We start from the raw sequence: 55,631 nt of genomic DNA on the forward strand, positions 1-55,631 counted from the left end.
AAGGCCGGGGGCGAGCAGGGGCCCAGCACCGCGGCTGCGATCCTGATCGTCAAGGCGCTCGTCAACGATCAGATGCGCGCCGAGCGACCGAATGCGAAGTTCGCGGGCTTCACGGACGTCACGGAGCTGGCCGAGGCCATCGCCGGGGTCTGGAGCCGGCCCGCCCAGGAAGTGAATGGACAGCGTCTGTGGCTGACCCCCGAGCCGTAACCGGAGCGAAGACCGACGCCCGGCAGCACCACGATCCCCAGATACGTGGCTTCGCCAGCGACAACTACGCGGGCGCCCACCCGGAGGTGCTGGCGGCGATCGCCCTGGCCAACGGCGGACACCAGATCGCCTACGGCGAGGACGACTACACCGACCACCTCCAGCGGGTCTTCCGCAGCCACTTCGGACAGCGCGCCCAGGCGTTCCCGGTGTTCAACGGCACCGGCGCCAACGTCGTCGCCCTCCAGGCCGTGACCGACCGCTGGGGCGCGGTGATAGCCGCCGAGACCGCGCACATCAACGTCGACGAGTGCGGCGCGCCGGAGCGGGTCGGCGGGCTCAAACTGCTGACCGTACCCACCGAGGACGGCAAGCTCACCCCCGAGCTGATCGACCGCCAGGCGTGGGGCTGGGACGACGAACACCGCGCCATGCCGCAGGTCGTCTCGATCGCCCAGAGCACGGAGCTGGGCACGGTCTACACGCCCGACGAGGTCCGGGCGATCTGTGAACACGCCCATGAGCGCGGCATGGTGGTGCATCTGGACGGCTCGCGGATAGCCAACGCCGCGGCGACGCTGGACGTCCCGATGCGGGCCTTCACCAACGCCGTGGGCGTCGACATCCTCTCCTACGGCGGCACGAAGAACGGTGCGGTCTTCGGCGAGGCGGTGGTCGTACTCAACCCCGACCGGGTGCGCGCGATGAAGCATCTGCGCAAGCTGTCCATGCAGCTGGCCTCCAAGATGCGCTTCGTCTCCGTCCAGTTGGAGGCGCTGCTCGCCAAGGACCTGTGGCTGCGCAACGCCCGGCACGCCAACACCATGGCGCAGCGTCTTGCGGCCGGTGTGCGGGAGATCGACGGGGTGCAGATCCTCTACCCCGTGCAGTCCAACGCGGTCTTCGCACGGCTGCCGCACGATGTCAGCGAACGCCTCCAGAAGCGCTTCCGCTTCTACTTCTGGGACGAGCAGGCCGGCGACGTCCGCTGGATGTGCGCGTTCGACACCACCGAGGAGGACGTGGACGGCTTCCTTGCCGCGCTTCGGGAGGAGCTTGGGCGGTGAGGTGACGCCTGTGGCGGCCCTTCCCACGTTTTTGGCTTTCCCGCCGTGCCTCGTCTCGCCGTTGCGCCTGCGGCGGGCGGGTGGTTGTCGGGTGCGGTGACGGTCCTCCGCGGGTGGGTGTCCGGACTGCTTCGCTTTACGTCCGGACACCCACCCGCTCCGGCCCGTCCCCTCCCGTTGGGGGGATGACGGAAGGCCGGTGGGGGTGCACGTAAGTGATCACGTGCACCCCCACCGGCCTTTCCTTTTCCCCCAACGGGAGGGGACGGGCCGGAGGGGTCTTGTTGGTGGACGTAAAGCGAAGCAGTCCACCAACAAGGCCCCGGAGTCCGTCACCGCACCCGACAACCACCTGGCCCGCCGCAGGCGCAACGGCGACAAGCCACCACGGCGGGAAAGCCGACAACGTGGGAAGCAGCCCAAGCGCAGCGGAAGGGTTCAGTGTAGTGGACCGCGCAGTGCTATTTGCTGAACCGCACCCCGCCATGCTCCAATGCCTCCAGCAGGCCGTCGACCGGCCTCACCTCCGGCAGCTTCTCCCCACCGATCTCTGAGGAACGGCCCGATGCCCTGTCCCCTGAACGTCTCTGGCACGGCCTGCGCCCTGCATGTCTCCGACGAGGTGAGCGCCCTGGCGCCCGGCTTCGGATACCTCGCGGTCGAGGCGCATGGCCTCACCAACGGGCCGAGCGACGAGACCAGCTCCGCGCTTCTGGACGAGGCCACCCGCCGGCTGACCGAGCGGCTGGACGGGCGCGCCCCGCAGGACGACCCGCACATCGCCGCCTGGCGCGCCGCCTACACCGCCTTCGGCAGCAAGCCCTCGCGTACCCGTAACTCCGCCGAGGCACTGGCCAAGCGGGCCCTCGCGGACGGCGGGCTGCCGCGGATCAACCGGCTCGTCGACGTCTACAACGCCGTCAGCGTCGCCCATCTCATCCCGGTCGGAGGCGAGGACCTGGACCGTATCCAGGGCGGGATGCGGCTCGTACGAGCCACCGGCGGCGAGCCGTTCGTCACCGCGGCGGGCGGCGCCGAGGCCATCGAGCACCCCGACGCGGGCGAGGTGGTCTGGTGCGACGACGCGGGCGTCACCTGCCGCCGCTGGAACTGGCGCCAGGGCACCCGCACCCGCCTGACCGAGGACTCCGTCAGCGCCCTCTTCCTGCTGGAGCGGATGGCCCCGATGACGCTCGACGAGCTGACGGCGGCGGGCACCGAGCTGGCCGGGGCGCTGGGGAAGGTCTGCCCGGACGCCCGGATCGAGATCGGGGACGTCTGGATCCCGTGACCCGGTGAGCTGGGTTCTGGGAGCCGGGGGTTCCGGGGTCCGCTACGCGGTGGTCCCCGGGGCCGCCGGTGCCGTGCCGCCCAGGTGGGCCGGGATCCACCAGGTGTCGTCGGTGCCGCGGGAGCGTACGGGGTAGGCGCGCTGTGCCGCCTCCAGGAGATCCTGGACGCGGGACCGCAGCCGGTCGGTGATCTTCTCGGCCTGCTCGGCCGGATCGGCCTCCATCGGCTCGCCGATCCGGATCGTTATCGGGAAGTGGTTCCGGCCCAGGTCGCGCTTGTGGCCCTTGGTCCACAGCCGCTGGGTGCCCCACAGCGCCACCGGCAGCAGCGGTACGCCGGCCTCCTGGGCCAGCCGTGCCGCACCCGACTTGAAGTTCTTCAGGGTGAAGGATTCGGAGATCGTCGCCTCCGGGAAGACACCGATGATCTCCCCCGAACGCAGCGCCGACAGCGCGTGCTTGTAGGCGTGCATCCCCTGCGCACGGTCCACCGGAATGTGCTTCATCGCGCGCATCAGCGGCCCCGACACCTTGTGCCGGAACACCGACTCCTTGGCCATGAAGCGCACCAGGCGCTTGGCCGGCCGCGCCGCCAGGCCCGCGAAGACGAAGTCCAGATAGCCGATGTGATTGCTCACCAGCACCGCCCCGCCGCGGCGCGGAACGTTGTCCGCCCCTGCAATGTCGAGCTTGAGATCGAGCGCCTTGAACAGCGTGTGCGCGGCACCGATCACCGGCGGGTAGACGAGCTCTGGCATTGTCCGGAGGACCCCTTTTCCGTGCCTGGGGAGGGTTCTCCCGGCGGAAACCTACGCAGTCGTAACTGCGGCTTTCGGGAGATCGTGCCCGATCCTGGCCGTGGCGGCCAGCGCGTCGACGCCCGCGGACGGGAGATTCTCGTCACGTGGGGACCGGCTCAGCCCGTCGCCCGGCGCAGCAGAAGGTACATCTCGCACCCCAGGCAGTACCCGAAAACGGCATTGAGGAAGGCCGCCGCGAGCGCGCATCCGGTGGCCGCGAGCCCCAGCCACTCGGGGCCGGCGAAGTAGCCCACCAGCCCCACCACGGCGAAGAACAGCCCGACACCCTGGGCGAAGCGCGGCGGTGCGGGGCTCTCGAACTCGGCCGGTGCGGACAGCCGCGGCCGCACCACCACCCTGAACAGCCAGGCGTAGGGCGAGCGCTGGACACCCGCCGCCGCACCCACGGCGAACACCAGCGCCTGGAGGGCCAGCAGCCCGCCGCTCCCGCTGATCAGGACGGCCGCCAGCACCACGGTCGTCAGCGCCGCCGCGAACCTCGGACCCCGTACGTCGATCTCCTCAGCAGTCATGCCCCTCACCCTCTCGCAGACCCGGTCGTCGTGGAGCCCGGGAATCTTTGCGGTCCCGTGAACGCTGCACCCGGAGATGACTGGACTCATGGTGTGCATCGCGGTGCTCGCGGCGGCGAGCGCCTTCGGCGTATGGCACCGACGCCGCAATGGGAGGCTGACGGTGCGGGAGCGGGACGAGCGGGGCGGGGCGGTGCGGCTGGGCCCGGCCGAGATCGGCACGGAGCTGGGGGAGCGGGCCACCCTCATCCAGTTCTCCAGCGCCTTCTGTCAGCCCTGCCGCGCCACCCGGCGCACCCTCGCCGAGGTCGCCGGCATCGTCGAGGGGGTGAAGCATGTGGAGATCGACGCGGAGGCCCACCTCGCTCTCGTACGGCAGCTGAATGTGCTGCGTACCCCGACCGTTCTCGTGCTCGACGCCGAGGGCCGGATCGTGCGCCGTGCCGCGGGCCAGCCGCGCAAGGCCGATGTCATAGCGGCGCTGGGCGAGGCGGTCCGTGATTGATCTCCCAGATGGCGGGCGCCCCTTGACGCTGTGGGTCACGCATCGTCACTCTGACGTGATGCGGCCAGGACCCCTTCTCTACGGACGCGCCCATGTCGACCTTCTGCGGACCGCCGGCGGGCGCTGTCCGGGCATGTGAGCAGCGACGACCCCACTGCTGCCGGCAGCCTCCCGGCCGCCCGCGGCTCCGCCCCGGCCCGTACACCACAGGAGAAGGACAACTCCATGACGGCCTCGCCCGGCCTCGGCACGCCGCACACCGCCTCCCCTGAACTCCTGCGCTCCGTCTTCCGGCAGCACGCCGCCGGCGTTGCGGTGATCACCGCGTACGGCGCGGGCCCCGTCGGTTTCACCGCCACCTCCCTCACCTCGGTCGCCGCCGATCCGCCGCTGCTCTCCTTCGGTATCGGCATCAGCGGTTCCAGCTGGCCGGCCGTCTCCGAGGCCGAGTACATCGGCGTCCACATACTCGGCGAGCACCAGCAGGAGCTGGCCGCCACTTTCGCGCGCAGCGGCGCCGACCGTTTCGGTCCCGGCACTTCATGGCGTACCGGCCCCGAGGGCGTGCCCCTCCTGGACGGTGTACTGGCCTGGCTGGTGTGCAGGGTCGTGGCGCGGGTGCCGGCCGCCGATCACCGGATCGTGCTCGCCCAGCCGGTCGTCGGCGACCCCGCGGGCCCCGGCCGCCCCCTCCTCTATCACCAGGGCCGCTTCAACGCGCTGCGGGACTGACAGGTTCCGCTGCGCCGCTCTCTTCCCTCGTTCGGAGCCGTTGGCAAGGTCACATTTCGGTGGCCTTGATTCGGGGCACGAGACTGGATGTACTGGCGAGTAATATGGCGGTCGGCGTGGGCGATCCGCAACCGACCGGGAGCCGCCCCAACAGGCGCCTATGCTGCCAGCACAAGGCAGTTCTGAAGAGACGAGCAGGTAGGAGAGCCGGCGTGAGCTTGAGGATCGTTGTCTGTGTTAAGTACGTGCCCGACGCCACCGGCGACCGGCACTTCGCCGAGGACCTGACCGTCGACCGCGAGGACGTGGACGGTCTGCTCTCGGAGCTCGACGAGTACGCCGTCGAGCAGGCCCTCCAGATCAAGGAAGCCACCGACGACGCGGAGATCACCGTCCTGACCGTCGGCCCCGAGGACGCCAACGACGCGCTGCGCAAGGCCCTGTCCATGGGCGCCGACAAGGCCGTCCACGTCGAGGACGACGACCTGCACGGCACCGACGCGCTCGGCACCTCGCTCGTACTCGCCAAGGCCATCGAGAAGACCGGCTACGACCTGGTCGTCTGCGGTATGGCCTCCACCGACGGCACGATGGGCGTGCTGCCCGCGCTGCTCGCCGAGCGGCTGAACGTCCCTCAGGTCACCCAGCTCTCCGAGGTATCCGTCGCCGACGGCAAGGTCACCGGACGCCGGGACGGCGACACCGCCAGCGAGCAGCTGGAGGCCGCGCTGCCGGCCGTCGTGTCCGTCACCGACCAGTCGGGTGAGGCGCGCTACCCCTCCTTCAAGGGCATCATGGCCGCCAAGAAGAAGCCGGTGGAGTCGCTGGACCTGGAGGACCTGGAGATCGAGGCGGACGAGGTCGGCCTCGAGGGCGCCTGGACCAAGGTCGAGGACGCGGCCGAGCGTCCGGCCCGTACGGCGGGCACGATCGTCAAGGACGAGGGCGAGGGCGGCAAGCAGCTCGCCGAGTTCCTCGCGGGCCAGAAGTTCATCTGACGGCCGGCGGTCCGGGGCCGGCCCCGGACATCGCAGCCTCGAAGGCCCGTCCCCTCTCAACCGCCCTCATTCTTCCCGCAGGAGAGCAATCCCATGGCTGAAGTCCTTGTCTACGTCGACCACGTGGACGGCGCCGTCCGCAAGCCCACCCTCGAACTGCTCACCCTCGCCCGCCGCATCGGCGAGCCGGTGGCCGTCCACCTCGGTGCCAACGCCGAGGAGGCCGCGAAGGTCCTCGCCGAGCACGGCGCCGTGAAGGTTCTGGCCGCCGACGCCCCCGAGTTCACCGAGTACCTCGTCGCCCCCAAGGTCGACGCGCTGAAGGCCGCCTACGACGCGGTCTCCCCGGCCGCCGTGCTGCTGCCGTCCTCCGCCGAGGGCAAGGAGATCGGTGCCCGCCTCGCGGTGCGCATCGGCTCCGGCATCATCACCGACGCGGTCGACCTGGAGGCCGGCGACGAGGGCCCAGTGGCCACGCAGTCCGTCTTCGCGGCCTCGTACACCACCAAGTCCCGTGTCACCAAGGGCACCCCGGTCATCACGGTCAAGCCCAACTCCGCCGCCCCGGAGGCCGCACCGGCCGCCGGCACGGTCGAGCAGCTCGCGGTGACCATCGCCGAGACCTCCAAGGGCACCAAGATCGTCTCGCGCACCCCGCGTGAGTCGACCGGACGTCCGGAGCTGACCGAGGCCGCGATCGTGGTCTCCGGTGGCCGCGGCGTCAACGGTGCCGAGAACTTCCCCGTCATCGAGGCGCTTGCCGACTCGCTCGGCGCGGCCGTCGGCGCCTCCCGCGCCGCGGTGGACGCCGGCTGGTACCCGCACACCAACCAGGTGGGCCAGACCGGTAAGTCGGTCTCGCCGCAGCTGTACATCGCCGCGGGCATCTCCGGTGCGATCCAGCACCGCGCCGGTATGCAGACCTCGAAGACCATCGTCGCCATCAACAAGGACGCCGAGGCGCCGATCTTCGACCTGGTCGACTACGGCGTGGTCGGCGACCTCTTCGACGTCGTCCCGGCGCTCACCGACGAGGTCAAGTCCCGCAAGGGCTGAGCCCGTCCGGCCCGCCGGAGCCCTTCCGGCCCTCGCACGAGGCCCCGTACGCGCGGTGCGTACGGGGCCTCGTGCCGCTGTGGAAGGGGGCGGCGTCAGGTGTTCGGCAGCCGGTCCTTGCCCGGCTCTCCGGCCGGCACCGGTTGCAGCACGGCGACATCCACCGGCGCGGCCAGCGCCGCCGCGATCTCCGCGCCCAGCGCCTCCAGGGCCGGACCGGCAGAGTGCGCATCGAGACAGGGCTGATCGGCCCAGTTCTCGACGACGGTGACCCGGTCGTCGCCGGCATGCACCGCGTAGAGCAGACAGCCGGGCTCGGCATGCACGGCGGGCGCATGCCGGCGGAAGGCGGCGAGCACGTCCTCGCGGCGGCCGGGCTTGGTCCTGATGGTGGCGACGACTACGGGCACGGAGCCTCCTGGTTTGCGACGACGGGCGTGTCCGAGGCACCCGACGGGTGGTGATCTTGGACAGATCAGCGACCTTAGCCGCCCGTCGCCCCGTCGATCTGCTCGCGCAGCAGGTCCGCATGGCCGTTGTGGCGGGCGTACTCCTCGATCATGTGGACGTAGATCCACCGCAGGTTCAGCGTGCGCCCCCGCGGTGCCGCGAAGATCTCGTCCAGTTCGCGGTCGGCCACCGCCTTGTCGCAGGCCTCGATCTCGGCGCGGAAGGCGGCGAAGTCCCGCTCGGCGGTGGCCGGGTCGAGGTCGTCGAAGTCGCCGTCGGGGTTCTCCTCGGTGAAGTAGTGGTCGCCGATCCGCTCACCCAGGAAGCGCTTACGGAACCACGTCCGCTCGACATCGGTCAGATGGCGCACCAGACCGAGCAGGGTGAGGTTGGACGGCGGACTGCTCGCCTCGGCCAGCTGCTCGGCGGTGAGCCCGGTGCACTTGGTGAGCAGGGTGTCGCGATGGAAGTCGAGCCAGCCCTGGAGCATCTCCCGTTCACCGGCCACGGTCGGGAGGTCTCTGCGCTTGATGGGGGGTGCGGTCCATGTCATGACGGTGAGTCTGGCGGTGTCCGCCGGGGCGCGCCACGGGGTTTCCGGACCCGTGCGCCGCCGTGACCTGCGCCGCCTCGGGTGAAAGGGGTGTTGACCTCGTCAATCTCCCCAGATAACTTCGCTCTACGGATTGTTGATTCCATTACGCGGAAAACGCCCGCGCAGCGGCGTCGGGCGTAAGCACCGGGAGGGTATCGGATGGGGCAGCAGGAGACCGTGGCGACGAGCCTCGCGGACACCGTACGCGAGGGGATCGGAGCCGCCCTCGCCCAGGTGGACGCGGACCTGGCCCGGCGCTACCCCGGCGACCCCGGCACCCGCCAGCCGGTACACACGGTCTACGTCCCCGGAGACGTCTTCGCCGCCGACACCCTGCGCTCCTGGGGCGACCGGGCGCTCGCCGCCCTCGACGAGCACGCCCCCGACGCCGGCGCCCTCGCCTCCGTACTGGACCTCCCCGACACGCTCGCCGCCGACGTGTACGACCGCGTCCGCGCCAAGCTGACCCGCGAGCCCATCGAGGACCTGCGGATCGACTTCGAGGACGGCTACGGCCCGCGCCCGGACGCCGAGGAGGACGCGCACGCGGCCCGCGCCGCCGCCCTGGTCGCCGCCGCCTACGAGAACAGCACCGCCGCCCCGTACATGGGCATCCGGATGAAGTGCATGGAGGCCGCCGTCCGCGACCGCGGCATCCGCACCCTCGACATCTTCCTCACCGGCCTCATGGAGGCCGGCGGTCTGCCCGACGGCCTGGTGCTCACCCTCCCCAAGGTGACCTACGCCGAGCAGGTCACCGCCATGGTCCGGCTGCTGGAAGCCTTCGAGAAGGCGCGCGGCCTGGAGAGCGGCCGGATCGGCTTCGAGATCCAGATCGAGACCACCCAGTCGATCCTGGGGGCCGACGGCCGCGCCACCGTCGCCCGCATGATCGAGGCCGCCGAGGGCCGCGCGACCTCGCTCCACTACGGCACCTTCGACTACAGCGCCTCCTGCGGGGTCAGCGCCGCCCACCAGTCCCTCGACCACCCGGTGGCCGACCATGCCAAGGCCGTCATGCAGGTGGCCGCCGCGGGCACGGGGGTGCGGCTGTCCGACGGCTCGACGAACGTCCTGCCGGTCGGCCCCACCGCCCAGGTGCACGACGCCTGGCGGCTGCACCACGGCCTCGTCCGCCGCTCCCTGGCTCGCGCCTACTACCAGGGCTGGGACATGCACCCGGCCCATCTGCCCACCCGTTACGCGGCGGTCTACGCCTTCTACCGCGAGGGCCTGGAACAGGCCGCGGCCCGCCTCGCCGCGTACGTGGCCAAGGCCGGCGGCGCCGTCATGGACGAACCCGCCACCGCCAAGGCCCTCAGCGGCTACCTCCTGCGCGGCCTGGACTGCGGCGCCGTGGACCCGAGCGAGGTCGCACGCCTGACGGGACTGACGCGCGCGGACCTCGATGCCTTGGCGGGGCGTGGGTGAGGGTCGGCTGAGGGGTGGCTGAAGGGCGTTTGAGGACCGACTGAGCGGTGGCGGAGGGGCGTCTGAGGACCGTCTGAGGGCTGGGCTCGGCACCCCCCCACCCCCGAACCCACCCCCCGCCCCCTCCCCCGAAGGGGGAGAGGGGGAGGGGGCGGGGGAGAGCCGCGAGGCTGCGGAATGGCTTCTTCCGCCCCGGCTCGTCCCAGCCCGGGGCCACCCGCACGCCGTCCAGCCCGCACCCAGGTCGCGCTCGCCACCCAACCCTCATACGAGTCGCGCGCAACCCCGCCCCGAGCCCCGCACTCCGGCCTCACACCCCGGACCGTCCGCACCCGGACCGACCGCACCCCGGCCTCCCACCCCCGGGCGCACCCACCTCGCCGCGCCCCGGAGCCCGATGCCGTCCGTGGTGCCGCGGCGTTGTCAGTGGCTCGTGCGAGCATGGCTGTGGGTTGGTTCAGGACCACGGCGGGGGGAGCCGATGAGGTCGGGATGGGGAGCAGCAGCAGGGCAGTTGACGGTGCGTCGGTCGACTGCTCGGCCAGGTGCGCGCGGTACGGGGAGTAGGGGCGGCGGCGTCCTCCGCCGTGCGACCCGGCTGGTGGGCCGGCTGGTGGGCCGGGCCGTTCGGTCAGTCCTCGGCGGGGGGGATTTCGCCGGAGCCGCGGGGGATCAGGCGGGTGGGGATCTCCGTGCACCGCGGCGGGTCGGCGATGCCGTCGAGGCGGCGGAAGAGCAGACCGGCGGCCGTACGGCCCATATGGGCCGGGTCCTGGGCGACGACGGTGATCGCGGGCCGGATGAGATCGGCCAGTTCGAAGTCGTCGAAGCCGACGAGCGCCACCGGGCGCGGGCGTTCGCCCAGGACGCGTACGGCGGTGACGGTGACGCGGTTGTTGCCCGCGAAGAGCGCCGTGACCGGCTCCGGGGCGTCGAGCATGGCGGTGGCGGCGGAGCGTACCCGGTCGGGCGCGGTGGAGCCGAGCGACACCCAGGCGTCGTCAACGGGCAGACCGGCGGCGGCCATTGCGGTGCGATAGCCACGCAGCCGCTCCCGGGCGGTGTGGATCCGTGGTTGGTCGCCGATGAAGCCGATCCGGCGGTGGCCGTGCGCGATGAGGTGGGCCACCGCGTCCTGGGCGCCGCCGAAGTTGTCGGAGAGCACGACATCCGCGTCGATCCGGCCTGCCGGGCGGTCCACGAACACGGTGGCTATCCCGGCCGCGATCTCCGGCTCCAGATACCGGTGGTCGTCGGCGGCCGGGATGATCACCAGGCCGTCCACCCGCCGTGCGCAGAGCGCGAGCACCAACTCCTGCTCGCGGTCCGGGTCCTCGGCGCTGGAGCCGTTGATCAGCAGCGCGCCATGGCTGCGGGCGACCTCCTCCACGGCGCGGTTGAGCGGACCGTAGAAGGGGTCGGCGAGATCTTCGAGTACGAGGCCGATGCTGGCCGTTCGGCCCTTGCGCAGGATCCGGGCGGAGTCGTTTCGGCGGAACCCGAGGGCGGTGATGGCTTCCTGGACGCGACGTTCGGTGTCCGGGGTGACGCCGGGTTCGCCGTTGACCACCCGGGAGACCGTCTTGAGACCGACCCCGGCGCGCGCCGCCACGTCCTTCATCGTGGGCCGGGTGCCATAGCGGCGGGACGTGCCTCGGGCAGTGTCGGTCACGGGTGCGGCCCTGTTTCTCTCGGCGTCGAGGTGTGGCGTCGAGCATAGCCTCTAGACAACGTTGTCAATCGCAGGAAGACTGGCGTTCTCACGCCGGGCCGGGCGCCCCGGCCCCCGGGCCCACCAGGAGATTCCACACCGATGCAGACGGACCTCAGCGCAGCGCTGGACATTGGCGGCACCAAGATCGCCGGCGCTCTGGTGGACGCACACGGCAGACTGCTCGTACGGGCCGCCCGGCCCACGCCCGCCGACCAGGACGGGGCGACGGTGATGCGCGCGGTGGCCGAGGTGGTCCGGGAGCTGGCCGCGGGGCCGTACTGGGCGCGGGTGGCGGCGGTCGGTATCGGCAGCGCGGGCCCGGTGGACGCGAAGGCCGGCACGGTCAGCCCCGTGAACATCCCCGGCTGGCGCGACTTCCCCCTGGTTGCCGGAGTGCGGGCGCTGGTCGGCGAGCGCCCGGTCGTGCTGGTCGGCGACGGTGTGGCGATGACCGCGGCCGAGCACTGGCAGGGTGCCGCACGCGGCCATGCCAATGCGCTGTGCATGGTGGTCTCCACGGGGGTGGGTGGGGGGCTGGTCCTCAACGGGCGGCTGCATCCCGGCCCCACGGGTAACGCCGGGCACATCGGCCACATCAGCGTCGACCTCGACGGTGACGCCTGCCCGTGCGGGGCCCGTGGCTGTGTCGAGGGGATCGCCAGCGGCCCCAATATCGCCCGCCGGGCGCTGGCCAACGGATGGCGACCGGGTCCCGACGGGGACGTCAGCGCCGCCGCCGTCGCCGCCTCCGCCCGTGCCGGTGACACGGTCGCCCTGCGCTCCTTCGAGCGAGCCGCCCAGGCGCTGGCCGCCGGGATCGCCGCCACCGCCACCCTCGTCGAGATCGATATCGCGGTGATCGGCGGGGGAGTCGCGGGCGCCGGGGACATCCTCTTCGCCCCGTTGCGCGCGGCGTTGAGGGAGTACGCGACGCTGTCGTTCGTCTCGGGCCTGACCGTCGTCCCCGCCCAAATGGGCACGGACGCCGGTGTGGTGGGCGCGGCCGCGGCCGCCGCGCAACAGTCCCGTCTCGATGCCTTCGTCCCTGCCCCCTGACACCACTGCGTGCCCCCGCGCGCCCCTTAGTCTGTTGCCGACCGCGACGCACGCCAACGCACGCAGACGTACGCAGGCGTACGGCGAGGTACGACGTCCTACGTCGGTGTGCGGGGTTGTACGGCGTGTGCGGAGTCCTGCGCCGCCGTGCGGGCGGTGTGCAGGACGTGAGCGGCATACGGCATACGGCATACGCGTACGAATGCGCATACGCCTAGGCATACGGGCAGAGTTACGGGCATCGAGGGGATCGGCGACGGTGACACCGGGGGAGCGCGAGCAGCACGGGGCGGACGAGGCATCCGGGGCGGACGCGGTATCCGACGCGAACGAGGCGGACGAGGCGGACGAGGCGGACGAGGCGGACGAGGCGACCGGTGTCAACGATGGCGGTGGGATGGACGGTGCGCCCCGGAGCGGTAGCGACGCCGAGCTGACCGGGCGCGTACTCGGCGGCCGGTACCGCGTGACCGGCCGGATCGGGCGTGGCGGCATGGGCGTGGTCTGCCGTGCGGTCGACGAGGTGCTGGGCCGCGAGGTCGCGGTCAAGGTCCTGCGGTCCTACACCGATGCCTCCGCCCCCGAACTGGCCGATCTGCGCACCCGTATGCAGCGTGAGGCACGGGCCGCGGCCCGTATCCGGCACTCCGGCGTGGTCACCGTCCATGACGTCATCGACGAGGACGGCCGGCCGGTCATCGTCATGGAGCTGGTGGACGGTCCGTCGCTGGACGAAGCCGTAGAGCAGCAGGGCTCCTTCGAGCCCCGGGAGATCGCACGGATCGGCGCCCAGGTGATGGACGCGCTGGATGCCGCGCACCAAGCGGGTGTGCTGCACCGCGATGTGAAGCCGGGCAATGTGCTGCTGGAGGGTTGGGGGCGCCGCCCAGGCCGTTCAGGTCCTGGGGGCGGCCGGGTGGTGCTCACGGACTTCGGTATCGCCAGCATCGAGGCCCCGGGCGACGGCGCGACCACCCACCTCACCCGCAGCGGTGAACTGGTCGGCTCGCTCGACTACTTGCCGCCCGAGCGGGCCCAGGGCCAGGACCCCACCCCGGCCTCGGACATCTGGTCGCTGGGCATGACGCTGTATGCGGCGGTCGAGGGCGGCGGTGCGCCGTTCCGCCGTACGTCGGTGTGGTCGACGCTTACCGCCATCGTCACCGAGGCGCTGCCCGAGCCCCGGCGGGCCGGGCCGCTCACCCCCGTACTGCACGCCCTGATGGCCAAGAACCCCGCCGACCGGCCGTCCGCGGCCGAAGCCCGGAGCATGCTGGAGGCGGTGGCCGAGGGCCGCGAACCCACGCCGGTGTCCAGCGCGCCGCAGCTGCCCACGGCGACGGATCTCACCGCGCTCGCGCCACCGCCTCCGCCTCCGCCGCAGGAACTCGGGCCGCACGCACCGACGTCGACCGGCCCGGCGCCGCGGCCGGCCCCCGCGCCACAGCCCGCCCCTGCGCAGCACGCCGGGCCCGTGCCGCAGCCCCCGGCCCCCTCCCCGCAGCAGGCCCCGGGTTTCTCGTACACCAGCCCAGGCCCGGCGTACGACCCGCCCGGTGTGATGGCCGGTCCGCCCGTCGGCGCCACGGGGGCCCACCCCTCCCCGGGCCCGGCCGGGCGGGAGACCGAGCGGCTGCCCGCCCGTGGGCGCCGTCGTGTCGTGCTCGCCGTTGCGGCCGTACTCGCCGTGCTCGCGGCCGGCGGCGGGGTGACGTACGCGCTGGTCGGCGGGGGACCGGGCGATACGGTCGCGAACGGTGGCCACCGGTCGGCGCCCCCGGACGGGGCGTCCGGCGGGCCGGGATCGCTGAGCGCGTCCGGCGGCAACGCAGACGGCAAGGAGAAGGGTGAGGCCCGGGGGAAGGGCGCAGACGGCGGGAAGAGTACGCCGTCCGCCTCGGGTCAGCCCGCGGACGGCGGGAAGCCCAAGGATTCCAAGCCCGGTGCTGCGGGCGGGAGTTCGGGCGAGCAGAGCGACGGGGGCGCGGACGACGGCGGGGGCGGCACCGACGGCGGCAGTGGCTCGGACGGCTCCGACGGCGATGCGTCCGATGGGTCCGGCGGTGGCGGCGCCACCGGTGGCAGCAACGGTGAGCCGACGCCGGCCCCGTCCTCGTGCGTGTCCATCGGCGGCGGTAAGACCAATTGCGACGTCTGGCGCACCGCGAACTCGTACACCGAGTCCTTCCAGCAGGTCGGCACGCTGAACATGGGGACCAACTACTTCTACTGCCAGGCGAAGCTGGGCCGCCGCGAGACGTACGGGAAGTGGACGAACGTCTGGTGGGCCAAGACCGATGACGACAGCGGCAATGCGGGCGTCTACGTCAGTGTGGTCTACCTCAAGGGCGGGGCGAACGACCAGCCGGTCCCCGGGCTGCCCACCTGCTGAGCGCCGGGTGGCTCCCGCCACCCGGTGTCCCGAAGCCGGTGGCGGGTGGCTCGCGAGCCCGCCCGCCACCCACGCTTTCGCCCAACTCCCTTATCAGCAAACTCCCTTATCAGCAGCTGAACTTGGCGTCGCCCCAGTCGGCGTGGTCGTGGTCGATGCCGTCCCCGCCGTCGGTCACGACGAGGCGCACGGTCTCCGCCCCGGCGACCGGTGCGCTGACCGCTCTGGCGGCATCCGCGCCGGTCAGCGTGCCGGTCCGGGCGACGCGGCGGCCGTCCGCCCATACCTCGAATCCCGCCGAGCCCTTGTCGCCGGACTCGTCGTCGATCCCCACCTGGGCGCTGAACACGGCGCAGCGCCCACCGGTGTAGAAGCTGACCTCACTGGCCGCGTGGACGCCCAGGCCCTTGGCGAAGCCGGTGCGGCCGACGCTCAGCGGCCCGCCGTCACCGGCATCGCTCTCCCCGACGCTGGTGTTCTTCTCCACCGGGCCCCAGCCGTTGGCGGCGGTCAGCCAGGGCAGCTCGGCGGCGTACGCGGTTCCGGACGGGGGCGGTACCACGACATGGGCCGCACCGGGGAGGGTGGCGGAGGTCCGCGCGCCGCTCGCCGAGCGGTAGCCGGCGGTGAGCGGCAGCGCATACGTGCCGGGCGCGGTGCCGGGAGGTGCGGTGAGCTGCCACCTGGTGGTGAGCGCCTCGCCGCCGGGCAGCGCGCGGGAGGTCGCGGGGGAGAGGGACTTGATCCGCCAGCCCTGCGGGGCCTTGAGCGTCACCGTGAGGTTCCGGGCGGGGGTGCCGCCGAGGTTGCGTACGGTGGAGCGCAGGGCGGCCGGGGTGCCGGCCTCGACCAGTGGCGTCCGGTCGGTGCCGGTCTCGACGGCCGGCGGGTAGCTCGCCCAGCGCCGGTCGGCGGTGACCCGGTAGACGGTGGTGCCGTGGGCCGGCACGGTCGCGGAGACGGTACCGGTGGTGTGGGTGTCGCGGTGCTGCCACAGATCGCGCAGCCGGTAGCCGTCGGCCCGCGGAAGGCCTACGTCCTTGGCGGTGGTGGAGATCCGCTGCGGCTGGTCGGTCTCGTTGAACAGCGCTACCGCGCGGGAGCCGTCCGCCAGTTGCTTGACCAGGGTCCAGCGGCCGGACTCGGACTTCAGCACGGTGGCCTGCTTGCCGAGGGTGTCCTGGTCGAGCGCGATGATGTCCTTGTTGGACAGGATCTCGAAGGTCTCCGGCGTCGCCTTGCGCAGATCGGAGCCGATCAGCAGGGGCGCGGACATCATCGACCACAGGGAGAAGTGGCTGCGGTACTCGGTGTCGGTCATCCCGCCGTTGCCGACCTCCAGCATGTCCGGGTCGTTCCAGCGCCCGGGCCCGGCGTACGGCGCCAGCGGCAGATTCCGCTTGGCGATGTCGAGCATGCTCGACCAGGAATCACTGATGTCGCCGGTGGTCCGCCACAGATGTCCTACGTCCGACGCCCACTCCCAGGGCTTGTTCTCGCCCCATTCGCAGATGCTGTAGACGATGGGCCGGCCGGTGGCCTTCAGCGCGTCCCGCATGGTGCGGTACCGCTGCTGGGCGTCCACGCCGAGGTTATTGCAGTTGTCGTACTTGAGGTAGTCCACGCCCCAGTCGGCGAACTGCTGGGCGTCGGACCGTTCATGGCCCAGCCCGCCGGGAAATCCGGCCGGGTTGCAGGTCTTGATGCCGGCGCTCGTATAGATGCCGAACTTCAGGCCCTTGGCGTGGACATAGTCGGCGACGGCTTTGATGCCGTGCGGGAAGCGCTGGGGATCCGGTACGAGCTTGCCGTTCCCGTCGCGCGTGGGCAGTGCCCAGCAGTCGTCGAGATTGACGTACTGATAGCCGGCGTCCTTGAGGCCCTTGGCGACGAAGAGATCGGCGATGCCTTTGACCATGTCCTCGTTGAACTCCGCCCGGCACTGGGTGGAGTTCCAGTTGTTGAAGCCCATGGGGGGCGTCTTGGCGAGCTCGTCGGGAAGGCGTGGTGCGGCGGTGGCGCGGGTGGTACCGGTGGCACCGGTAGTGCGGGCGGCGTCGGCGGGGCCCGGGGGACGCGGCGAACCGGCCGCGGCGGCCGCGGCGGGTGGAGCGGTCAGCCCTGCGGTACCCAGCAGTGTGACCAGCAGCGCTCCGACGATTCTTCGGTGCCCTCGCCGGTGGATGGGGCGGATGTGAACGCGCATGGTTCGCGTCCTCCGTCTTCGTGAGAGGCGTGGTGGGGGCGTGTACCTGTCACTGGCGAGTGTTTACGGTAGGGCTTGTTGGAGTCTGTTGGAAGAGGAGCGGTGGCTGTTCCTCGTTCGCGTGCCAAATCCCTGGGCGCGCCCCGCTGTTCGGAGTGAGATCCCGCCGCTACGCGTTCGGTTCTGTTTGGTTCCCCTGGAGGGAGGGGTCATGGCCCGGGCGACATTCAGCGACTCAACGGGCGTACGGGGAGCGGTGGCAGGATGTCGGACGTCGGATGTCCCGCCGGACGCTGCGCCCTCTCACCCCTGCTCGCCGCATGCGGCGGCGGGCCCAGCGGGGCCATGGTGGGTTCCAACGCCTCGGACGCCGTGCCGAAGAGGGCCTTCGCGGCGGCCTTCATCGCAGCCTTCACGGCGTACGAGAAGAAGTCCAGGAAGACCGTGCGGATCAATACCGTCCCTCACGAGAACTTCCAGGAGGACATCAACTGCAATCCTCGTTCAGAAGGCCCGCTCGCCGATATCAGTAACCTCCGGCGGGACTTCGACGGTTTCTCCCCTGGCGTCCTTTGTGGCCTTCGCCGTAACCCGGCCGCCAATCCGCAACGGAATCCTGCTGCCCCAGCAGGTGATCGTCACCCCGCTCCACGTGCTGTTCCACAGGATTCCGCAGCCGTCACCGCCGCGCAGATCGCCTGCCAACTCGGTTTCTGCATCTTCGTCCTGGCCAATTTCCATACGCACTCTGCCGCGCGAAATCCTGGAGGTTGCGATCGTCGACGGGCGGGCGTACGGCCGTCGCCGGCCTGCCCCCGGGAGGCGAGCAAGGGACAGCCCGGCGCGCCCTCAACCGAGCCCTGGCCGCACGAAGCGCCGCCGTCATATGCGGAATCCGACATGCCGACGCGGGTGCGGGTGCCCGTATGCAGGTGAGTGTTTCGGTACTGGAGGGGCTGGGGAGCGCTTGTTTGCCGGGCACTTCGCGGCGGGGGTGCGAGACCGGCATCCTCCGCGCGATGCATTTCACGATCGGCTCGTCCCTGGGTACGGGAAACCTCCCTGGCCGGGCCGGTCGTCGAATGGGCAACGTTCCCGGTCTACGCGCGGCCCGTGGCCCCGAGCGTTTCCGTGGCAGGGTGTGGCGGGCAACTCACCTGGGTCTAGGGAAGAGGGGAAACCGTGATCGTCTGGCTGAACGGCACGTTCGGTGCGGGCAAGACCACTGCGGCTCATGAATTGCTCGAGCTGCTTCCCGGGAGCACGCTCTACGACCCCGAACTCCTCGGCAGCGGACTGCGGTTGATGCTGCCGGCCAAGCGGTTCCAGGAGATCGACGACTATCAGGACCTGCCGTCCTGGCGGCGGATGGTCGTGGACACCGCCGCGGCGCTGCTCACCGAGGTTCCCGGCCCGCTGGTGACGCCGATGACGCTGCTGCGCCAGGAGTACCGCGATGAGATCTTCGGCTCCCTCGCCGCCCGCCGGATACCCGTGCGCCATGTCCTGCTGCACGCAGAGGAAACGATCCTTCGGCAGCGTATAGCCCACCGTGCGGAGACCCCCGGGGACGACGGGACCAACGCCTCCATCCGCCGCTGGAGCCTGGAACACCTCGGGCCCTACGCCGACGCACTGTCCTGGCTCACGGATGACGCCCATGTCGTCGACACCAGCCGGCTCACGCCCCGGCAGACCGCCGAGCAGGTCGTCGAGGCGCTGCGCACCGGCGCCGGCGCCTGCGACATCGTGCAGACCCCCGAACCGACCGCCGAGACCCTGGCGGCCGGCGTCCTGCTCTTCGACGACCAGGACCGGGTGCTGCTCGTCGACCCCACCTACAAGGCCGGCTGGGAGTTCCCCGGCGGCGTCGTCGAACGCGGTGAAGCGCCCGCCCGCGCCGGCGTACGCGAGGTCGCCGAGGAGCTGGGCATCGAACTGCCGCGCCCGCTCCGGCTGCTGGTACTGGACTGGGAAGCCCCCCAACCGCCCGGCTTCGGCGGCCTCCGACTGCTCTACGACGGAGGCACCCTGACCGACGACCGGATCGGCAAGCTGCTGCTGCCCGGCGCCGAACTGCGCGAATGGCGCTTCGTCACCGAGGCCGAAGCGGAGAAGATGCTGCCGCCGGTGCGCTGGAACCGGCTGCACTGGGCGCTTCGCGCCCGCGAACGCGGGTGTCCGTTGCACTTGGAGGCGGGCGTTCCGCTCTAGGTTTGGGCCTTCCCACGTTGTCGGCTGCGGCGCCGTGGTGGCTTGTCGCCGTTGCGCCCCTCCGCTGCGCTTTGCCTCGGCCCACGTTTTCGGCTGTCCCGCCGTGTGGGCTGTTCGCCGTTGCGCCTGGCGGCGGGCGTTGTTTGTCGGGTGCGGTGCCGCTCCTCCGGACTTCGTCCTGCGGCGCGGCCCCTCCCGTGGGTGGGTGGAAGAGGCCGGTGGGGGTGGGCGTTGAGCGTCCGGTGGCCGGTTACTGGGTCCCCATAGCGTGCACCGGCCCACTTGCGTGTACCCCCACCGGTCTTTTTCCTCCCCTCAACGGGAGGGGGCGGGCCGGAGGGGCAGGGTTTCCGGACGTAAAGCGAAGCAGTCCGGAAACCCTGCCCCGGAGGACCGTCACCGCACCCGACAGCCCCGCGCAGCGGCACCGCCCGCCGCAGGCGTCACGGCGGGAAAGCCAACCACGTGGGCCGAGGCAAAGCGCAGCGGACGGGCCCGCCGCAGGCGCAACGGCGAGACACCACCACGGCGGGAAAGCCAAAAACGTGGGGACGACTAGCTTCGGCTCAGCGCGTAGCCCCGCAGGAACAGCGCCTCCGCCAGCGACAGTCGCTCCAGTTCCTGCGGCGACACGCTCTCGTTGACCGCGTGGATCTGTGCCTCCGGCTCGCTCAGGCCGATCAGCAGGATCTCCGCGTCCGGATAGAGGCCGGCCAGGGTGTTGCAGAGCGGGATCGAGCCGCCCATACCGGACGTCTGCATCTCCTCGCCGTCGTACGCCTCCCGCAGTGCCGCCGCCATCGACGCATACGCCGGGCTGCTGGTGTCCGCGCGGAACGGCTGGCCCTGCCCGATCTGCTCGACCGAGACCCGTGCGCCCCACGGGGCGGCGCTCTTCAGATGCGCGGCCAGCAGCTTCGTCGCCGCCGCCGCGTCGGTGCCCGGCGGCACCCGCAGGCTCACCAGTGCCCGCGCGCCCGCCTGTACGGACGGGGTGGCGCCGACCACCGGCGGGCAGTCGATGCCCAGCACCGTCACCGCCGGCCGGGCCCAGATGCGGTCCGCGACCGAGCCGTTGCCGATCAGCTCGACACCGTCCAGGACCTTGGCGTCCTTGCGGAAGTCCTCCTCCGGATACTGGAGGCCCTCCCAGGTGGCGTCCGCGGCCAGCCCGTTGACCGTCGTCGAGCCGTCCTCGGCGCGCAGCGAGTCCAGGATCCGGATCAGCGCCGCCAGCGCATCGGGGGCCGCGCCGCCGAACTGGCCGGAGTGCAGATTGCCCTCCAGGGTGTCGACCTGGACGCGTACCAGGGTCATCCCGCGCAGCGTCGCGGTCACCGTCGGCAGCCCGACCCGGAAGTTACCGGTGTCCCCGATGACGATGGCGTCGGCCGTCAGCAGTTCCGGGTGCGCCTCGGCGTACCGCTCCAGGCCGCCGGTGCCCTGCTCCTCCGAACCCTCCACGATCACCTTGACGTTGACCGGTACCCCGCCGTGCTCCTTCAGCGCACGCAGCGCCGTCAGGTGCATGATCAGCCCGCCCTTGCAGTCCGCCGCGCCGCGGCCGTACCAGCGGCCGTCGCGCTCGGTCAGCTCGAACGGCGGGGAGACCCAGGCGGTCTCGTCCAGGGGCGGCTGTACGTCGTAGTGCGCGTACAGCAGCACCGTCGGGGCGCCGGCCGGGCCGGGCAGGAAGCCGTACACGGACTGGGTGCCGTCCGGGGTGTCCAGCAGCGCCACGTCCTGGAAACCGTCCGCGCGCAGGGCCTCGGCGATCCAGTTGGCGGCCGCCTCGCACTCGCTCTTGGGGAACTGGGCCGGATCGGCGACCGACTTGAAGGCCACCAGCTCGGTCAGCTCGGTCCTGGCGCGGGGCTGTAGTGCAGCGACGGTGTCCGCGAGCGGGCTGTCAGACATGGAACGCTCCTTGTGGGCGCGGCGTTGTGCAGTACGGCACGTCCGGGCCTCGTGAGCCGGACGGACCGGACGTACGGGCATCAGTGCTCCCGATCTTCCCACAGGCCCCTCGCACAACAGCGGCCCGTAGGATGCGGGCGGTACGCGCAGCCAGGCATCGAATGGGAGCAGAAGTACAGGTGAGCAGCGAGCAGGCGGCGGAGGACGAGCAGCAGGTGTGGGACGTCGTGGTGGTGGGCGCGGGGCCGGCGGGGGCCTCGGCCGCGCACGCCGCGGCGTGTACCGGACGGCGGGTGCTGCTCCTGGAGAAAGCGGACCTCCCGCGCTACAAGACCTGCGGCGGCGGGATCATCGGCCCCTCGCGCGATGCGCTGCCACCCGGCTTCGAACTGCCGCTGCGCGACCGGGTGCACGCCGTGACCTTCTCGCTCAACGGGCGGCTGACCCGCACCCGCCGTTCCAAGAACATGCTGTTCGGGCTGATCAACCGCCCCGAATTCGACGCCCGGCTGGTCGAGTCGGCCAAGGACGCGGGTGCCACCGTCCGCACCGGTGTGACGGTCTCGCGGGTGGAGCAGCACGGCGCGGAGGTCCCCGACCGGCGCACCGTCGCGGTGGTGCTGGGCGACGGTGAGGTGGTGCTGGCCCGTGCGGTGGTCGGTGCGGACGGCAGCGCGGGCCGTATAGGAGCACACGTCGGAGTGAAGCTCGACCAGGTCGACCTCGGCCTGGAGGCGGAGATCCCGGTTCCGGAACCGGTCGCCGAGGACTGGGCGGGCCGGGTGCTCATCGACTGGGGCCCGCTCCCGGGAAGTTACGGCTGGGTCTTCCCCAAGGGCGACACCCTCACCGTCGGCGTGATCTCCGCACGCGGCGAGGGCGCGGCGACCAAGCGCTACCTCGAGGACTTCATCGGACGGCTCGGCCTGGCCGGCTTCGAACCGAGCATCTCCTCCGGGCATCTGACGCGCTGCCGCACCGATGACTCGCCGCTGTCCCGTGGGCGGGTGCTGGTGTGCGGTGACGCGGCCGGTCTGCTGGAGCCGTGGACGCGGGAGGGCATCTCCTTCGCGCTGCGGTCCGGGCGGCTCGCGGGGGAGTGGGCGGTGCGGATCTCCGAGGCCCATGACGCCGTCGACGCCCGCCGCCAGGCCCTCAACTACGCCTTCGCCGTCAAGGCCGGCCTCGGTGTGGAGATGGGGGTGGGCCGCCGCATGCTCAAGGTCTTCTCCCGCCGCCCCGGCTTGCTGCACGCGGTACTTACCGGCTTCCGCCCCGCCTGGCACACCTTCGCGAAGATCACCCGCGGGACGACCACGCTCGGCGAGATGGTCCGCACGAGCGGCATGGCGCGTCGGGCGCTGGAGGCGATGGACCGGGGGTGAGGCCGGGCGTCCTGCTGGGCCGCATGGGCTCGCCGGGGCTGCGGCGAACTGCCGGACCTGACAGCTCTGTTGAACTCGTTGGGCTTGTTGGGCTCGTTGGTGTTGTTGGGCTTGGCGGGGCTTGCTTGTGGGGTTCGTCGGGCATGCTGGGGCCCCTGGGCTCGTTGAGCCCGTCGGGACTGTTAGGGCCCTTGGGCTCGTTGAGCTCGTCGGGACTCCTAGGGCCGTTGGGGCTGGTGGGTCTGCCTGACTGATGGGCCTGCCGGGTTTGCCGGGTTTGCGGGACCTGCTGGGTCTGTCGGGTCTGCCGGACCTGTCGTGCTCGTTGGGTTCGGTGGGTGCGCCGGGACTGCTGGGACCCGTGGGCTCGTCGGGACTGTCGGGCCCGCAGGGTTGTCGGTCCCGCCGGGCTGTCGAGCCCGCCAGGGCTTTCGGGCTTGCCTGACTGGCAGCCCCGCCGGGACTGCCGGGCCTGCCGGACGCCGGACTGTCAGACCCGCCCGATTGCCGGGCCTGCCGTCCGGTCGGACTCGCGCCGGGTCCCTCTGGCTCGCCGGGCCTCCGGCTCGTCGGCCCTGCCAGCTGTGTCGGCCCCACGGGTTCCGCCGGCTCCGCGGGTTCCGTCGGCCCCACGGGTTCCAGCCCCACGGGTTCCGCAGGCCCCACGGGTTCCGCAGGCCCCGCGGGACCGCCGGTCCGCGCGGCCCCCTCGGCCTCTGCCAGCCCCTCGGCCTCTGCCAGCCCACCGGCCCGTCAGCCTCTGCCAGCCCCTCTACCCGTCGGCCTCTGCCAGCCCCTCGGCCCGTCGGCCTCTGCCGGACCCCGGCCCCCGTCGGCTCAGGATTCGGTGATCCGGAAGACCGGGTGGCGGGGGGCCGCGGCGAGGAGTTCGGCGTCGGTGGAGGTGGCGGTGATGTCGCCGAAGTACGCCTTGACCTCCCAGCCCCAGCGTTCGAGGTAGGCACGCAGCAGGGGCGGGGTCTCGGTGGGCGGCAGTTCTACGGCGGTGAAGGGGCGGGTGCGGCGGCCGACGCGGAGTTCGCCGCCGCCCGCTGCGCGCATGTTGCGTACCCATTCGGAATTGCCGCGCGCCGAGACGAGGTAGCGGCCGTCTCCGTAGGTCATGGGGTTGACCGGGACGCGCCGCCAGGTGCCGCTCTTGCGGCCGCGGACGGCGAGATCGGCGGAGCCGGCGAGGCTGATACCGCGGCGGGCGAGCCAGCCGATGACGCCGTTGAGACGGGCGGCGAAGCGGCTGGGCTTGAGGTAGTGGGACATGGGGTGAACTCCTCGGCGTGGGTATAGCGCTCGCAAGGTGGAGCGCCGCTTCGTTTCGAGAGCACTGCTCTCGCTTATGAGCAGTGTGCACGCGATCGATGCGTCAAAGCAAGAGCACTGCTCTCGTTTTTGTGCGGTGCTCCGAAAAGTGGCACACTGCTCGCCATGACTGCGATCCGAGGGGCCAGGGAACGGGCCCGTAGCGAGATCACCGAGGCCATCAAGGCCGAGGCCCGCGCACAACTCGCCGCGGAGGGTGCCGCCAAGCTCTCTCTGCGCGCGGTGGCCCGCGAACTCGGTATGGCCTCCTCCGCGCTCTACCGGTACTTCCCCAGCCGCGACGAGCTGCTCACCGCGTTGATCGTCGACGCCTACAACGCGGTGGGCGAGGCCGCCGAGCGCGCCCGCGACGGACTCCGCGGCCCCGATGCCGCGCGCCCCGTCGCCCGGTGGAGCGCCATCTGCACGGGCGTACGCGACTGGGCGCTGGCGCACCCGCACGAGTACGCGCTGATCTACGGATCGCCCGTCCCGGGCTATAGCGCCCCGCAGGCCACCACGGAGCCCGCCGCCCGGGTCGGCCTCGCGCTGATCGGTGTTGTCCGCGACGCCCATGCCGCCGGTGCGCTGAAGGAGCCCGCGGAACCGCTGCCGGACCCGGTGGTGGCCGATGCGCTGGCGCTCGGCGCCGAGCTGGGGGTGGAGCTGCCGGGCGCCGTACTGGCACGGCTCGTCGGAGCCTGGGCGCAGCTCTTCGGGCTGCTCAGCTTCGAACTCTTCGGCCAGTTCAACCAGGTGATCGAGGCCCGCCGTGACTTCTTCGAGCAGGCGGTGCTGCAACTCGCCCGCAGCGTCGGCCTCAGCACCCCGCGCTGATCCGCCCCCGCTGGTCCCCCCGCTGATCGGTCCCCCGTGCTGATCCACACATGGTGCTGATCCGCCCCCCGGTTCGCGCGGCGCGCCGATCCGCGCACCGCGCCCGGCCCGTCACGCCGGCTGCCCGGCACCGTCCCGTACTCCCGCGGGAGTACGGCTGATCGCTGCACCTGGCGGACGTCGCCGCGCCCCGGTGCGGTCTAGCGTTACGGCATGGAGAACGCACGGCCGCCGTGGGCGCGGCGCTGCATCGGGCCGGCCTGGGAGCGTTGGCTGTCGGCCCCGTCCGACCGGCCCCGCGGCGGGTCCGGGCTGCGGCTGCCCTGGCTCTCGACGGTGGCCGTCACGGTCCTGGTGACGGTCGGCTCCGGCATCGCCGGCCACGGCCAGCCGGACCGCACCCCGCTGGATCCCTTCGGCCGTGCGCTCCTGATCGTCGGCGCCGCCCAGCTGCTCTTCCGGCACCGCTACCCGGCCGCGGTCGCGATCGGCACCGCCACGGCCGTCGCCGTGTACCTCGTGGCCGGCTATCCGTACGGCCCGGTGTTCCTCACCCTCGCGCTGGGCGCCTTCTCGGCGATCGTCGCCGGGCATCGCAAGGTCGCCTGGTGCGCGCTGGGCGGCGTGTGGGCCACCCATCTCCTGGTCGGCCACTGGCTCTACCGGTGGCTGCCGCCCGCGCACGACGGACCGGCCCCCTGGGACCAGGAAATCGTCGTCACCGTCTGGGTGGTGGCCGTGCTGGCGCTCTCCGAGCTGGTGCGGGTGCGCAGGGAGCAGCTGGCGAGGGCGCGGGCCGAGCGGGCCGCGGCGGAGCGCCGCCGGGCCGACGAGGAGCGGCTGCGGATCGCCCGCGAGCTGCACGACGTCCTGGCGCACAGCATCTCCGTCATCAATGTCCAGGCGGGCGTGGGCCTGGCGCTGCTCGACCACGACCCGGAGCAGGCGCGCACCGCCCTGACCACCATCAAGGCCGCGAGCAAGGAAGCGCTCGGGGAGGTGCGCCAGGTCCTGGACACCCTGCGTTCTCCGGGCGAGGCCCCGCGCTCCCCGGCCCCCGGCCTGGACCGGCTGCCCGAACTCACCGAACAGGCCAGGAGTGCGGGCCTGACCGTGGACGTCACCACCGAGGGCACCCCGGCCGCTCTGCCGCCCGGTACCGACCTCGCCGCCTTCCGCATCGTCCAGGAGGCGCTCACCAACATCGTCCGGCACTCCGGTTCGCGCACCGCCCGGGTGGTGCTGCGCCATACCCCCGCGGCGCTGGAGATCCAGGTCGACGACGACGGCCCGGCGACCTCCGGCACCGACGAGTTGACCGGCGGCGGCAACGGCCTGGCCGGGATGCGGGAGCGGGCCTCCGCGCTGGGCGGCACGGTCGAGGCGGGCCCCCGCCCCGACGGCGGCTTCCGCGTCCGGGCCCGCATCCCGCTGGCGAAAGCGAAAGCGGAAGCGGACTCGGAACCCGGAGCGGACACGGAAGCCGGGCCGAACACGGAAGCGGGAGCGGCCACCGAAGCCGGGCCGGAAGCGGAAGCGGAAGCGGAAGGGGGAGCGGCCATCCACGCCGGGGCGGACGCGCCGGGCCGGGGCTCCAGGGATGCGGACCGTGCCGGGGACGCGGATACGGTGGGCCCGGCCACCGTGACCGAGGAGGAGCCGTGATCCGGGTACTGCTCGCCGACGATCAGCTGCTGGTCCGGGCCGGGTTCAAGGCGCTGCTGGACGCCCAGCCCGATATCGAGGTGGTCGCCGAGGCGGCGGACGGCCGGCAGGCACTGGCCGCGGTCCGCGAACACCGCCCGGACGTCGTCCTGATGGACATCCGGATGCCGGTGGTGGACGGCCTGGTCGCCACCCGCCGGATCACCGAGGATCCGCAGCTGCCCGAGGTGAAGGTCGTCATGCTGACCACCTTCGAACTGGACGAGTACGTCTTCGAGGCGCTGCGCTCCGGCGCCTCCGGTTTCCTGGTCAAGGACACCGAACCGGAAGAGCTCGTACGGGCCGTGCGCGCGGTCGTCGTCGGCGATGCGCTGCTCTCACCCGGCGTCACCCGCCGTCTGATCGCCGAGTTCGCGGCCCGCTCCAAGGCGCCGGCCGCGGCCGATGCGCTGTCCCAACTGACCGAGCGGGAACGCGAGGTGATGGCCCTGGTCGGCATCGGCCTCTCCAACGAGGAGATCGCCCGCCGTCTGGTCGTCAGCCCGCTCACGGCCAAGACCCATGTCAGCCGTACGATGGTCAAACTCGGCGCCCGCGACCGCGCCCAACTGGTCGTCCTGGCCTATGAGTCGGGGCTGGTGCGGCCCGGCTGGCTGGGCTGAAACCACACGACCTCGCCGGTGTCCGGGCCGGTTCGCGCAGCAGCGGGCGGGCGCCGCAGCACCCGTACCACCTGCCGGACGAACAGCGCCCCGGCGACCAGGCCGCTCGCCGCGAGCCATGGTCCTCGCCAGGCCTCCGGCAGACCGGCCCACACCGCCGCACCGGCCGGCACCGCGAAGCCGAGCGCGCCCACAAAAGCCCCACTGACCAGCGCGAACACGATCTCGACGGTGAGGGCGTCGCGCTCGGCCTGCGTACGGGTGGGAGACATGCCGCCAGTATCCCGGCAACGGGCGCCCCCTGCCCCGTAATTGCGCCCCGATGCCGCCTCAGATGCCCGAGCGCTCCCGCCACAGCTCGGTCAGCGTCCGGTCGCCGGTGATCGTCATGGCGTCCCACGGCAGGCGGTTCCACAGGGCGAGGTACAGCTCCTCGGCCGGTCCCTCGATCGTGCAGTCCGCGGGCCGGCCGTTCTCCGGAGCGTCGGCGCCGGTATCTGTGACGGGCGTACGCACCGTCTGGGGCAGGGCGTCGGAGAGGTGGACGGTCCAGTCGGCGCCGGGGGAGTCCGTCGCGCGCACCCGCAGCGTGCGGGGCGCGTCCGTACGCAGCCGGCTGCGGTCGAGGGAGTGAATGCCGGTCAGAAGTTCATCGATACCGTCGGCGGCGAAGGCGGCGGGGAGGGGCGTGAGGGAGCTGCCGGCCGCCTGCTGGGCGTCGACGCGGTGCACGGACGTCTCATGGGCCTGACGACGGGCCCAGAACGCCAGCGGGGAGGGCGCGGAGAGGAACGTCCAGGCCGCCAGGTCCTCCGGGGCCGTGTGCAGCGCGAGCACGAGGTGGTGGTGGCCTTCGCGCAGCCACGCGAGGAGTTCGTCGTCGGCCAGGTCCGGTGCCTCCTGGGGGCGGACCGGCTGCTGGACACCCTGCGTCACGATCTCCGTCGCCCAGCGGTGGACCTTCCCGACATGGGTGACCAGGTCCCGCATCGTCCACTCGGGACACGCCGGAATCGAGGCGTCCAGGCCCGCCTCCCCGGCGGCGTCGGCGAGCAGGGCCCCGTCCAGTCGCAGCGTTTCGACGAACTCAGTGATCTGCATGGTCATGAGTGTGCCAGCCGCCACTGACAACCGGCCGCCGGGTCGGTCCCGCGCGCCGTGGCGGGCGAGGTGCCGTCCACGGTGCGCGGTCCGGTGCGCTCACCCGTGTACGCGGAACGGTATCCGCGCTGGTCGTACCCGTATCCGCGGCTGCCGTACCCGTATGCGTGCCGGTCGCATCCGTATCCGTATCCGTATCCGTACCGGCCGTACCCGTATCCGCGCCGGTCCTTCATGGCCGCCCGTCGTGGTGCGCCCCGCGGGTGGCATACGCGATACCGGCCGCGACCGCGGCGAGCAGGGCGACCGTCGTCAGTGCGACGGGCAGGGTGCAGGCCTCGGCGAGGAATCCGATGGCGGGCGGGCCGAGCAGCATGCCTCCGTAGCCGACCGTCGAGGCCACGGCGACACCGTGCGCGCCACCGCTCTCGCCGGCCCGGGCGATGGCGATCGGGAAGATGTTCGCGAGCCCCAGACCCGCGACGGCGAAGCCGAGACAGGCCGCCCAGGCGGTCGGGGCGAGCGCGCCGAGCAGCATCCCGGCGGCCGCCGTCGTACCGCCCGTGACCAGTGCCCTGGCCGGTCCGAAGCGCTGCACCACCGCGGTCCCGGTCAGCCGTCCGGCGGTCATCGCCAGCGCGAAGACCGCGTATCCGGCGGCGGCCAGGCCGGGCCCCGCGGACAGGTCCTGGGAGAGGTGCAGCGCGCCCCAGTCGGCCAGCGCCCCCTCCCCGTACGCGGTGCACAGGGCGATCAGCCCGAAGACGAGGACCAGGCGGCGTCCGCGCCCAGGGCGGGCGGTTCGGGAGTGGCCCTCCGTAGCGGGCATCCGCTCGGGCACGGCCGGCGCCGGATGCGTGTGCAGGGTGCGCCCCGCGACGGCCGTCGCGAGCAGGCCGATCGCGGCGAGCAGCGTCAGATGGACGGTGGCGGAGAGCCGGCCCGCGATCAGTCCGCCGAGCCCCGCGCCGAGCATGCCGCCGAGGCTGAAGGCGGCGTGGAAGCTCGGCATCACAGGCCGGCGCAGGGCGGCGATGAGATCGACGGCGGCGCTGTTCATCGCGACGTTGAGGGAGCCGTACGCGGCGCCGAAGACCAGCAGGACCAGCCCCAGTGCGGTCGCGGAGCGGGCGAGCGGCGGCAGCACGATGCTCAGCGAGAGCACGGCGGCGGAAGCGGTGGTCACGGCATGGCTGCCGAACTGCCGGCACAGCCGCCCGGTGATCATCATGAATGCGACCGCGCCCGCCGACACGCCGAGCAGGGCGAGCCCCAGGGCGCCCGCGCCGGCCCCGGTCTGTGCCTTGATGGCGGGGATACGGACGACCCATCCGGCGAAGAGGAAGCCGTCCATGGCGAAGAACGCCGTGACGGCGAGGCGGAGTCGGGTCAGATGGGGTGGGTTTAGGGGGGTTCGGTCGGTGGCGACGGAGCCGTGATCCCTCGTGAGGACCCTCCGTATTTTGTTTAGTGTCGGCACAAAGTCAGAATAGAGGTGTGACCCAGACTCGGACAACCAGGCTGGAGCGGGGCCGAAGCGCCCTCGGACCCGCACTGGAGCTCGTACACACCGGACGCGCACCCACCCGTGCGGTCCTGACCTCGGAACTCGGCGTGACCCGTGCGACCGCGGGCGCGGTGGCCGCCGAGCTCGAAGCGCTCGGCCTGATCACCGTCGACTCCCGGCCCACCGCCTCGGTCGGCTCCCAAGGACGCCCCTCCCACCGGCTCTTCATCGCCGAGAACGGCCCGGTCGTGCTGGCCGCGCAGATCCACGCCGACGGATACCGCGCCGCCCTGGTGGGACTCGGCGGCCGGATCGTGGCGACCGCGCCCGCCTGCGGCACCATCCCCGCCGACCCGGCGCACGTCCTCGCCGAGGTGGTCGAGGCCGGTGCCGCCCTGCTGCGCGAGACCGGCCGCCGCTGCCTGGGCGCGGGCCTCGCGGTCCCCTCCGCGGTCGCGGAACCGGACGGTGAGGCCCTCAATCCGCTGCACCTGGCCTGGCCTTCGGGCGCACCGGTCCGCGAACTCTTCCTGCGCTCGCTCACCGAGGCCGGCATCCCCGGCGCCACCGAAACGGTCGGCTTCACCGGCAACGACGTCAACCTCGGGGCGCTCGCCGAACACCGCCACGGCGCCGGCCGGGGCGCCCGCGACCTGCTCTGTGTGGCCTCAGGACACCGCGGCGTCGGCGGGGCGCTGGTGCTCGACGGGCGCCTGCACAGCGGCAGTTCGGGCCTGGCCCTGGAGGTCGGCCATCTGACCGTCAACCTCGAGGGCGCCCCCTGCCACTGCGGGAGCCGCGGCTGTCTGGACGTCGAGGCGGACCCGCTCGCCTTCCTCACCGCGGCAGGCCGCGAACCGGGCCCCGAGGTCTCGCTGCTCCAGCAGGCCGCCGACCTGCTCCGGGAGGAGTACGCGGATCCGGGCGTACGCGCCGCGGCCGATCTCCTCATCGACCGCCTCGGCCTCGGCATCGCCGGACTCGTCAACATCCTCAACCCCGACCGCATCATCCTCGGCGGGCTGCACCGCGCCCTGCTGGAGGCGGATCCGGAGCGGCTGCGTGCCGTGGTCGCCGACCGCAGTCTGTGGGGCCGTAGCGGCGGGGTGCCGATCCTGCCGTGCAGCCTCGACCACAACAGCCTGGTCGGCGCGGCGGAGCTGGCCTGGCAGCCGGTGCTGGACGATCCGTTGGTGGTTCTGGAGCGGTAGCGGTAGCCGGGGGGAGGGGCGAGGTGGGAGCCGGGCCGGGCCGGGGCCTCAGCTCCCTCCCGTACGCGCCCCCGCCTGTCCCGTACGCGCCCCCAGTCCCGTATGAGTCCCGTGCCCCGTACGCGCCCACGCGGCGGCGAAGGCCCGGGCCGGATTCGCCGTCAGGAAGCGCGTCACCAGGTCGTCCCCCACGGCGAGTCCGAGCCGCTTCCGGTGGCGCCGCAGCAGATACGGCATGCCGGGGCCGCCGTTGACCGACCGGGCGCCGGCCGTCGTGGTGTCGCCACCCAGCAGGATCCGGTCGCCGAAGCCCGCCTCGGCGAGTGCGGCCACCGCCTCCGGCAGCCGCCAGTCGGTCGCATGATGGGCCTGTGAGGGGCCGTCGAAGGCCAGATACGCCCCGGCCTCGGCGGCCGCCCGGTGGACGACGAGATCCGGCGAGCGGTTGAGATGTCCGAGGATCACCCGGTCCGGCGCGACCCCCAACTCACCGCAGAGCAGGTCCAGTACATCCAGTGCGCCGGTGCCCAGCTCCAGGTGGACGCCGATGGCCGCGCCGGTGGCGTGATGGGCCTCGGCGGCCGCGGCCATCGTGTACCGGGCGTGCCGGTCCAGGCCGTGGAACCCACCGGCCACCTTGATCATTCCGGCGCGTACCCCCGTACCGCCGATCCCCTCGGTCAGCTCGCCGACGAACACCTCCGCAAGACCGGACCGGACCCGTTCCAGCACGTCGGGCGCGTAGTGCACCGCCTGGTGCAGCCCGGTGGCGGCGACGATCCGTACCACCGACTCCTGTGCCAGCCGCGGTAGTTCGGCGGCGCCCCGGCCCATGCCGTACGGCGTCCACTGGACCACCGCCGCGCCGCCGGCCTTACGGAAGGCTGCCAGCTCGGCGGCCGCGGCCGTGGCGTCGGCCAGTTCCTGGCCCGGTAGCCGGGGGCTGCGCAGGAAGAGGTGGTCATGGGCGTCGCACACACCGAGGTCCGCGGGCGCGATGTCGCCGAGGACGGTACGGATGAGGGCGCCGGCGGGCGGGTTCACGGAGGCGCTCACCACTGCGGCCCGGCGCCCAGTCCGGTGAGGTCCGGCGCGGAGAGATGCAGCACCTGATAGCGGTCGCCGGCCCCCTCCGGGACGGCGTCCGTCCAGAGGGTGAAGTGGAGCAGCTCCCAGTGCCGGGGATCGAGGGCCAGAGAGGTGGCGTGGACGCCCTCTGTGGTGGCCAGTTCCTCGTGCCGGGCGACTGCGTCCGCGATGACGGTGGGGAGGTCGGCGCCCTCAGGGACGGTCTCGGTACGCCGTGAAAAGGCACCGGGCCGGTGTCCCGTGGCCGGACCGGGCCGGTGGAACAGCCCCTGCCAGTGCTGTACGGCCGGCCGCCCGAAGTCGCGGACCACACCGCGGAATCCGTCGCCGAGGAGGAAGCGGTTCATGGCCTCCGGGTCGGCCCAGAGGTAGAACGGCGCGTACTGGTTGACGGGCGAGCCGTCCACCCCGCGCTCGCGGATCCCGTACGCCTTGAGGCCGAGCCCCGCGAAGTCGTCGAGGAGGTGGCCCCTGGACTTCACGCGATGCCGGATGAGCTGCATGTCGTAGTCGGCGGGCAGGGTGATCGCGTACTGCATGGCGTGCATGAGGGAACTCCGTACGTGCGGGTGCGGGGGAGGGGTGGGGTGGGCCTTGCGGGCGTCATGCGGTGCCCGGGTACTCCTGCGCGCCGACCAGTTCGGCCCACTCGGTGGTGGTGCCGTCGTCGGCGGCCTCGACGGTCGCCAGGTGGGTCATGGCGGTGTCCGGCGCCGCGCCGTGCCAGTGCCGCTCGCCCGGCGCGATCCAGACGGTGTCCCCGGTGCGGATCGGCTCCACGGGGCCGCCCGCGCGCTGCACCAGCCCCGCGCCCTCGGTGACGTACAGGACCTGGCCGTGCGGATGGGAGTGCCAGGCGGTGCGGGCGCCCGGCGCGAAGTGGACGCTGAAGATCCGCAGGCGGGAGGGCGCGGGCGGGACGGCGATCTCGTCGAGCCGGACGGTGCCGGTGAAGTGCGCGGCGGGGCCGGGTCGGCCGGCGGGGCGCTGCCGGGTGATCTCCATGAGGGGAACTCCTCTACGGGGTCGGGGCGTACGGGAGCCGGCCGCTCACCGGCTCGGAGCGGTTTGCGAGCCACGGCCTCACGGGCGGACCTGTGCGGCGAGCAGCGCCAGTACGCCCTGTACGGCGGCGTCGAACGGCGCCGGGTCGTCGGCGGCGCGGGCCAGCACATAGCCGCCCTGGACGACGGCGGTGACGGTCGCCGCGGTGGCCGCCGGATCGAGCTCCGCGGTCAGCTCACCGCGCTGCTGCCCCTCGGAGAGGACTTCGGCGATCCGGCCCTGGAGCCAGCCGAACATCTCGTCCAGCGGTGCGCGCAGTTCGGGGCTCTGCACCACATCGCGGTCCTGCGTCATCCGCCCGATCGGGCAGCCGCGCAACACCTGCCGCTCGCGCAGCAGATAGGCCGCGACCCGGTCGTACGCGCTACCGGGCGCGGTCAGGCACGCCTCGGCGGTCTGCTTCATGTCCTCCGCGGTGCGCCGGATCGCCGCCAGGGCGAGTGCGGACTTGCCCGAGAAGTGGTGGTACATGCTGCCCTGGCCGACGCCCGCGCGTTCCAGGATCGCCTTGGGGCTGGTGCCGACGTAGCCCCGCTCCCACAGGAGTTCCTGGGTGCTGCGCACCAGCCGTTCCTGGGTGCCGGGCTGCTTCTCCGTACTCATGGACCGTACTGTACATACCAGTAGTTACAGAGATCAAGAGTGGCCAGGGAGCAGCCGCCTTCGCCCGCATACTCCCTGCGCGGTACGGGCGAAGCCGCTGACCGTACGACGACGGGGCGCGGCCGGAACGTCAGGCTCGGAAGGGACAGATGAGAGCCCGTCCGACCGAGGAGTTGATTGCCATGCTCGAACTCGCCGACCCGTGGTCCGGTGGCGGCCCCGCCCCCTGGATCCTGTTCGTGCCCGTCGTCTGGGTGCTGGTCCTCTTCGGCGTGGTGACGCTGCTGCGCCGCACCGTCTGGCGGCACGGCGGGCCCGGCCGACAGTTCCGCGGACCGCAGTTCCGGGGCCCGCAGTCCTCCGCCCGCACCGATGCCCCCTCACCCATCGCCGTCCTCGGCCGGCGCTTCGCCGCGGGTGAGATCGACGAGGAGGAGTACTGGCGCCGGCTCTCCGTCCTGGAGGAGCACTTCGGCGCCGGCCCCAAGGGGGGCACGGCATGACCGGCCACGGCCCCACCGACCGCCAGCAACCGGCCACCGTGCCCGGCATCCCGGACCCGCACCCGCACCCGCCGCGCGCGATCTGGCGCCGACCCGCCTCAGCCGACCCTCGTGCCCCGTATGCGGCTCGGGGCGGCGGCCCCCGTACGGACGTCGTCGAGCGGTAGCGGCTCCCAGTACGGGTGGACCGTACGGGCCTCCTCGGGAGCGGTGATCAGCGCAGGAAGGGTGAACCACACGACCTTGCCGGTGCCTTCCGGGCGCATCCCCCAGGTCTCGCTGAGCGCCGCGATCAGCGCCAGGCCGCGGCCGCAGGTCTCCCAGTTGTCGGCGGCCCGGATCCGTGGCAGGCGGGGATCCTCGTCATGCACCGCAACCCTCAACTGATCAAGAAGTACGGACAGTTCGACGGTGCACTGCTTGCTGGGGCGGGCGTGCCGGTGGACATTGGCGAGAAGTTCGGTGACGCCCAGCGAGGTGGGGTCTATCAAGGCGTCGAGACGCCAGTCCCGCAGCTGTGCGGAGACGATTCTGCGCACATGTCCGATGCGAGCCGGAACGGCTTGGAGCTCCACCGTGCAGTGCCTGCTGGGCTGCCTGATCACGACCGCGACTCCCTGATGAGGCCGGGCGCCCCCCGAACCTGGCAGGGGCGAAGATCGGATCCAGCGATGCCGGCTGCACCACAGCGTCACCGCTGGTGAACCCTCAGTGATACGAGACCAGGGTCAGTCAGACGGTGCGCTCCCGCAACCGCACCACCTCGGCCGCGGCAGGCCCTCAGGGGCGTGGTGGACGGGCCGCTTCCAGGGCCTTGAAGAAGAGTTCCGGGGCGCCGAGGGTCAGCGAATAGCGGTGCCCGTTAATGGTGGCGAGCGCCCGGTCCCGTGCCGCGAACAGCGGTTTATGGGCCTGTACGGCCTGTAGCGGGGCGCTGTCGATCTCCGTGCCGTAGCTGGTCAGGAGCGCCAGCCGGCCGTCACGGATGACGACCTGCCCGGCGCGGGTCAGTGACCGCAGCCATCGCTCGATCCGTACGCCGGTCGCGTTGAATTCCGGCTCCCCCATGGTCGGCACCTCCTCGGTGAGACGGGCAGCTGCCCTCCACCGCCCCTAGTGGGCAGTTTGCCGCGAGGGCGCCCGGTGCACCAGTGCCCCTGGTCCTCGAAGGTATGCCCAACGGCCCTGCCCCAGGGCGTCCTTGGGGTCTCTCAAAGTGATGTTTATGCAGGTGAGAAGGGTGCGGAGGGTGGCTATAGTCGGAATCGGCCCGTGGTTGTGCACGGGCTCGGGAACCCAGAGGAGCGCGCCGGTGAGCACCGCACAGCAGCCGCAGAACCGGACCGAGGCCGGGAACGAGGCCGGGAACGAGCCGGTGGTCGGGGCGCCGATGCCGACCGTCGACGTCGATCACTCGGATCCGGACTATCGAAGCTGGCTGAAAGAAGCCGTACGCAAGGTCCAGGCGGACGCCAACCGCACCGCCGACACCCACCTCCTGCGCTTCCCGCTGCCCGAGAAGTGGGGCATCGACCTCTACCTCAAGGACGAGTCGACGCACCCCACCGGCAGCCTCAAGCACCGGCTGGCCCGCTCGCTGTTCCTCTACGGGCTGTGCAACGGCTGGATCCGCCCCGGAAAGCCCGTCATCGAGGCCTCCAGCGGCTCCACGGCCGTCTCCGAGGCGTACTTCGCCTCGTTGATCGGGGTGCCGTTCATCGCGGTGATGCCGGCCACCACCAGCCGTGAGAAGACCCGGCTGATCGAGTTCCACGGCGGCCGCTGCCACCTCGTCCAGGACCCGCGGACCGTCTACGAGGTCTCCGCCCGCCTCGCCGCCGAGACCGGCGGGCACTACATGGACCAGTTCACCTACGCCGAACGGGCCACGGACTGGCGCGGCAACAACAACATCGCCGAGTCGATCTACCAGCAGCTGCGGCTCGAGCGCTACCCCGAGCCCGCCTGGATCGTGGCCACCGCGGGCACCGGCGGCACCTCCGCGACCATCGCCCGCTACGTCCACTACATGCAGTACGACACCCGCGTCTGCGTCCCCGACCCGGAGAACTCCTGCTTCTTCGACGGCTGGCTCACCGGTGACGCCAAGTCCGACTGCGCCACCGCCTCCCGGATAGAGGGCATCGGGCGGCCCCGTATGGAGCCGAGCTTCGTACCCGGCGCGATAGACCGGATGATGAAGGTCCCGGACGCGGCCAGCATCGCCGCCGTGCGTGCCCTGGAGACCGCGATCGGCCGCAAGGCGGGTGGCTCGACCGGTACGGGCCTGTGGAGCGCTCTGAAGATCGTCGCGGAGATGGTCGCCGAGGGGCGTACGGGGTCCGTCGTCACCCTCCTCTGCGACCCGGGCGACCGCTACCTCGACAAGTACTACTCCGATGACTGGCTGGCCTCGCAGGGCCTGGACATCACGCCGTACGCACGCACCATCGAGGACTTCCTGGCCACCGGCACCTGGCCCGCCTGAGCGACGGTCCTGCGCCCGTCCCGCGCCCGCGCGGCTGCGTTGACCAGAGCTTCGACCAGAGCTTTGACCAGAGCCTTGACCAGGCCGAGCCGCAGGATGGTCGACGCGCGCCGCGGCAGGGTGGTTGATGCGGCGCCGCGGGTTGGTTCATGTGGCGCCGCAGGGTGGATGTTGTAGGGGCCGCAGGGTGGTTCAGGCCGCGCCGAGGCGTCGGTCCAGTGCCCGCGCCGACGCGCGGAAGGCGCGGCCCAGGCCCGGTCCGGCGAGGGCCATCACCCAGCGGAACGGCGCCGCGCCGTCCGCCGCGAAGGTCCACCGCAGCCGGGTGCCGCCGCCCGCCGGGGTCAGCCGCCAGTCCTCCAACAGGGCCCGCAGACCAGGGGCGTTGGTGTTGTCGACCCGGTAGGCGTAGTGCTCGTCCGGCTCGGCCGCCAGAACCGTCTCGGTGAACCGGGCGCCGCCCGTCAGCCGCACCTCGCGGCCGCTGCCGCCCCGTGTCGAGGCCGCCCGCGCCACGCCCGTGAACCAGCGCGACCAGCCCGCCACATCGCCCGCCAGCGCCGCATACACCGCCTTCGGCGGCGCGGCGACCTCCGCGGCGAACACCAGCCGAACCGGAGCGGACTCGACGAAGTCGAGCTCTACGGGGCGGAGTCGGCGCGCCATGGGACGAGCACCCCCTACGGGTCGGTCGGCGGCCGGGCTGCGTCTCCCCGGCCGCCGCACACCATAGCTGGCGCCCCGTCAGATGTCTGCTGCCCGAACGCACGCCGGCCGCCGCCGACCGCCGCGTCCCGCCGCCGATCGCCCGCCCGTTCGCAGTCTTCCTCAGAGCTCCGGGTCCGCCGGCTGCTCGCCCGCCACCACCAGCTCCGGCGGCAGCTCCGCGAACTCGGCCCGCGCCTCGGCGGACAGCCCCGCGTCCGTCACCAGCACATCGACCTCGTCCAGCGTCGCGAACGAACTCAGCCCGACCGTGCCCCACTTGGTGTGGTCGGCGACCACCACCACCCGCCGCGCGGACCGGACGAAATGCCGGTTGGTCTCGGCCTCCGCCAGATTCGGCGTCGACAGCCCCGCCTCCACCGATATTCCGTGGACCCCGAGGAAGAGCACATCGAAGTGCAGCGACCGGATCGCGGCATCCGCCACCGGGCCCACCAGGGTGTCCGACGGCGTCCGCACCCCACCCGTCAGCACCACCGTCGCGGCCCCGGCACGCGGCCCCGTGCCGCCGCTGGCCGCGGCCCGCTGTGCGGTGTAGAACACATCGGCCACCCGCACCGAATTCGTGACGACCGTCAGATCCGGGACATCCAGCAGCTGCTGGGCCAGCGCGAATGCCGTCGTGCCGCCCGCGAGCGCGATCGCGCTGCCCGGCGCGGCCATCTCGGCCGCCGCCTTGGCGATGTCCTCCTTGGCGCTCAGCTCCAGTGCCGACTTCGCCTCGAAACCAGGCTCATGCGCGCTCGGCTCACTGACCGGCACCGCGCCGCCGTGCACCTTCTCCACCATGCCCTGACGCGCCAGCGCGTCCAGATCGCGACGGACCGTCATGTCCGACACGCTGAGCTTGCGGGTGAGCTCATTGACCCGCACCCCGCCGCGCCGTCTGACCTCGTCGAGAATCAGGGCACGCCGCTGCTCCGCAAGGAGGTTCTGGTTGTCGCTCACCCCGGCCCGTCCCTTCCGCCCGGCTCGCCATGTCGGGTCGTACGCGCTGGCTGCCGCCTGCGATCACTGATTCCCTCATCCTCGCACGAGGCACTGACACCGACCCCGCTCCCACCACGAACGGGACCGCGGTCCCCCTCGGCCCCGTCGGCCCCGTCGGCCCTCTCGGCCTCCTTGGCTCCCGCAGCTCTCTCGGCCCCCTGTCTCCGCCTCGCGGCGCTCTCCCCCGCCCCCTCCCCCTCTCCCCCTTCGGGGGAGGGGGCGGGGGGTGGGTTCGGGGGTGGGGGGGGACGCGCGGTAACGCGTTCGCGTTGGGTGCGGGGCGTGTCCGCGTCGGGGGCGTGGAGGGTACGGCGTACGCGTCGGGCTGCGGCGGGAAATGTGTACGCGGCGGGTGCGGTGCGCGTCCGCGTCCGGACCGTCGAGTGGTACGGCGTACGCGTCGGGCCGCGGCGGCGAGTCCGCCTACGCGTCGGGTGCGGTGCGGTGTGCGTTCGCGTCCGGGCTGCGGAGGGTACGGCGTAGGCGTTGGGCCGCGGCGGGGAAATGTGTACGCGGTGGGTGCGGTGCGCGTCCGCGCCGGGCCGTCGAGTGGTACGGCGTACACGACGGGCCGCGGCGGGGAACCGCGTACGCGCCCGGTTGCGGCGGAGCCACGTACCCCGCGGAGGGCTCAGATATCGCTACGCGCCGAACAGCTGTCCGGACAAACGACCCGCCGTGGGGGACGGGTGGATGTCGTCTCGTAGGCACGAGACAATCCGTGAGGCAACGCACCGCATGACACCGCGCCGCAACGCACCGCGCCACACGGACAACGGGGGAAAGCCAGTGGAGACCGCGGAACCGACACCGCATGCCCGGTCAACGGGACGAGATGCAACGTCAGCTCCAACACCGGACGCGACGTCAGTCCCTACGCCGGACACAACGACCGCACCAGCACCAGCATCAGCACCAGCACCAGCACCCGAAGTAACACCTGAAGCAACACCAGCCCCAACCACAGCCCCAATCGCAGCTCCAACCGCAACCCCAGCCGCGGTTCCCACCCCTGACGCGCCACCGAACAGCCCGTCAGGCACCCCCTCGGACCACCCACCGAACGCACGACCCAACACACGACCCAACACCCCACCCCTCAAAGCCCCCCAGCTCTCGCTGGAGTTGTTGGTGCATGGTGTCGGGGGGACCACGGCGCAGGAGATGCTCGGGGATCCGCGGGTTCAGCTGATGACCGGGGACTACACCGCCGCCTGTTACCGGCGTACGGAGGACGCGGACGCGGAGGAGCGGCCCGGGGATTACCGGGGCGAGCCGGTGCGTGAGGCGTACTGCTGGTCCAATCTGACCTCGGGCAACGGGGCCCGTGCCCTGTGGCTGGTCCTGCTGCCCTTCATGGTCGCCAACCTGGCCCACTGGATGCGCCCGGCCGCGCCGGCCGACCACCGGGCGCAGCGGGTCTACGACCTCCTGGTGCGCCTTCTGGCGCTCACCCTCACCGTGCTGCTCGCCGCCGCGGCCTGTGAGGTGGCGCTCGACCTCACGGCCTGGCAGTGCGCCGGCACCACCGTCTGCGTCGCCGACAAGTCGTGGCTGGGCTGGCTGAGCCCCGACAGCTCCGGCTGGTGGAGCGCGCCCGGCCGGCGTCTTGCGCTGGCCTCCGTGGTGCCGCTGCTCGTCATCGGCTTCCTGTCGTGGCTCTCGCACCGCACCTGGAGCGCCTACGAGTCCGCCTCCCCGCCGCCACGGGAGCCCGGCAGCTCCCGCTACACCCCGCACGGGGAGCGGACCGCGCTCAGCCTGGAGGGCTTCTGGTACGGGCGCAGGCTGGTCGCCCGGCTGCGCGCCGCGCACACCACGGCCGGGGTGCTGACCATCGCCGCGGTGCTGCTCGCCGCCGGCGCCAAGGCGGACCGGCACAGCGGCGGCTACTCCGCTCTCGCGGTCACCGGCCGGGCCCTGACCGCCCTGGTGATCCTGCTCGCCGTCGTCACGCTCGTCGTCGTATGGCGGACCGCGCGCAGCGAGGCGGAACCGGACGACGCGTCCGACCGCCTGGTGGTTCGGGCGCTGCCGTACGCGGCGCTCGGCGTGCTGGCGCTGATCGCGGTGCACAGCGGCTGGGTGCGCCCCGGGGCCCGCAGCCACGGGCCGCTGCCCGGCGCCGCCGCGTTCGGCGGTATCGCGGTCTTCCAGGGCGTGCTGGTGCTTGCGCTGGCGGTGACCGCCTGGATCCTCCAGCGGGCCGCCCGCACCGAGTCCCGTACCGCCCTGCGCGGGATGGGCGGACCCGCCGTCGCCTTGCTGGCCTGTGCGGTCGGCGGTGTGCTGTCCGGGGGAGTGGCGCAGCGCTTCGCGGACTGGATGGACGGCGGGGCGACGCCGGGCCAGGCGCACGCCCCGATTCCCGGCCCGCCGGTTCTGCTGTCCTGGCAGGCGTCGGTCCTGCCGGTCCTGCTCCTCGTTGTCGCGGTGGTCGTGGTGCTCGCCGCGGTCCGGGTGGTGATCGTGCGGAGGCGGGTCGTCCAGGACGTCCCCGGGCTCTACGACCCGCGTGAGCGCCCCGATGAGCGCCGGACGAAGCGGATCGCCGGCACCATCGCCCGCGCCGGACTCACCGACGCGGCGCCCGTACTGGTCGCGGCCACCTCCGCGGTCACCCTGTTCCTGGGGGCGGGCGCGGTGGCCGGTGCCTGGCTCACCGACCGGGCGCCCGGCCGCGCCACCGCCGGGGCGCCGCCCGTCGTGCACGCCGCCGCCGAGACCGCGGAGTCCCTCGGCTCCTGGCTGATGAGCGCCGGCGTCATACTGCTGATCGCCATGGGTCGGCGCGCCTACCGTGACCACTCCGCCCGCCGCACCATCGGGATCCTCTGGGACGTCGGCACGTTCTGGCCGCGCGCCGCCCACCCGTTCGCCCCGCCCTGTTATGCCGAGCGGGCGGTCCCCGACCTCACCTGGCGGATGGCCACCTGGACCGAACGGTTCGACGGCCGGCTGGTGATCTCCGGGCACTCGCAGGGCAGCGTGCTGGCGGCCGCAGCCGTCTGGCAGCTGGATCTGGTGACCCGCAGCAGGGTCGCCCTGCTGACGTACGGCAGCCCCCTGGAGCGCCTGTACGGGCGCTGGTTCCCGGCCTTCTTCGGGCCGCCCGCGCTGACCGGACTGCACCGCGAGATGGACGACTGGCGCAACCTGTGGCGCTTCACCGACCCGATCGGCGGGCCGATCCGGCTCACCTGCGAGGACGGCCGCCGGATCGACGAGGGGCCGCTGCGCGACCCGCTGGCCTTCGGCCGCACCCTGCAAAACCCGCTGCCCGCCCAGATCATGGGCCACGGCGACTACCAGGCCGACCCAGTCTTCGACGCGGTCCGCGCCGAACTGATCGCCCGGCTCGCCCCGGGCGTACCGGCGCAGCGGCATGTCGACGGGTGCTCGGCGGCCCCGGACACCCGCCCCGCTCAGGGGAGTTCGGGCAGATCGTCCGCGTAGAGGAGGGTCAGGTCGTCGGTGCTCGGGTCGGACAGCTGCGCCACCCGGCCCGCGTGCCGTTCGACCATCGCCTCGAACGTCTGCCGGGCGGTGCGGCCGTTGCCGAACGACGGGCCCTTCGGCAGTGCGGTGAAGTACTTGAGCAGCGCCTCGCCGGCTCCCTCGGCGAGGCGGTACTCGTGCTCCTCGCCCTGCTGCTCGACGATCCTCAGCAGCTCCTCGGGGGCGTAGTCGCCGAAGGTGATGGTCCGTGAGAAACGGGACGCCACACCGGGGTTGACCGCGAGGAAGCGCTCCATCTCGGCGGTGTAGCCCGCGACGATCACCACCACCGCGTCCCGGTGGTCCTCCATCAGCTTCACCAGGGTGTCGATGGCCTCCTTGCCGAAGTCCCGCCCGGAGTCCTCGGGGGAGAGGGCGTACGCCTCGTCGATGAAGAGCACCCCGCCGCGCGCCCGGTCGAACGCCTCCTGGGTGCGGATCGCCGTCGAGCCGATGTGTTCGCCCACCAGGTCCACCCGTGAGACCTCGACCAGATGCCCGCGCTCCAACACCCCGAGGGAGGCGAGGATTTCGCCGTACAGCCGGGCCACGGTGGTCTTGCCGGTGCCGGGGGAGCCGGTGAAGACCAGATGGCGGCGCACGGAGGCGGCCTTGAGGCCCGCTTCCTGGCGCCGGCGGCCCACCTCGATCATGTTGATCAGGCTGCGCACCTCACGCTTGACGCTCTCCAGCCCCACGAGGGTGTCGAGTTCGCCCAGTACCTCGTCGGAGGGCCGGCTGCTGACGGTGACCGGCTCGGCGGCAGTGGGGGCGGCGGGCGGCCGTGGGCTCTGCGCCGGGACGTTGCCCAGCAGGCCGGCGGTCTGTGTGGCCTGCTGTACGGCCGGTGCCGTCACCCCGGCGGCCGGCGCCGGTACCGCGCGGCTCTCGTCGCTGGTGCAGTCCTGGACGGTCGGCCCGTCGCCGTGGCCGGTCCCGCCGTCGGCGAATTCATAGCCGCCGCGCGCACACCGCTCCGTACGGCACCGCGTCAGCGTCGTACGGCAGCCGTCGATCACATGGAAGCCGAAGCCGGAACTCCCGGTGACCCGGCAGCCGTGGAAGGTGCCGCGGCCCTCGGCCGAGACGTAGAACCCGGCCTCGGTCGGTGAACTGACCGTGCAGCCCTCGATGGTGGGGTCCGCGCCCTTGGTGACGATCACCCCGGTCTGTGCCCCGTCGATGGTGCAGTTGGCGAGCGTGCCGCCGCTGCCGTGGTCACGGAACCACGCCCCGGTCGCCGCCTCCCGGATCCGGCAGTCGTCCAGCTGCACGGTCGCCCCGTCGCTCACCGACACCGCCGTGTTGCGGACCTGTGCGATATCGCAGTCGACCACATCGGCGCGGGAGCCGCGGTCCAGGACGAACAGCGCGTCCGGGACGTCGTGCACCCGGGTCGAGTCCAGTACGGCGGTGGCGCCGTCGCTCACCCACACCGCCGGATAGTCGCCCGTGCTGTCGTGGATCTCGCACTGGTTGGCGTCCACCCGGGTGCCCGGGTCCCATACGGACAGGCCGTTGCGCCCGAAGTGCCGCACCGTGCTGCGGGTCAGGGTCAGCACCGAACGGGACCGCAGATCGACCGCGTTCTCCGGGATGTCGTGGATGTCGCAGTCGGCGAGCGTGAGCACCGCGTCGGTGTCCAGGGTGATGCCGTCGGCGGAGGTGCGGTGCACCGTGCAGTCCGTGAGGTGGCCGGTGGCCCGCGCGGCCACCTGGATGCCCGCGCCCTTGATCTCGTACAGCTCGCAGCCCACCGCCTCGACCGCGCTGCCCTCGCCGTTGACCGACAGACCGGCGCCCGAGGCGTGGTGGATCCGGCAGTTCTCCAGCCGCGGATGGGCCCCGCCGCGTACCGCCACCCCGGCCTGCCCTGCGGCCACCACCTCGCACTCCTCGAAGAGGCCGCCGGCGCCGTCCAGCACGCTGATGCCCACCCCGCCCGCGTTGTCGACCGTGCAGCGCCGTACGGTCGGCCGGGCGCCGCCGCGTACCTCGATGCCGGACGCGGACCGGGTCACCACCCGCAGACCGGACAGCTCGGGGGCGCCGTCCTCCACCAGCAGCGCGGGCGAGGCCGAGTCGGTCGCCTCCAGATGCAGATCGTGCACGGTCGCCGAGGCACGTATGGTCAGCGCGACCCCGTCGGCCGGGGCGATCCGCACCGAACCGCGGGCCCCGTCCGGGCCGCGCAGCGTCACCGCGCGCAGCAGCACCAGGTTCTCCCGGTACGTACCGGCCGGGACGGTCAGCACATCACCGTCCCCGGCGGCCTCCAGGGCGGCGGCGAGCGAGCTGTACTCCCCTGTGCGGCGCCGCCAACGCGACGTTCCGGAGTGCGTCACCTGGACCGAGCCCTGTGCCATGGCGCTGTCGTGCCCCCACCTCGTGCGGCTGATGTCGGCCCGGCTGCCATCCGTCCGCGGATGTCCGCATTCGGGTTCTCCGGGCCCCAGCCGAGAGGCTGGCGCCCCCACCGTAGCGCGCCCGGCGGGCGGCAGTTGACACGGTCAGTGCGCCTGGTCAGCTGCGGAGCGCAGAGGCTCAACTCCCCGCGTCGGCCCGGCCCCAGGTCTGGCCCGCGCGCTCCCACTCCTCGTCCCAGCGGCGGTAGCGACGCACCATCAGCTGCCCGACGACCAGCCGCCGGACGCCCTCGATCAGACCGCCGGCCGCGGCCGTGGTGCCCAGACCTGCCAGCACCGCATGGGTACCGGCCGTGCTGACGTCCATCGGCCGCGGCATCACCCGGCCCTGGCCGTCCGTCCAGATCCGGAACCGCTCACCGGGCTCCACCGGGCGCGGTGCCGAGATCTGCCCGATATGCGGCCGGCCGTCCACAGCCGTCCACCGGGCGATGACCCGGCGGTGCGCATCGCGGTGCGAAGAGGTCTCCGGGTCGGGGTCCAGCGGGGCCCGGGAGACCAGCCGGTCGACGGTGACCCACACCAGATGCCGCTGCTGGTGCTGCACCCGTACGGTCTCCAGCAGCGCGCCGTGCGCCGCCCGGCCGGTGAACCAGCCCACGGAGGGCGCCCCGAGGGCGATGAGGAGGGCGGCTATGAGCGCCACCCAGGCCTCGAGCCGATCGGTTCTGCGGCGCAGCGGGTTGTGCCGCCAGCGCCATACACCTCTCATCGCTCGCATCGCTGCCCCCTCTCCGTGTCCGTGAATACCGCATCAGGGGTACCCCAGGCGAGGGTTCTGCCAAGAGAGAGCAACATCACGCCAAACGGAGAGCGACTTTTGGCCGTACGCAGCGGCCGGCTCCCGCTGCGGCTACCGTGCGGTCGGCGCAGCCGTACCGCCTGGCACGGACCGGGTCCGGACAGCGGGACGCGGCCCGCAGCGGACGCGAACGCCCGCGGCGCGGCCATGGCGCAGGCCGCGCCGGCCCGTCAGTCGAGGATCTCGAACGGGTCGCCGATACGGATCGTGCCGGTCCCACGGGGTATCAGGTTCTGGCCGAAGACCAGCCGGTCACCGAAGCGGCGGTGGCGGGCCAGGGTCCGCAGCGGCTCCTTGCCGCGCTCGGCCGTCTGCTGGTCCGTGGTGGTGACGACACAGCGTGCGCTGGGCTTGGCCACCTGGAAGACCACCTCGCCGATCCGGACCCGGTGCCAGTCGTCCTCCGCCCAGGGAGCGGTGCCGTCGACCACCACATTGGGCCGGAAGCGGGTCATCGGCAGGGGGCCCTCATCGGCGTGGTCGCCCTGCGCGATGAGGGAATTGAGGGCGTCCAGCGACGAGGTGGTCGTCAGCAGCAGCGGAAAGCCGTCGGCGAAACTGACCGTCTCTCCGGGCTCGCAGTACTCCGGGTCGATGGGCCGGCGCTTCTCCGGGGCGTCGAGATGCACCAGCCGGCACGCGAGACCCAGATACCTGCTGAACCACGCGGCCGCGGCCTCGCCCGCGGGCACCGCCTCGACCTCGTCCTTCCAGACCTCGACCGGAAGGGTCTCCCCGCTCTCGGGCACCTCGACCGTCAGCGGCGGCATACCGGGCGCGGTGAGCCGGAGGGCACCGCCCGGCATGCCCTCGGCGCGTGCCAAAGCCAGCCTCGGCTGCGGCCGTTGGGTGAGCTGCCTGCCCTCGGCGTCCACGAGCAGCCACCGGCGGTCCCCGGCGAGCCCCCACGGCTCCACGACCGCCTCGCCGGGACCGGACCCCGCAATGGATTTGACCGGATAGAGATGGATCGAGTGGAGCACAGGACTGGGCATGTGTTCCATCCTGCCAGCCGCCTCGGACAGTTGGCCGGCCGCCCGGGTCAGTACCCGCGTGGATACTGCCGGCCGTACGGGTCGTCGTACGGCGCGGCCGGCCGCGGCGCGACCGGAGCGGCGGGCCGCATCGCCTCGTACCCCGTGCCCGTTCCGGGCGCCGGGCGCTGAGGCTGGGGCTGCTGCGGGGGCTGGTAGCCGCCGCGGGTGCCCGACTGATGCGGGATGTACGGCGCCGGGGCCTGCTGGAGCGGGGCGACCGGCTGCGCGGCCGCACCCGGATAACCCTGCCCCGGCGAGGGGTAGGAGGGGGCGGCGGGGAGTGCCGGCAGCGCCGAGGGCAGCGCCGGCAAATAGGACGAACCCGTGTCATAAGGGGAGGGGTTCACCCGGATCGGGGCGATCTGTGGTGTACCGCGCTCTGCGACGAGGCTGTCGTAGATCGGGGTGTCCGGGAAGGAAGGCGAAGCGTAGTAGCCGCCGCCGTAGGTAGAGCGGGGGGAGGTCATGCCTCATAAGTTAAGCCCACCATGTGCCGATTGGGGAGCCTGAAAAGAAGGTTGTTTTACGTGTTCGGAGTGGCCATGGATCGCCAATGCGAGCGAACTTGGGAAAATCGGTCGCGATCGCCCGTAGGAATCGTGTAAAGACCTCGCTTCTCCCGGGTGAACAAGGCGCGTTCGCAGTGGTGAGGGCCGAGTAGGTTGGTGGGTGTCGCCGGCGAGGGGGCACGGACAAGAGGAAGGCGCAGCGATGTCGATGCTCAAGGGCAGCAATGTCCCGGTCCCGGCCCCGGCGGTCCGGGTGGAGCTGGGCTGGCAGGCCGCTCCGGGGACACCGGACGTGGACGCCTCGGCGCTGCTGCTGGTGTCCGGAAAGGTCCGCGACGACGGGGACTTCGTCTTCTACAACCAGGCCGTGCACGCCTCCGGCGCCGTACGGCACGAGGGCAAGCGGCCGGCCGGCGGCGCGATGACCGACAGCCTCACCGTCGCCCTGGCCTCCGTGGAGCCCGCCGTCGACACGGTGGTGCTCGCCGCCTCCGCCGACGGGGGCACCTTCGGGAGCGTCCCCGGGCTGCACATCAGGGTGCTGGACGCGGCGAGCGGCGCCGAGATCGCCCGTTTCGACAGCCAGGACGCCACCACCGAGAGCGCCTTCGTGCTCGGCGAGCTCTACCGCCGCCAGGGCGCCTGGAAGTTCCGTGCGGTGGGGCAGGGGTACGCCACCGGACTCGCGGGCCTGGCGACCGACTTCGGCATCAGCGTCGACGAGCCCGCGACGGCACCCTCCCCGCCCCCGCCGCCGGCTCCCGCGCCGTCCACTCCGCCCGCCGCGCCCCCGGCGATGGCGCCCGCGCCCCCGATGGCGCCTCCTCCGGCGCCGCCCGCGCCCCCGTTGCCAACGGGTCAACCGGCGGCGTCAATCCCGCCCCCGCCGGGGCAGTACGCACCGGCTCCCGCACCGGCTCCCATTCGTCTGACCAAAGTCACCCTCACGAAGGAGGCCCCCGCCGTCTCGTTGACGAAGCAGGGCGGCACCTCCGGGGCGATGCGGGTGAACCTCAACTGGACCGGCGGCGGCGCCGGCAAGCGGCTCACCAAGAAACTCGGCCGCAAGGCCATGCAGGCCATGGGCGCCCGCGGCGCGCTGCTGCCCCCGTCCGGCGAGCTGGACCTCGACCTGTGCGCGCTGTACGAACTCACCGACGGCGCGGCCGGTGTGGTCCACCCGCTCGGCAACAACTTCGGCTCCCTGCACGCCCCGCCCTACATCCAGCTCGACGGCGACGACCGCACCGGCGCGGTCGCGGCCGGCGAGAACCTGACCATCAACCTCGACCACCAGGCGCACATCAAACGCATCCTGATCTTCGTCACCGTCTACGCGGGCGCCCGCAGCTTCGAGGGCCTGAACGCCACGGTCACCCTCCAGCCCCAGCACGGCGCCCCGGTCGACTTCTCGCTCGACGCCTGCACGGTGCCGTCCAACGTCTGCGCACTGGCCCTGATCACCAACACCGGCAGCGAACTCGTCGTCCAGCGCGAGTCCCGCTACCTCGTTCCCGAGCCCGGCGTCAGTCCGCAGCGCACCGTCGACCACGCCTACGGCTGGGGCCTGAACTGGTCCCCGGCCAGCAAGTGACCGCGGGGGCGTGGCTCAGGGCGCGCCGTACGTCCGGCCCTTCCACGCCGCGCCGCGCCCCCGGTAGTGCTGCACCGCCGAATCCACGGTCATCAGCAGATAGAGCAGCGCGGTGAACGGCAGCAGCGGCGCCGCCCACGGCGGCTGCCCGTAGTAGCGCAGCATCGGCAGATACGTCCCGCACATCACCGCCCAGGCGGCGCCGCCCAGGGCCGCGGTCGCCGGAGCGCCGCCGGCCAGCCCCGCCGCCAGGGCGACCGGCGGCGCCAGATAGATCAGGGCGAGACCGAGGACGGTGCCGAGCAGCAGCGTCGGCCGGTGCCGCAGTTGGGCGTAGGCGCTGCGTGAGACCATCCGCCACAGATCGGCCGGCCGCGGGTACGGCCGTACGCTGTCGACCCGGTCCGCCAGCCCCAGCCAGATCCTGCCGCCGCTGCGCTTGACCGCCCGTGCCAGCGTCACATCGTCGATCACCGCATGCCGGATCGCCTCCGGGACGCCGGCCCGCTCGGCCGCCTCCCGGCGCAGCAGCACACAGCCGCCGGCCGCCGCCGCGGTCCGCGCGCCGGGGCGGTTGACCCACCGGAAGGGGTACAGCTGCCCGAAGAAGTACACGAAGGCCGGCACGATCAGCCGCTCCCAGCCCGTCGCCACCCGCAGCCGCGCCATCTGCGAGACCAGATCCAGCCCCGCCGAGCGGGCCGCGGCCACCAACTCCCGCAGACTGTCCGGTTCGTGCGCGATATCCGCATCGGTCAGCAGCAGATACTCCGGTGCCATCCGCTCCCGCGCCAGTGCGATCCCGTGCCGCAGTGCCCACAGCTTGCCCGTCCAGCCCCGCTCGGGCTCACCGGGCGAGGACACCGTCAGCGGCAGCCCGCCCCGCGCCGCCGCCAGTTCGCGGGCGAGCGCCCCGGTCCCGTCCGTACTGCCGTCGTCGACCAGGAACACCTCCGCCCGGCCCGGGTACTTCTGGCCGAGCAGCGAGGGCAGGCTCGCCGGCAGCACCGCGGCCTCGTCCCGCGCCGGGACCACCACCGCGACCGACGGCCAGCGCTGCGGATCGCGGCGGTCCGGCAGCCGTACGTCCGTCCGCCAGAAGAAGCCCTGCCCCAGCAGCAGCCACACCCAGGCCAGCAGGGACCCGGCACCGATCCACTCCATCGCTCCCACGGCCGCAGTCTGCCGCACCGCACGCCGGTGGCCGGTCTGCCCGGCGGACGTGTCCCGCCCACCCCGCCCGGTATGACAAGTCGGACGTCCGGGCCGGTAAAGTGGCCGGGTGAAGATCGCGCTGATGGACTCCGGGACCGGGCTGCTCGCGGCGGCCGCCGCCGTGCGGCGACTGCGGCCGGACGCCGATCTGGTCCTCTCCTCGGACCCCGACGGCATGCCCTGGGGCCCGCGTACCCCCGATGATGTCGCCGCCCACGCCCTGGCCGTGGCCCGCGCCGCCGCCGCACACGACCCCGATGCACTGATCGTCGCCTGCAACACCGCGTCGGTCCACGCACTGCCCGCGCTCCGCGCCGAACTGGAACCCGCCGTCCCGGTCATCGGCACCGTCCCGGCGATCAAGCCCGCCGCGGCCGGCGGCGGCCCGGTCGCCATCTGGGCCACCCCCGCCACCACCGGCAGCCCCTACCAGCGGGACCTGATCGAACGCTTCGCGCACGGGGTGGCCGTCACCGGCGTGCCCTGCCCGGGGCTCGCCGACGCGGTCCAGGCCGCCGACGAGGCCGCCATCGACGCCGCCATCGAGGCCGCCGCACAGCACACCCCCCGGGACATCCGCGCCGTCGTCCTGGGCTGCACCCACTACGAACTGGTCGCGACCCGGATCCGGTCCGCCCTCCAGCAGTCCGGCGCCCCCGCGCTCGTCCTGTACGGCTCCGCCGAGGCCGTCGCCGCCCAGGCGCTGCGCCGCATCGGTGCCGAGCCGGCGCCCGCGGCCGCCCCGACCGGCACGGTCAGCGTGATCCTCAGCGGCCGCCCGGCCGCACTTCCGGCCGAAGCGCTCACCTACGCCGAGGGCCGGCTGCTCGCCGGTCACCGTACGGACACCGCGGACGCACTGAGCGGCTGAGCGGCCGGAACGCCCCGTCCGAGACCCTGCCGCAGCGTGCGAAGACGCGTACGCTGCGTCCCATGAGGGACCACCCCCACGAGGGGGCAGCAGCCCCCGGCAACCACAGCAACAACGACGGCGGCGATTCGCCCGTCCCCGTCGGCGGCGCCCATGCGGACCCGGACGTCTGGGAGGGCAGCGCCACCAACCGCATCCAGTGGCTGCTGGCCGCGGTGGGCGCGGCCTGTCTCGCGCTCGGCATCGAGCTGGCCGTGGACAGCAGCTGGAAGTCGGGCCTGGCGCCGCTGGTGATGTCGGTGGTCGGCTGTGTGGCGGCCGGTCTGCTGGTGCTCTTCGGCACGCTGGCCTTCGTCCATGTCGCGGTGCGGGTCGACATGGAATGTCTGGAAGTGCGGTGCGGCCATATAGGGGTGCCGCGCCGCCGGATCCCCCTCGACACCGTCATCGGCGCCGACTTCGCACCGCAGGTCACACCGCGCCACTGGGGCGGCTGGGGCTACCGCTGGCGCCCCGAACAGGGCACGGCCGTGGTCGTACGCCGCGGTGAAGGCCTGGTGCTCCGGCTCGGCGACGGGCGGACGTTCACCGTCACCGTCGACGACGCCGAGGGCGGGGTCCGCACGATCCGTCGTCTGCTCCAGCTGCGCAACGGTTCCCCGGCCGGCGCCTGAAGAACCCGACCCGGTGGGCGCGTGGGGGCGGGCAGGGCGCGCGGGCCGGGGCCCGTGCCTCGCGACCAGGGAAAGCTCCGGGCCGTCCGGTGCGGAGGACCAGGGAACTCTCCGGGCCGTCCCCGCGGGGCCGGTCCCGTAGGGTCGGAGCATGGCAACCCCCGACTTCATCCGTGACCTCCGCCAGTCCATCGGCCGGCAGCTGCTGTGGCTGCCCGGCGTGAGCGCGGTGGTCTTCGACGACCGGGGCCGGGTCCTGCTGGGCAGGCGGGCCGACACCGGCGGCTGGTCGGTGATCGGCGGGATCCCCGAGCCCGGCGAGCAGCCGGCCGAGACCGCGCGGCGCGAGGTGTACGAGGAGACCGCCGTGCGGGTCGTCCCCGAGCGGGTGGTCCTGGTCGAGACCATGCCGCCCACCCACTACCCCAACGGCGATGTCTGCCAGTTCATGGACGTGACGATGCGCTGCCGCGCGGTCGGCGGCGAGGCGCGGGTCAACGACGACGAGTCGCTCGAGGTGGGCTGGTTCGACCCGGACGCCCTGCCCGAGGTCAACGACTATGCGCGCACCCGCATCAAGCGGGCGCTGGAGGACGCGCCGACGTGGTTCCACGACGTGGGCGAGGAGCAGCCGGAGCAGGCGCCGCAGTCTCAGGGGTAGGCCCCCAAGGGTTCACAGCTCCTCCGTCGACGGCTCCTCCATCGGGTCCGACGGCTCACCGGGGAGGGTGGGCAGCTGGGACCCGTCCGGCTCGCCGGGTTCCTCGGGCGGCGCGGGACCGGTGTCCTCCCCGGACGGCTCCTCGGTGTGCATCTCGCGCCGGTCCTTGCGGCAGCTGGTGATCCAGGTGCCGGTGGGGCCGCTCTCGTACTGGCAGAGCCAGCCGCGTACGGACAGCGTGCCCCGGTCGTCCTCGGCCTCCCGTGGCGCCCGCAGGAAGAATTCCGACATCACGTCGCGGGCCTCCGTACAGCCCACCGTGCCGCCGGCGCCCGGATCCGCGTAGAGCGCGACATCCCCCTTCTTGCCGAGGGCGTCCCTGATCTCGCCGCAGCTCACCGGCTGTCCGGGCACGGTGGGGGAGGGGGCCCCGGAGCGCTGCGGGTCCGGCCCGGTGCCCGTACCGGCGGACGACGACGCGGTGGTCGACGCCTCGTCGCCCTCCTCCGCGTCACCACACCCCGCGGCAGTCAGGGCGAGCAGCACGGTCGGCACGGCGATCAGCCTCCGCATGACGGACTCCCTTGTGGCGGCGGTGCGCAGAGGACAGCTGCGTCGTACGACGCTAGGAGGCCCGCGGCGGGGCGGCGAACCGGGGCGGCCGTTCGGGTGATGCGTGCCGGGCGGTGCGGGGCGCGGCAGGGCGGCCCCGGCGGACGTGTCCGGACGCCATGCCCGGACGGTGAAGTGTGGTGCCGCGGCACATCGGAGGCGGACCGGTCGCTGCCTAGGGTGCGGACATGACCATGAGCGGCGCCCCAGGAACCCCCGGCTCGCCAGGAACGCCCGGCTTTCCCGGGGCCCCGGGGAGCCCGGGACCGGTCTCCCTCGACCTGGCCGGCCGCACCGCCCTCGTCACCGGCGCGGCCGGCGGCATCGGCCGCGCCTGTGCCCTGCGGCTCGCGTCGGCCGGCGCCACCGTGCGCGCGGTCGACCGGGACGCGGCCGGCCTCGCCGAACTCGCCGCCGCCCGCCCCGAAAGCGCCCCCGGCACCATCGAACCCCGCCCCCTCGACCTCACCGACCTCGACGCCGCCGAACGGGCCGCGGCCGGCACGGACCTGCTGGTCAACAACGCCGGCATCCAACTCGTCCGTCCCATCGAGGAGTTCCCGCCCGAGGTCTTCCACCAGGTGCTCACCGTCATGCTGGAGGCGCCCTTCAGGCTGCTGCGGGGTGCGCTGCCCCATATGTACGCGCAGGGCTGGGGCCGCGTCATCAACATCTCGTCCGTGCACGGACTGCGGGCCTCCCCCTTCAAATCCGCCTATGTCGCCGCCAAACATGGCTTGGAGGGACTGTCGAAGACCGCTGCCCTGGAGGGCGCCCCGCACGGCGTCACCAGCAATTGCCTCAGCCCCGGGTATGTCCGCACCCCTCTCGTCGAGCGGCAGATCGCCGACCAGGCGGCCGTGCACGGCATCCCCGAGGAACGCGTCCTCACCGACATCCTGCTCGCCGACTCCGCCCTCAAACGGCTGCTCGAACCGGAGGAGGTCGCCGAGGCCGTCGCCTACCTCTGCACCCCGCAGGCGTCCTTCGTCACCGGCACCTCGTTCGCGCTGGACGGCGGCTGGACCGCGCACTGAGCGCCGCGCACGGTACGCACCGGTCCGCGGGCGGCCGGGTCTGGCGCACCGCGACGACCCGAAGGTAAGCCTGTGACCATGCCGCACGACCAGCCGACGCCCGCGCCCGTCCCCGGGGACGGCTCCGCCCACGACCCGGCCGAGGCCCCGTTCCTCGGCCTGCTGGCCACCGGCGCCGCCGCCGAGGAGTACGAGCGCCCGGTGCTGCGCGCCCGCGCCGAGGGCGCGTCCGCCGGCCGGCTCGCCGCCCTGGAGCGGGCCAAACTGCTCGCGCTGCGGGTCCGCACCGAGCTGGAGGACCGCCGGCGGCGCGAGGCCGAGCTGTCCGCGCTCTACGCCACCGCGCACGACCTGGCCGGGCTGCGCGACCTGGACGCCGTCCTGCGCGCGATCGTGCGCAGGGCCCGCTCCCTGCTGGGCACCGAGGTCGCCTACCTCACCCTCAACGATCCCGCCGCCGGCGACACCTACATGCGGGTCACCGACGGCTCGGTCTCCGCACGCTTCCAGCAGCTGCGGCTCGGCATGGGCGAGGGCCTGGGCGGACTCGTCGCACAGACCGCCCGCCCCTACGTCACCGACAGCTACTTCCACGACGAACGGTTCCGGCACACCCGCACCATCGACTCCGGCGTCCGCGACGAGGGCCTGGTGGCGATCCTCGGGGTGCCGCTGCTGCTTGGCAGCGGCGTCATCGGGGTGCTCTTCGCCGCCGACCGCCGCGAGCGGGTCTTCGAACCCGGCCAGATCGCGCTGCTCGCCGCCCACGCGGCACACGCCGCGGTGGCCATCGACACCGCCAACCTCCTTGCCGAGACCCGTAAGACGCTTACCGAACTCGAGGCCGCCAACGAGATCATCCGTGACCGCAGCGCGGTCATCGAGCGCGCCTCGGACATCCACGACCGGCTGGCAGAACTGGTGCTGCGCGGCGGCGGCGTCCAGGACGTCGCGGACGCGGTGGCCCAAGTGCTCGACGGCGAGGTGGAGTTCACCGAACCCGAGCGGGCACCGGCCGCTGCCGTGGACCGCTCCCGCACCGACGGGCACGCCGTACGGGACGGCGCCGACTGGGTCGCGGCGGTGTGGGTGGGCGGCGAGGTGCTCGGCGCCCTCGTCCTGCGCGGTCATCCGGCGCTGGACCCGGTCGACCAGCGGACCCTGGAGCGGGCCGCGATGGTCACCTCGCTGCTGCTGCTCGCCCGCCGCACCGCCGGCGAGGCCGAACAGCGGGTCCGCGGTGAGCTGTTGGACGACCTCCTGGACGCCGCCGCCCGCGACCCCCGGCTGCTTCGCGAACGCGCGGCCCGGGTCGGCGCCAACCTGGACGCGCCGCATGTGGTGCTGGCGGCGCGGATGGCCGGGGCGCAGGCACCCGGCTGCGGCGGCCCGCCCCGCCCCGACGGTGCCGACCGCCGGCGCCTGTGGTCGGCGGCCTCCCACCTCGCCGCGACCCGCCACGGGCTGGCCGCCGTACGGGACGGCGGGGCGGTGCTGTTGCTGCCGCTGGGCCCCGACGGCGACCCGGCGCACACCGCACGGGAGATCGCCGGCCGGCTCAGCACCGCCCTCCACGTCCCCGTCACGGTCGGCGCCTCCGCCCCGGTCCCGGCCCCCGCCGCCCGGCCCGCGGCGGTGGCGGACGGGTACGCGGAGGCCAGACGCTGCCGGGAGGCGCTGTGCGCGCTGGGCCGGACCGGCCAGGGCGCGGCCGCCGCCGACTTCGGCTTCCTCGGACTGCTGCTGGCCGACACCCGCGATGTCGACGGCTACGTCCACCGCACCCTCGGCGCGGTCGCCGACTACGACGCCCGCCGTGGTACGGAGCTGCTGCGCACCCTTTCCGCCTACTTCGCCTGCGGGATGAGCCCGGCCCGCACCAAGGACGAGCTGCATGTCCATGTGAACACCGTCGCGCAGCGCCTGGAGCGGGTGAGCCGGCTGCTGGGCCCCGACTGGCAGAGCCCGGCGCGCGCCCTGGAGATCCAGCTGGCCCTGCGATTGCACCAGCTCGCGGACGCCGTGGCCGCCGATACGGAGGAGTAACGGGCGACCCGCTCCGGGTGCGCACCCCGACCGGCTGCGGCAACGTGGTCCCGGAGCTCTCGCTCCCTTCCACGGACAGAGGAGTTCGGCATGAGTGGCAAAAGTTCGATGGGCAAGATGAAGGGCAAGGCCAAGGAGAAGGTCGGCGAGGCCATGGGCAACGAGCGGCTGCGCGCCGAGGGCCGTACGGACCAGGCCAAGGCCAGGGCCAAGGACGCCATGGAAGGCGCCAAGGAGAGCGCCCGTGGGATAAAGGACTCCCTCAAGGGCAAGCGGCGCGGCTGACGTCCGGCGGGGGCGTGGCGGGTCCACCGTCCCGTCTCCCGGAGCGT

Annotated in this window: 52 protein-coding genes and 1 pseudogene (1 of these 53 running past the window's edge); 27 read left to right on the forward strand and 26 right to left on the reverse strand. The window is 72.7% G+C overall.

What is annotated here, in order from left to right:
• The 3 genes from ACZ55A_RS32490 to ACZ55A_RS32500 form a co-directional block, all read left to right on the forward strand.
• Positions 1-210, forward strand: the 3' portion of a protein-coding gene (locus tag ACZ55A_RS32490) for an SDR family NAD(P)-dependent oxidoreductase (protein ID WP_468847754.1). The gene continues 615 nt to the left of window position 1, outside the view; the window shows 210 of its 825 coding nt (coding positions 616-825); the start codon falls outside the window, past its left edge; the stop codon is at positions 208-210.
• A complete protein-coding gene (locus tag ACZ55A_RS32495; RefSeq protein ID WP_468847756.1) occupies positions 189-1,277 on the forward strand; it encodes a threonine aldolase family protein in 1,089 nt (362 codons plus the stop codon). Before ACZ55A_RS32490 ends, ACZ55A_RS32495 begins: the two co-directional genes overlap by 22 nt.
• A 565-nt stretch (positions 1,278-1,842) precedes the next feature.
• Complete coding sequence (locus tag ACZ55A_RS32500; RefSeq protein WP_468847758.1) at positions 1,843-2,568, forward strand: B3/B4 domain-containing protein; 726 nt, start codon at positions 1,843-1,845, stop codon at positions 2,566-2,568.
• A gap of 42 nt (positions 2,569-2,610) precedes the next feature.
• Here ACZ55A_RS32500 and ACZ55A_RS32505 read toward each other — a convergent pair whose 3' ends face one another.
• Together ACZ55A_RS32505 and ACZ55A_RS32510 are read right to left on the reverse strand one after the other, a co-directional pair.
• On the reverse strand, positions 2,611-3,327 hold the full coding sequence (locus ACZ55A_RS32505; RefSeq protein WP_468847761.1) for a lysophospholipid acyltransferase family protein: 717 nt from the start codon (positions 3,325-3,327) through the stop codon (positions 2,611-2,613).
• 158 nt (positions 3,328-3,485) lie between these two features.
• Positions 3,486-3,902 carry a DUF4395 domain-containing protein gene (locus tag ACZ55A_RS32510; RefSeq protein WP_468847764.1) on the reverse strand — a complete coding sequence of 139 codons (417 nt, stop codon included), beginning with the start codon at positions 3,900-3,902 and terminating at the stop codon, positions 3,486-3,488.
• A 76-nt stretch (positions 3,903-3,978) separates the two neighbouring features.
• Here ACZ55A_RS32510 and ACZ55A_RS32515 point away from each other — a divergent pair, with 76 nt between their 5' ends.
• The 4 genes from ACZ55A_RS32515 (at position 3,979) to ACZ55A_RS32530 (ending at position 7,193) form a co-directional block, all read left to right on the forward strand.
• Positions 3,979-4,407, forward strand: coding sequence for a TlpA family protein disulfide reductase (locus ACZ55A_RS32515; RefSeq protein ID WP_468847766.1), 429 nt, complete (start codon positions 3,979-3,981; stop codon positions 4,405-4,407).
• 225 nt (positions 4,408-4,632) lie between these two features.
• Positions 4,633-5,139 (forward strand): flavin reductase family protein, encoded by a 507-nt coding sequence (locus ACZ55A_RS32520; protein WP_468847942.1) that lies wholly within the window; start codon positions 4,633-4,635, stop codon positions 5,137-5,139.
• A gap of 212 nt (positions 5,140-5,351) precedes the next feature.
• Entirely contained in the window at positions 5,352-6,137 is a 786-nt protein-coding gene (locus ACZ55A_RS32525; RefSeq protein WP_468847768.1) for an electron transfer flavoprotein subunit beta/FixA family protein, read from the forward strand.
• 93 nt (positions 6,138-6,230) lie between these two features.
• Entirely contained in the window at positions 6,231-7,193 is a 963-nt protein-coding gene (locus tag ACZ55A_RS32530; protein ID WP_468847771.1) for an electron transfer flavoprotein subunit alpha/FixB family protein, read from the forward strand.
• Between the two features lie 95 nt (positions 7,194-7,288).
• Here ACZ55A_RS32530 and ACZ55A_RS32535 read toward each other — a convergent pair whose 3' ends face one another.
• On the reverse strand, positions 7,289-7,603 hold the full coding sequence (locus ACZ55A_RS32535; protein WP_468847774.1) for a putative quinol monooxygenase: 315 nt from the start codon (positions 7,601-7,603) through the stop codon (positions 7,289-7,291).
• 74 nt (positions 7,604-7,677) lie between these two features.
• A complete protein-coding gene (locus ACZ55A_RS32540) occupies positions 7,678-8,196 on the reverse strand; it encodes a DinB family protein (protein ID WP_468847777.1) in 519 nt (172 codons plus the stop codon).
• A gap of 201 nt (positions 8,197-8,397) precedes the next feature.
• Here ACZ55A_RS32540 and ACZ55A_RS32545 point away from each other — a divergent pair, with 201 nt between their 5' ends.
• The gene (locus tag ACZ55A_RS32545; protein ID WP_468847779.1) at positions 8,398-9,669 is read left to right on the forward strand and encodes a DUF6986 family protein; all 1,272 of its coding nucleotides are present in this window, start codon (positions 8,398-8,400) and stop codon (positions 9,667-9,669) included.
• Positions 9,670-10,300: 631 nt separating this feature from the next.
• Here ACZ55A_RS32545 and ACZ55A_RS32550 read toward each other — a convergent pair.
• Positions 10,301-11,341 carry a LacI family DNA-binding transcriptional regulator gene (locus tag ACZ55A_RS32550; protein ID WP_468847782.1) on the reverse strand — a complete coding sequence of 347 codons (1,041 nt, stop codon included), beginning with the start codon at positions 11,339-11,341 and terminating at the stop codon, positions 10,301-10,303.
• 141 nt (positions 11,342-11,482) lie between these two features.
• Between ACZ55A_RS32550 and ACZ55A_RS32555 the strand changes: the two genes are divergently transcribed.
• Both ACZ55A_RS32555 and ACZ55A_RS32560 read left to right on the forward strand, forming a co-directional pair.
• Positions 11,483-12,439 carry an ROK family protein gene (locus ACZ55A_RS32555; RefSeq protein WP_468847785.1) on the forward strand — a complete coding sequence of 319 codons (957 nt, stop codon included), beginning with the start codon at positions 11,483-11,485 and terminating at the stop codon, positions 12,437-12,439.
• A 397-nt stretch (positions 12,440-12,836) separates the two neighbouring features.
• Positions 12,837-14,831, forward strand: a complete 1,995-nt coding sequence (locus ACZ55A_RS32560; protein ID WP_468847945.1) for a serine/threonine-protein kinase — start codon at positions 12,837-12,839, stop codon at positions 14,829-14,831.
• Between the two features lie 109 nt (positions 14,832-14,940).
• On the opposite strand, the gene ACZ55A_RS32565 is transcribed toward ACZ55A_RS32560, so the two are convergent.
• Both ACZ55A_RS32565 and ACZ55A_RS32570 read right to left on the reverse strand, forming a co-directional pair.
• Positions 14,941-17,037, reverse strand: coding sequence for an NPCBM/NEW2 domain-containing protein (locus ACZ55A_RS32565; protein WP_468847788.1), 2,097 nt, complete (start codon positions 17,035-17,037; stop codon positions 14,941-14,943).
• A gap of 227 nt (positions 17,038-17,264) precedes the next feature.
• A complete protein-coding gene (locus ACZ55A_RS32570) occupies positions 17,265-17,492 on the reverse strand; it encodes a hypothetical protein (protein WP_468847958.1) in 228 nt (75 codons plus the stop codon).
• A gap of 107 nt (positions 17,493-17,599) precedes the next feature.
• Between ACZ55A_RS32570 and ACZ55A_RS32575 the strand changes: the two are divergent.
• Both ACZ55A_RS32575 and ACZ55A_RS32580 read left to right on the forward strand, forming a co-directional pair.
• Positions 17,600-17,824, forward strand: a pseudogene (locus tag ACZ55A_RS32575) (carbohydrate ABC transporter permease); the annotation flags it as partial.
• Positions 17,825-18,219: 395 nt separating this feature from the next.
• Positions 18,220-19,251, forward strand: coding sequence for an NUDIX hydrolase (locus tag ACZ55A_RS32580; protein WP_468847790.1), 1,032 nt, complete (start codon positions 18,220-18,222; stop codon positions 19,249-19,251).
• A gap of 555 nt (positions 19,252-19,806) precedes the next feature.
• On the opposite strand, the gene ACZ55A_RS32585 is transcribed toward ACZ55A_RS32580, so the two are convergent.
• Entirely contained in the window at positions 19,807-21,168 is a 1,362-nt protein-coding gene (locus ACZ55A_RS32585; protein WP_468847793.1) for a M20/M25/M40 family metallo-hydrolase, read from the reverse strand.
• 161 nt (positions 21,169-21,329) lie between these two features.
• Between ACZ55A_RS32585 and ACZ55A_RS32590 the strand changes: the two genes are divergently transcribed.
• Positions 21,330-22,553 carry a geranylgeranyl reductase family protein gene (locus tag ACZ55A_RS32590; RefSeq protein ID WP_468847796.1) on the forward strand — a complete coding sequence of 408 codons (1,224 nt, stop codon included), beginning with the start codon at positions 21,330-21,332 and terminating at the stop codon, positions 22,551-22,553.
• An 837-nt stretch (positions 22,554-23,390) separates the two neighbouring features.
• Here the strand turns inward: ACZ55A_RS32590 and ACZ55A_RS32595 are convergent.
• The gene (locus ACZ55A_RS32595) at positions 23,391-23,831 is read right to left on the reverse strand and encodes a nitroreductase family deazaflavin-dependent oxidoreductase (RefSeq protein ID WP_468847798.1); all 441 of its coding nucleotides are present in this window, start codon (positions 23,829-23,831) and stop codon (positions 23,391-23,393) included.
• A gap of 165 nt (positions 23,832-23,996) precedes the next feature.
• Here ACZ55A_RS32595 and ACZ55A_RS32600 point away from each other — a divergent pair, with 165 nt between their 5' ends.
• The 3 genes from ACZ55A_RS32600 to ACZ55A_RS32610 all read left to right on the forward strand — a co-directional run bounded on the left by ACZ55A_RS32600 (position 23,997) and on the right by ACZ55A_RS32610 (position 27,034).
• A complete protein-coding gene (locus tag ACZ55A_RS32600) occupies positions 23,997-24,707 on the forward strand; it encodes a TetR/AcrR family transcriptional regulator (protein ID WP_468847801.1) in 711 nt (236 codons plus the stop codon).
• Positions 24,708-24,920: 213 nt separating this feature from the next.
• A complete protein-coding gene (locus tag ACZ55A_RS32605) occupies positions 24,921-26,372 on the forward strand; it encodes a sensor histidine kinase (protein WP_468847804.1) in 1,452 nt (483 codons plus the stop codon).
• Complete coding sequence (locus tag ACZ55A_RS32610) at positions 26,369-27,034, forward strand: response regulator transcription factor (protein ID WP_468847807.1); 666 nt, start codon at positions 26,369-26,371, stop codon at positions 27,032-27,034. Before ACZ55A_RS32605 ends, ACZ55A_RS32610 begins: the two co-directional genes overlap by 4 nt.
• Here ACZ55A_RS32610 and ACZ55A_RS32615 read toward each other — a convergent pair.
• The 3 genes from ACZ55A_RS32615 to ACZ55A_RS32625 form a co-directional block, all read right to left on the reverse strand.
• A complete protein-coding gene (locus tag ACZ55A_RS32615; protein WP_468847809.1) occupies positions 26,995-27,306 on the reverse strand; it encodes a DUF6332 family protein in 312 nt (103 codons plus the stop codon). The genes ACZ55A_RS32610 and ACZ55A_RS32615 overlap by 40 nt on opposite strands.
• A gap of 58 nt (positions 27,307-27,364) precedes the next feature.
• Positions 27,365-28,135: a maleylpyruvate isomerase family mycothiol-dependent enzyme gene (locus ACZ55A_RS32620; RefSeq protein WP_468847811.1), complete on the reverse strand. Its 771-nt coding sequence runs from the start codon at positions 28,133-28,135 to the stop codon at positions 27,365-27,367.
• 232 nt (positions 28,136-28,367) lie between these two features.
• Positions 28,368-29,615, reverse strand: a complete 1,248-nt coding sequence (locus ACZ55A_RS32625) for an MFS transporter (RefSeq protein WP_468847813.1) — start codon at positions 29,613-29,615, stop codon at positions 28,368-28,370.
• Positions 29,616-29,632: 17 nt separating this feature from the next.
• Between ACZ55A_RS32625 and ACZ55A_RS32630 the strand changes: the two genes are divergently transcribed.
• Positions 29,633-30,853, forward strand: coding sequence for an ROK family protein (locus ACZ55A_RS32630; protein ID WP_468847816.1), 1,221 nt, complete (start codon positions 29,633-29,635; stop codon positions 30,851-30,853).
• A 48-nt stretch (positions 30,854-30,901) separates the two neighbouring features.
• Here ACZ55A_RS32630 and ACZ55A_RS32635 read toward each other — a convergent pair whose 3' ends face one another.
• The 4 genes from ACZ55A_RS32635 to ACZ55A_RS32650 all read right to left on the reverse strand — a co-directional run bounded on the left by ACZ55A_RS32635 (position 30,902) and on the right by ACZ55A_RS32650 (position 33,610).
• Complete coding sequence (locus ACZ55A_RS32635) at positions 30,902-31,897, reverse strand: phosphotriesterase family protein (RefSeq protein WP_468847818.1); 996 nt, start codon at positions 31,895-31,897, stop codon at positions 30,902-30,904.
• 8 nt (positions 31,898-31,905) lie between these two features.
• The gene (locus ACZ55A_RS32640) at positions 31,906-32,490 is read right to left on the reverse strand and encodes a DUF4865 family protein (RefSeq protein ID WP_468847820.1); all 585 of its coding nucleotides are present in this window, start codon (positions 32,488-32,490) and stop codon (positions 31,906-31,908) included.
• A gap of 55 nt (positions 32,491-32,545) precedes the next feature.
• A complete protein-coding gene (locus tag ACZ55A_RS32645) occupies positions 32,546-32,947 on the reverse strand; it encodes a (R)-mandelonitrile lyase (RefSeq protein WP_468847823.1) in 402 nt (133 codons plus the stop codon).
• A 78-nt stretch (positions 32,948-33,025) separates the two neighbouring features.
• Complete coding sequence (locus ACZ55A_RS32650; protein ID WP_468847826.1) at positions 33,026-33,610, reverse strand: TetR/AcrR family transcriptional regulator; 585 nt, start codon at positions 33,608-33,610, stop codon at positions 33,026-33,028.
• 182 nt (positions 33,611-33,792) lie between these two features.
• Between ACZ55A_RS32650 and ACZ55A_RS32655 the strand changes: the two genes are divergently transcribed.
• Positions 33,793-34,113, forward strand: a complete 321-nt coding sequence (locus tag ACZ55A_RS32655; RefSeq protein ID WP_468847948.1) for an SHOCT domain-containing protein — start codon at positions 33,793-33,795, stop codon at positions 34,111-34,113.
• Between the two features lie 98 nt (positions 34,114-34,211).
• On the opposite strand, the gene ACZ55A_RS32660 is transcribed toward ACZ55A_RS32655, so the two are convergent.
• Positions 34,212-34,718: an ATP-binding protein gene (locus ACZ55A_RS32660; RefSeq protein WP_468847829.1), complete on the reverse strand. Its 507-nt coding sequence runs from the start codon at positions 34,716-34,718 to the stop codon at positions 34,212-34,214.
• A 175-nt stretch (positions 34,719-34,893) separates the two neighbouring features.
• The gene (locus ACZ55A_RS32665; protein ID WP_468847831.1) at positions 34,894-35,181 is read right to left on the reverse strand and encodes a hypothetical protein; all 288 of its coding nucleotides are present in this window, start codon (positions 35,179-35,181) and stop codon (positions 34,894-34,896) included.
• A gap of 322 nt (positions 35,182-35,503) precedes the next feature.
• On the opposite strand from ACZ55A_RS32665, the gene cds1 reads away from it, so the two are divergent.
• A complete protein-coding gene (cds1, locus tag ACZ55A_RS32670) occupies positions 35,504-36,601 on the forward strand; it encodes an L-cysteine desulfhydrase Cds1 (RefSeq protein ID WP_468847951.1) in 1,098 nt (365 codons plus the stop codon).
• 192 nt (positions 36,602-36,793) lie between these two features.
• Here cds1 and ACZ55A_RS32675 read toward each other — a convergent pair whose 3' ends face one another.
• Positions 36,794-37,267 (reverse strand): SRPBCC family protein, encoded by a 474-nt coding sequence (locus ACZ55A_RS32675; RefSeq protein WP_468847834.1) that lies wholly within the window; start codon positions 37,265-37,267, stop codon positions 36,794-36,796.
• A 162-nt stretch (positions 37,268-37,429) separates the two neighbouring features.
• Entirely contained in the window at positions 37,430-38,275 is an 846-nt protein-coding gene (locus ACZ55A_RS32680) for a DeoR/GlpR family DNA-binding transcription regulator (protein ID WP_468847836.1), read from the reverse strand.
• 1,233 nt (positions 38,276-39,508) lie between these two features.
• Here ACZ55A_RS32680 and ACZ55A_RS32685 point away from each other — a divergent pair.
• On the forward strand, positions 39,509-41,773 hold the full coding sequence (locus tag ACZ55A_RS32685) for a hypothetical protein (RefSeq protein WP_468847839.1): 2,265 nt from the start codon (positions 39,509-39,511) through the stop codon (positions 41,771-41,773).
• On the opposite strand, the gene ACZ55A_RS32690 is transcribed toward ACZ55A_RS32685, so the two are convergent.
• The 4 genes from ACZ55A_RS32690 to ACZ55A_RS32705 form a co-directional block, all read right to left on the reverse strand.
• Complete coding sequence (locus ACZ55A_RS32690) at positions 41,743-44,181, reverse strand: right-handed parallel beta-helix repeat-containing protein (protein ID WP_468847841.1); 2,439 nt, start codon at positions 44,179-44,181, stop codon at positions 41,743-41,745. The genes ACZ55A_RS32685 and ACZ55A_RS32690 overlap by 31 nt on opposite strands.
• 178 nt (positions 44,182-44,359) lie before the next feature.
• Entirely contained in the window at positions 44,360-44,962 is a 603-nt protein-coding gene (locus ACZ55A_RS32695; RefSeq protein ID WP_468847844.1) for an Rv1733c family protein, read from the reverse strand.
• A 251-nt stretch (positions 44,963-45,213) separates the two neighbouring features.
• Positions 45,214-46,038, reverse strand: a complete 825-nt coding sequence (locus ACZ55A_RS32700) for an MOSC domain-containing protein (protein ID WP_468847847.1) — start codon at positions 46,036-46,038, stop codon at positions 45,214-45,216.
• A gap of 47 nt (positions 46,039-46,085) precedes the next feature.
• Entirely contained in the window at positions 46,086-46,547 is a 462-nt protein-coding gene (locus ACZ55A_RS32705; RefSeq protein WP_468847850.1) for a DUF6643 family protein, read from the reverse strand.
• Between the two features lie 244 nt (positions 46,548-46,791).
• Between ACZ55A_RS32705 and ACZ55A_RS32710 the strand changes: the two genes are divergently transcribed.
• On the forward strand, positions 46,792-48,183 hold the full coding sequence (locus tag ACZ55A_RS32710; RefSeq protein ID WP_468847853.1) for a TerD family protein: 1,392 nt from the start codon (positions 46,792-46,794) through the stop codon (positions 48,181-48,183).
• Between the two features lie 15 nt (positions 48,184-48,198).
• Here ACZ55A_RS32710 and ACZ55A_RS32715 read toward each other — a convergent pair whose 3' ends face one another.
• Positions 48,199-49,347 (reverse strand): glycosyltransferase, encoded by a 1,149-nt coding sequence (locus tag ACZ55A_RS32715; RefSeq protein ID WP_468847953.1) that lies wholly within the window; start codon positions 49,345-49,347, stop codon positions 48,199-48,201.
• Positions 49,348-49,465: 118 nt separating this feature from the next.
• On the opposite strand from ACZ55A_RS32715, the gene ACZ55A_RS32720 reads away from it, so the two are divergent.
• From ACZ55A_RS32720 to ACZ55A_RS32730, 3 genes are all read left to right on the forward strand, one after another.
• Complete coding sequence (locus ACZ55A_RS32720) at positions 49,466-50,269, forward strand: glutamate racemase (protein WP_468847856.1); 804 nt, start codon at positions 49,466-49,468, stop codon at positions 50,267-50,269.
• A 62-nt stretch (positions 50,270-50,331) separates the two neighbouring features.
• Complete coding sequence (locus ACZ55A_RS32725; RefSeq protein WP_468847859.1) at positions 50,332-50,943, forward strand: hypothetical protein; 612 nt, start codon at positions 50,332-50,334, stop codon at positions 50,941-50,943.
• A 151-nt stretch (positions 50,944-51,094) separates the two neighbouring features.
• On the forward strand, positions 51,095-51,604 hold the full coding sequence (locus ACZ55A_RS32730) for an NUDIX hydrolase (protein WP_468847861.1): 510 nt from the start codon (positions 51,095-51,097) through the stop codon (positions 51,602-51,604).
• Positions 51,605-51,616: 12 nt separating this feature from the next.
• Here the strand turns inward: ACZ55A_RS32730 and ACZ55A_RS32735 are convergent, their stop codons facing one another.
• On the reverse strand, positions 51,617-52,177 hold the full coding sequence (locus ACZ55A_RS32735; protein ID WP_468847864.1) for a hypothetical protein: 561 nt from the start codon (positions 52,175-52,177) through the stop codon (positions 51,617-51,619).
• A gap of 227 nt (positions 52,178-52,404) precedes the next feature.
• Here ACZ55A_RS32735 and ACZ55A_RS32740 point away from each other — a divergent pair, with 227 nt between their 5' ends.
• From ACZ55A_RS32740 to ACZ55A_RS32750, 3 genes are all read left to right on the forward strand, one after another.
• Positions 52,405-53,253: a 3-hydroxybutyrate dehydrogenase gene (locus ACZ55A_RS32740; RefSeq protein WP_468847867.1), complete on the forward strand. Its 849-nt coding sequence runs from the start codon at positions 52,405-52,407 to the stop codon at positions 53,251-53,253.
• Positions 53,254-53,331: 78 nt separating this feature from the next.
• Positions 53,332-55,299 (forward strand): helix-turn-helix domain-containing protein, encoded by a 1,968-nt coding sequence (locus ACZ55A_RS32745; protein WP_468847870.1) that lies wholly within the window; start codon positions 53,332-53,334, stop codon positions 55,297-55,299.
• 90 nt (positions 55,300-55,389) lie between these two features.
• On the forward strand, positions 55,390-55,584 hold the full coding sequence (locus ACZ55A_RS32750; RefSeq protein WP_468847873.1) for a CsbD family protein: 195 nt from the start codon (positions 55,390-55,392) through the stop codon (positions 55,582-55,584).
• The last annotated feature ends 47 nt before the right edge of the window (positions 55,585-55,631 follow it).

The sequence above is a fragment of the Streptomyces sp. NPDC034111 genome, from assembly GCF_055575375.1.

Coding starts and splice junctions, on each gene's coding strand:
- ACZ55A_RS32500 (WP_468847758.1), top strand. CDS start 1,843: ATGCCCTGTCCCCTGAACGTCTCTGGCACGGCCTGCGCCCTGCATGTC.
- ACZ55A_RS32505 (WP_468847761.1), bottom strand. CDS start 3,327: ATGCCAGAGCTCGTCTACCCGCCGGTGATCGGTGCCGCGCACACGCTG.
- ACZ55A_RS32510 (WP_468847764.1), bottom strand. CDS start 3,902: ATGACTGCTGAGGAGATCGACGTACGGGGTCCGAGGTTCGCGGCGGCG.
- ACZ55A_RS32515 (WP_468847766.1), top strand. CDS start 3,979: ATGACTGGACTCATGGTGTGCATCGCGGTGCTCGCGGCGGCGAGCGCC.
- ACZ55A_RS32520 (WP_468847942.1), top strand. CDS start 4,633: ATGACGGCCTCGCCCGGCCTCGGCACGCCGCACACCGCCTCCCCTGAA.
- ACZ55A_RS32530 (WP_468847771.1), top strand. CDS start 6,231: ATGGCTGAAGTCCTTGTCTACGTCGACCACGTGGACGGCGCCGTCCGC.
- ACZ55A_RS32540 (WP_468847777.1), bottom strand. CDS start 8,196: ATGACATGGACCGCACCCCCCATCAAGCGCAGAGACCTCCCGACCGTG.
- ACZ55A_RS32545 (WP_468847779.1), top strand. CDS start 8,398: ATGGGGCAGCAGGAGACCGTGGCGACGAGCCTCGCGGACACCGTACGC.
- ACZ55A_RS32555 (WP_468847785.1), top strand. CDS start 11,483: ATGCAGACGGACCTCAGCGCAGCGCTGGACATTGGCGGCACCAAGATC.
- ACZ55A_RS32560 (WP_468847945.1), top strand. CDS start 12,837: ATGGACGGTGCGCCCCGGAGCGGTAGCGACGCCGAGCTGACCGGGCGC.
- ACZ55A_RS32565 (WP_468847788.1), bottom strand. CDS start 17,037: ATGCGCGTTCACATCCGCCCCATCCACCGGCGAGGGCACCGAAGAATC.
- ACZ55A_RS32585 (WP_468847793.1), bottom strand. CDS start 21,168: ATGTCTGACAGCCCGCTCGCGGACACCGTCGCTGCACTACAGCCCCGC.
- ACZ55A_RS32590 (WP_468847796.1), top strand. CDS start 21,330: ATGGGAGCAGAAGTACAGGTGAGCAGCGAGCAGGCGGCGGAGGACGAG.
- ACZ55A_RS32595 (WP_468847798.1), bottom strand. CDS start 23,831: ATGTCCCACTACCTCAAGCCCAGCCGCTTCGCCGCCCGTCTCAACGGC.
- ACZ55A_RS32600 (WP_468847801.1), top strand. CDS start 23,997: ATGACTGCGATCCGAGGGGCCAGGGAACGGGCCCGTAGCGAGATCACC.
- ACZ55A_RS32605 (WP_468847804.1), top strand. CDS start 24,921: ATGGAGAACGCACGGCCGCCGTGGGCGCGGCGCTGCATCGGGCCGGCC.
- ACZ55A_RS32615 (WP_468847809.1), bottom strand. CDS start 27,306: ATGTCTCCCACCCGTACGCAGGCCGAGCGCGACGCCCTCACCGTCGAG.
- ACZ55A_RS32620 (WP_468847811.1), bottom strand. CDS start 28,135: ATGCAGATCACTGAGTTCGTCGAAACGCTGCGACTGGACGGGGCCCTG.
- ACZ55A_RS32640 (WP_468847820.1), bottom strand. CDS start 32,490: ATGCACGCCATGCAGTACGCGATCACCCTGCCCGCCGACTACGACATG.
- ACZ55A_RS32645 (WP_468847823.1), bottom strand. CDS start 32,947: ATGGAGATCACCCGGCAGCGCCCCGCCGGCCGACCCGGCCCCGCCGCG.
- ACZ55A_RS32650 (WP_468847826.1), bottom strand. CDS start 33,610: ATGAGTACGGAGAAGCAGCCCGGCACCCAGGAACGGCTGGTGCGCAGC.
- ACZ55A_RS32655 (WP_468847948.1), top strand. CDS start 33,793: ATGCTCGAACTCGCCGACCCGTGGTCCGGTGGCGGCCCCGCCCCCTGG.
- ACZ55A_RS32665 (WP_468847831.1), bottom strand. CDS start 35,181: ATGGGGGAGCCGGAATTCAACGCGACCGGCGTACGGATCGAGCGATGG.
- cds1 (WP_468847951.1), top strand. CDS start 35,504: ATGCCGACCGTCGACGTCGATCACTCGGATCCGGACTATCGAAGCTGG.
- ACZ55A_RS32675 (WP_468847834.1), bottom strand. CDS start 37,267: ATGGCGCGCCGACTCCGCCCCGTAGAGCTCGACTTCGTCGAGTCCGCT.
- ACZ55A_RS32685 (WP_468847839.1), top strand. CDS start 39,509: ATGACCGGGGACTACACCGCCGCCTGTTACCGGCGTACGGAGGACGCG.
- ACZ55A_RS32690 (WP_468847841.1), bottom strand. CDS start 44,181: ATGGCACAGGGCTCGGTCCAGGTGACGCACTCCGGAACGTCGCGTTGG.
- ACZ55A_RS32695 (WP_468847844.1), bottom strand. CDS start 44,962: ATGCGAGCGATGAGAGGTGTATGGCGCTGGCGGCACAACCCGCTGCGC.
- ACZ55A_RS32700 (WP_468847847.1), bottom strand. CDS start 46,038: ATGCCCAGTCCTGTGCTCCACTCGATCCATCTCTATCCGGTCAAATCC.
- ACZ55A_RS32705 (WP_468847850.1), bottom strand. CDS start 46,547: ATGACCTCCCCCCGCTCTACCTACGGCGGCGGCTACTACGCTTCGCCT.
- ACZ55A_RS32710 (WP_468847853.1), top strand. CDS start 46,792: ATGTCGATGCTCAAGGGCAGCAATGTCCCGGTCCCGGCCCCGGCGGTC.
- ACZ55A_RS32715 (WP_468847953.1), bottom strand. CDS start 49,347: ATGGAGTGGATCGGTGCCGGGTCCCTGCTGGCCTGGGTGTGGCTGCTG.
- ACZ55A_RS32725 (WP_468847859.1), top strand. CDS start 50,332: ATGAGGGACCACCCCCACGAGGGGGCAGCAGCCCCCGGCAACCACAGC.
- ACZ55A_RS32730 (WP_468847861.1), top strand. CDS start 51,095: ATGGCAACCCCCGACTTCATCCGTGACCTCCGCCAGTCCATCGGCCGG.
- ACZ55A_RS32735 (WP_468847864.1), bottom strand. CDS start 52,177: ATGCGGAGGCTGATCGCCGTGCCGACCGTGCTGCTCGCCCTGACTGCC.
- ACZ55A_RS32740 (WP_468847867.1), top strand. CDS start 52,405: ATGACCATGAGCGGCGCCCCAGGAACCCCCGGCTCGCCAGGAACGCCC.
- ACZ55A_RS32745 (WP_468847870.1), top strand. CDS start 53,332: ATGCCGCACGACCAGCCGACGCCCGCGCCCGTCCCCGGGGACGGCTCC.
- ACZ55A_RS32750 (WP_468847873.1), top strand. CDS start 55,390: ATGAGTGGCAAAAGTTCGATGGGCAAGATGAAGGGCAAGGCCAAGGAG.